Origin of the sequence: Psychroflexus maritimus, from assembly GCF_011089875.1 — a bacterium.
Classification (GTDB): Bacteria; Bacteroidota; Bacteroidia; order Flavobacteriales; family Flavobacteriaceae; genus Psychroflexus; species Psychroflexus maritimus.
On sequence record NZ_JAANAS010000105.1, the window covers coordinates 1 to 57,671 of the forward strand.

Annotated in this window: 43 protein-coding genes and 1 pseudogene (1 of these 44 running past the window's edge); 34 read left to right on the top strand and 10 right to left on the bottom strand. The window is 34.9% G+C overall.

All coding sequences use genetic code 11. The features are described from left to right. Positions 1-324: 324 nt before the first annotated feature. Complete coding sequence (locus tag G7034_RS10895; RefSeq protein WP_166400988.1) at positions 325-2,742, top strand: ligase-associated DNA damage response DEXH box helicase; 2,418 nt, start codon at positions 325-327, stop codon at positions 2,740-2,742. A gap of 174 nt (positions 2,743-2,916) precedes the next feature. Beyond that, the gene (locus tag G7034_RS10900) at positions 2,917-3,465 is read left to right on the top strand and encodes an REP-associated tyrosine transposase (protein ID WP_166400989.1); all 549 of its coding nucleotides are present in this window, start codon (positions 2,917-2,919) and stop codon (positions 3,463-3,465) included. A gap of 131 nt (positions 3,466-3,596) precedes the next feature. On the opposite strand, the gene G7034_RS10905 is transcribed toward G7034_RS10900, so the two are convergent. Then, entirely contained in the window at positions 3,597-4,415 is an 819-nt protein-coding gene (locus G7034_RS10905) for a 2OG-Fe(II) oxygenase (protein WP_166400990.1), read from the bottom strand. Positions 4,416-4,610: 195 nt separating this feature from the next. Further along, the gene (locus G7034_RS10910; protein ID WP_262886467.1) at positions 4,611-5,519 is read right to left on the bottom strand and encodes a glycosyltransferase family 2 protein; all 909 of its coding nucleotides are present in this window, start codon (positions 5,517-5,519) and stop codon (positions 4,611-4,613) included. Positions 5,520-5,737: 218 nt separating this feature from the next. Between G7034_RS10910 and G7034_RS10915 the strand changes: the two genes are divergently transcribed. Further along, positions 5,738-6,637, top strand: a complete 900-nt coding sequence (locus tag G7034_RS10915) for a class I SAM-dependent methyltransferase (RefSeq protein ID WP_166400992.1) — start codon at positions 5,738-5,740, stop codon at positions 6,635-6,637. Here G7034_RS10915 and G7034_RS10920 read toward each other — a convergent pair. Next, a complete protein-coding gene (locus G7034_RS10920; RefSeq protein ID WP_166400993.1) occupies positions 6,630-6,830 on the bottom strand; it encodes a hypothetical protein in 201 nt (66 codons plus the stop codon). The two genes, G7034_RS10915 and G7034_RS10920, sit on opposite strands and share 8 nt — an antisense overlap. A 144-nt stretch (positions 6,831-6,974) precedes the next feature. Here G7034_RS10920 and G7034_RS10925 point away from each other — a divergent pair, with 144 nt between their 5' ends. The 6 genes from G7034_RS10925 (at position 6,975) to G7034_RS10950 (ending at position 15,758) form a co-directional block, all read left to right on the top strand. Next, a complete protein-coding gene (locus G7034_RS10925) occupies positions 6,975-8,141 on the top strand; it encodes a hypothetical protein (RefSeq protein ID WP_166400994.1) in 1,167 nt (388 codons plus the stop codon). Between the two features lie 218 nt (positions 8,142-8,359). Then, positions 8,360-11,944 carry a DUF4175 family protein gene (locus G7034_RS10930; protein ID WP_166400995.1) on the top strand — a complete coding sequence of 1,195 codons (3,585 nt, stop codon included), beginning with the start codon at positions 8,360-8,362 and terminating at the stop codon, positions 11,942-11,944. Beyond that, complete coding sequence (gene ybeY / locus G7034_RS10935; protein WP_166400996.1) at positions 11,928-12,356, top strand: rRNA maturation RNase YbeY; 429 nt, start codon at positions 11,928-11,930, stop codon at positions 12,354-12,356. Before G7034_RS10930 ends, ybeY begins: the two co-directional genes overlap by 17 nt. An 11-nt stretch (positions 12,357-12,367) precedes the next feature. Next, on the top strand, positions 12,368-14,239 hold the full coding sequence (gene mnmG / locus G7034_RS10940) for a tRNA uridine-5-carboxymethylaminomethyl(34) synthesis enzyme MnmG (protein WP_166400997.1): 1,872 nt from the start codon (positions 12,368-12,370) through the stop codon (positions 14,237-14,239). A gap of 33 nt (positions 14,240-14,272) precedes the next feature. Beyond that, entirely contained in the window at positions 14,273-15,109 is an 837-nt protein-coding gene (locus G7034_RS10945; RefSeq protein ID WP_166400998.1) for a class I SAM-dependent methyltransferase, read from the top strand. A 136-nt stretch (positions 15,110-15,245) separates the two neighbouring features. Continuing rightward, positions 15,246-15,758 carry an OmpH family outer membrane protein gene (locus tag G7034_RS10950; protein WP_166400999.1) on the top strand — a complete coding sequence of 171 codons (513 nt, stop codon included), beginning with the start codon at positions 15,246-15,248 and terminating at the stop codon, positions 15,756-15,758. Between the two features lie 68 nt (positions 15,759-15,826). On the opposite strand, the pseudogene G7034_RS10955 reads toward G7034_RS10950, so the two are convergent. Next, a pseudogene (locus G7034_RS10955) lies at positions 15,827-15,934 on the bottom strand (cell envelope biogenesis protein OmpA); the annotation flags it as partial. A gap of 315 nt (positions 15,935-16,249) precedes the next feature. Between G7034_RS10955 and G7034_RS10960 the strand changes: the two are divergent. The 3 genes from G7034_RS10960 to G7034_RS12115 all read left to right on the top strand — a co-directional run bounded on the left by G7034_RS10960 (position 16,250) and on the right by G7034_RS12115 (position 18,318). Then, positions 16,250-17,050, top strand: coding sequence for a type IV toxin-antitoxin system AbiEi family antitoxin domain-containing protein (locus G7034_RS10960; RefSeq protein WP_166401000.1), 801 nt, complete (start codon positions 16,250-16,252; stop codon positions 17,048-17,050). Beyond that, positions 17,051-17,911: a nucleotidyl transferase AbiEii/AbiGii toxin family protein gene (locus G7034_RS10965; RefSeq protein WP_166401001.1), complete on the top strand. Its 861-nt coding sequence runs from the start codon at positions 17,051-17,053 to the stop codon at positions 17,909-17,911. It begins immediately after the preceding gene. Between the two features lie 125 nt (positions 17,912-18,036). Beyond that, entirely contained in the window at positions 18,037-18,318 is a 282-nt protein-coding gene (locus G7034_RS12115; protein WP_166401002.1) for a transposase, read from the top strand. A gap of 187 nt (positions 18,319-18,505) precedes the next feature. Here the strand turns inward: G7034_RS12115 and G7034_RS10975 are convergent, their stop codons facing one another. Further along, positions 18,506-19,471, bottom strand: coding sequence for an OmpA family protein (locus G7034_RS10975; protein ID WP_166401003.1), 966 nt, complete (start codon positions 19,469-19,471; stop codon positions 18,506-18,508). 10 nt (positions 19,472-19,481) lie between these two features. After that, positions 19,482-20,246 (bottom strand): exodeoxyribonuclease III, encoded by a 765-nt coding sequence (locus G7034_RS10980; RefSeq protein WP_166401004.1) that lies wholly within the window; start codon positions 20,244-20,246, stop codon positions 19,482-19,484. A gap of 322 nt (positions 20,247-20,568) precedes the next feature. Here G7034_RS10980 and G7034_RS10985 point away from each other — a divergent pair, with 322 nt between their 5' ends. The 6 genes from G7034_RS10985 (at position 20,569) to G7034_RS11010 (ending at position 28,004) form a co-directional block, all read left to right on the top strand. Next, the gene (locus G7034_RS10985; protein WP_166401005.1) at positions 20,569-21,039 is read left to right on the top strand and encodes a GbsR/MarR family transcriptional regulator; all 471 of its coding nucleotides are present in this window, start codon (positions 20,569-20,571) and stop codon (positions 21,037-21,039) included. Then, positions 21,029-22,141, top strand: a complete 1,113-nt coding sequence (locus G7034_RS10990; protein WP_166401006.1) for an efflux RND transporter periplasmic adaptor subunit — start codon at positions 21,029-21,031, stop codon at positions 22,139-22,141. Before G7034_RS10985 ends, G7034_RS10990 begins: the two co-directional genes overlap by 11 nt. A 6-nt stretch (positions 22,142-22,147) precedes the next feature. Continuing rightward, the gene (locus tag G7034_RS10995; protein WP_166401007.1) at positions 22,148-25,273 is read left to right on the top strand and encodes an efflux RND transporter permease subunit; all 3,126 of its coding nucleotides are present in this window, start codon (positions 22,148-22,150) and stop codon (positions 25,271-25,273) included. Then, positions 25,273-26,676 carry an efflux transporter outer membrane subunit gene (locus G7034_RS11000; protein ID WP_166401008.1) on the top strand — a complete coding sequence of 468 codons (1,404 nt, stop codon included), beginning with the start codon at positions 25,273-25,275 and terminating at the stop codon, positions 26,674-26,676. Before G7034_RS10995 ends, G7034_RS11000 begins: the two co-directional genes overlap by 1 nt. A gap of 69 nt (positions 26,677-26,745) precedes the next feature. Then, positions 26,746-27,624: a flavin reductase family protein gene (locus G7034_RS11005; RefSeq protein ID WP_166401009.1), complete on the top strand. Its 879-nt coding sequence runs from the start codon at positions 26,746-26,748 to the stop codon at positions 27,622-27,624. Between the two features lie 2 nt (positions 27,625-27,626). Continuing rightward, the gene (locus tag G7034_RS11010; protein ID WP_166401010.1) at positions 27,627-28,004 is read left to right on the top strand and encodes a DUF3127 domain-containing protein; all 378 of its coding nucleotides are present in this window, start codon (positions 27,627-27,629) and stop codon (positions 28,002-28,004) included. Positions 28,005-28,780: 776 nt separating this feature from the next. Here the strand turns inward: G7034_RS11010 and G7034_RS11015 are convergent. Then, positions 28,781-30,277, bottom strand: coding sequence for an AraC family transcriptional regulator (locus G7034_RS11015; protein WP_223177624.1), 1,497 nt, complete (start codon positions 30,275-30,277; stop codon positions 28,781-28,783). 624 nt (positions 30,278-30,901) lie between these two features. Between G7034_RS11015 and G7034_RS11020 the strand changes: the two genes are divergently transcribed. The 9 genes from G7034_RS11020 (at position 30,902) to G7034_RS11060 (ending at position 41,017) form a co-directional block, all read left to right on the top strand. Then, on the top strand, positions 30,902-31,282 hold the full coding sequence (locus tag G7034_RS11020) for an HU family DNA-binding protein (RefSeq protein WP_166401012.1): 381 nt from the start codon (positions 30,902-30,904) through the stop codon (positions 31,280-31,282). An 862-nt stretch (positions 31,283-32,144) separates the two neighbouring features. Then, positions 32,145-33,131 (top strand): FISUMP domain-containing protein, encoded by a 987-nt coding sequence (locus G7034_RS11025; RefSeq protein WP_166401013.1) that lies wholly within the window; start codon positions 32,145-32,147, stop codon positions 33,129-33,131. 51 nt (positions 33,132-33,182) lie between these two features. After that, positions 33,183-34,319, top strand: a complete 1,137-nt coding sequence (locus G7034_RS11030; RefSeq protein WP_166401014.1) for an Lcl C-terminal domain-containing protein — start codon at positions 33,183-33,185, stop codon at positions 34,317-34,319. A gap of 408 nt (positions 34,320-34,727) precedes the next feature. Continuing rightward, a complete protein-coding gene (locus G7034_RS11035) occupies positions 34,728-35,615 on the top strand; it encodes a fibrobacter succinogenes major paralogous domain-containing protein (protein ID WP_166401015.1) in 888 nt (295 codons plus the stop codon). A 258-nt stretch (positions 35,616-35,873) separates the two neighbouring features. Then, positions 35,874-37,229 carry a fibronectin type III domain-containing protein gene (locus G7034_RS11040; protein ID WP_223177625.1) on the top strand — a complete coding sequence of 452 codons (1,356 nt, stop codon included), beginning with the start codon at positions 35,874-35,876 and terminating at the stop codon, positions 37,227-37,229. Positions 37,230-37,249: 20 nt separating this feature from the next. Next, on the top strand, positions 37,250-38,644 hold the full coding sequence (locus tag G7034_RS11045) for a TlpA disulfide reductase family protein (RefSeq protein ID WP_166401017.1): 1,395 nt from the start codon (positions 37,250-37,252) through the stop codon (positions 38,642-38,644). 16 nt (positions 38,645-38,660) lie between these two features. Continuing rightward, positions 38,661-40,559 carry a T9SS type A sorting domain-containing protein gene (locus G7034_RS11050; protein WP_166401018.1) on the top strand — a complete coding sequence of 633 codons (1,899 nt, stop codon included), beginning with the start codon at positions 38,661-38,663 and terminating at the stop codon, positions 40,557-40,559. A 92-nt stretch (positions 40,560-40,651) separates the two neighbouring features. Further along, the gene (locus tag G7034_RS11055) at positions 40,652-40,861 is read left to right on the top strand and encodes a hypothetical protein (RefSeq protein ID WP_166401019.1); all 210 of its coding nucleotides are present in this window, start codon (positions 40,652-40,654) and stop codon (positions 40,859-40,861) included. Positions 40,862-40,864: 3 nt separating this feature from the next. Further along, positions 40,865-41,017: a hypothetical protein gene (locus tag G7034_RS11060; RefSeq protein ID WP_166401020.1), complete on the top strand. Its 153-nt coding sequence runs from the start codon at positions 40,865-40,867 to the stop codon at positions 41,015-41,017. 295 nt (positions 41,018-41,312) lie between these two features. On the opposite strand, the gene G7034_RS11065 is transcribed toward G7034_RS11060, so the two are convergent. Both G7034_RS11065 and G7034_RS11070 read right to left on the bottom strand, forming a co-directional pair. After that, positions 41,313-43,856 (bottom strand): M56 family metallopeptidase, encoded by a 2,544-nt coding sequence (locus G7034_RS11065; protein ID WP_166401021.1) that lies wholly within the window; start codon positions 43,854-43,856, stop codon positions 41,313-41,315. Then, positions 43,856-44,215, bottom strand: coding sequence for a BlaI/MecI/CopY family transcriptional regulator (locus tag G7034_RS11070; protein ID WP_166401022.1), 360 nt, complete (start codon positions 44,213-44,215; stop codon positions 43,856-43,858). Before G7034_RS11070 ends, G7034_RS11065 begins: the two co-directional genes overlap by 1 nt. 197 nt (positions 44,216-44,412) lie before the next feature. Here G7034_RS11070 and G7034_RS12030 point away from each other — a divergent pair, with 197 nt between their 5' ends. From G7034_RS12030 to G7034_RS11100, 6 genes are all read left to right on the top strand, one after another. Beyond that, on the top strand, positions 44,413-49,485 hold the full coding sequence (locus G7034_RS12030) for a translocation/assembly module TamB domain-containing protein (protein WP_166401023.1): 5,073 nt from the start codon (positions 44,413-44,415) through the stop codon (positions 49,483-49,485). A gap of 3 nt (positions 49,486-49,488) precedes the next feature. Beyond that, a complete protein-coding gene (tamL, locus tag G7034_RS11080; protein WP_166401024.1) occupies positions 49,489-51,741 on the top strand; it encodes a translocation and assembly module lipoprotein TamL in 2,253 nt (750 codons plus the stop codon). 182 nt (positions 51,742-51,923) lie between these two features. Further along, positions 51,924-52,697, top strand: a complete 774-nt coding sequence (locus G7034_RS11085; protein WP_166401025.1) for a DUF3108 domain-containing protein — start codon at positions 51,924-51,926, stop codon at positions 52,695-52,697. A gap of 64 nt (positions 52,698-52,761) precedes the next feature. Next, the gene (locus tag G7034_RS11090) at positions 52,762-53,520 is read left to right on the top strand and encodes a YebC/PmpR family DNA-binding transcriptional regulator (RefSeq protein WP_166401026.1); all 759 of its coding nucleotides are present in this window, start codon (positions 52,762-52,764) and stop codon (positions 53,518-53,520) included. A gap of 41 nt (positions 53,521-53,561) precedes the next feature. Further along, on the top strand, positions 53,562-54,857 hold the full coding sequence (locus tag G7034_RS11095; RefSeq protein WP_166401027.1) for a hydroxymethylglutaryl-CoA reductase, degradative: 1,296 nt from the start codon (positions 53,562-53,564) through the stop codon (positions 54,855-54,857). A 167-nt stretch (positions 54,858-55,024) separates the two neighbouring features. Continuing rightward, positions 55,025-55,633, top strand: a complete 609-nt coding sequence (locus G7034_RS11100; protein ID WP_166401028.1) for a superoxide dismutase — start codon at positions 55,025-55,027, stop codon at positions 55,631-55,633. A 73-nt stretch (positions 55,634-55,706) separates the two neighbouring features. Here G7034_RS11100 and G7034_RS11105 read toward each other — a convergent pair whose 3' ends face one another. Beyond that, entirely contained in the window at positions 55,707-56,888 is a 1,182-nt protein-coding gene (locus G7034_RS11105; protein ID WP_166401029.1) for a phosphoglycerate kinase, read from the bottom strand. 118 nt (positions 56,889-57,006) lie between these two features. Here G7034_RS11105 and G7034_RS11110 point away from each other — a divergent pair, with 118 nt between their 5' ends. Further along, positions 57,007-57,671 carry the 5' portion of a DNA polymerase III subunit gene (locus G7034_RS11110; protein ID WP_166401030.1) on the top strand. The gene runs 475 nt beyond the window's last position, so only the first 665 of its 1,140 coding nucleotides appear in the window; the start codon lies at positions 57,007-57,009; the stop codon falls past the right edge of the window.

A 57,671-nucleotide genomic window follows, 5' to 3' on the forward strand; every position in this document is an offset into this window, starting at 1 on the left:
TCAATAAGGATATTCAGTTACAAGGCAATTTTTTGAAGGATAGCCTTAGCTATCGTGATAAAAATTAACGCAGTAAATGGATGTTCTTATTGAATGAAATAGAGTAATCAGTTTTAAACAGCAATCTACTTTACTTTTTTACTCCGCAATATCCAGATATTTCGTCTTAAAAAAGTTTGTATCTTACTATTTAAAACAGTTTTGACAAAGTGAGAATAATTGAACTCAGGTTAATAGCCAAATTGGTATAATTATTTCACAAGAATCAATTTAATTAAGGAATGAATTTCAATTTTTAATTACCTTCGATTTTTAATCAAAAAAATGAGCAAATTTCAACAGCAAATTTCTGCTTGGTTATCAGAAAAAGATTGGGAATTATTCAACTTTCAGAAACAAGCATGGGAAGCATTTAGAAAGAATAAAAATGGATTAGTCAATGCACCAACTGGGAGTGGGAAAACTTTTTCTTTAGCTCTTCCAATTCTTGAACAATTAACACAAACGCCAAAAAAAGGCTTGCAAGTTTTATGGATTACTCCGCTTAGAGCGCTTTCAGTAGAAATAAAAAATGCTTTTGAAAAAGTAATCTTCGAATTAGAATTACCACTTACAGTCGATTTAAGAACAGGCGATACCTCGGCTTCTCAACGGGCAAAACAAAAGCGAAAAATGCCCAACATTTTAATAACCACGCCAGAAAGTTTACATCTTTTACTGGCTTCAAAAAACTATCCAAAAACTTTTCAGCACTTAGAAGCTTTAGTTGTGGATGAATGGCATGAATTATTAGGAACCAAACGTGGGGTTCAAGTTGAATTAGCTTTATCGCGTTTAAAAACTATTGCCCAACGACTTAAAATTTGGGGGATTTCCGCCACCATCGGCAATCTGGAACTAGGAATGCAAGTTTTACTAGGTCATGAACTTAAAAATTCAACATTAATCAAAGCTAAGCTTCAGAAAAAAATTGAAGTTAAAAGCATCATTCCTAAGGAAATGGAAAAGTTTCCGTGGCGAGGGCATTTGGGTTTGCATTTGCTAGAGGATATTATTCCAATCATAAAAAATTCGAAATCAACTTTAATTTTTACCAATACACGCTCGCAATGCGAAATTTGGTTTCAGAAAATTTTAGAAAAATACCCAGAATTTGCGGGCGAATTAGCCATGCATCATGGAAGTATTAACAAAGAAACACGACTTTGGGTAGAAAATGCCATCAGAAATGAAAGCCTAAAAGCAGTAGTCTGTACTTCTAGTTTAGATTTAGGCGTTGATTTTGCTCCGGTAGAAAGCATTATTCAAATTGGAGGACCTAAAGGTGTTGCGCGTTTTCTTCAACGAGCGGGGAGAAGCGGTCACCAACCCAATCAAGTGAGTAAAATCTACTTTCTACCCACCCATGCTATCGAATTAATTGAAGCTTCTGCCTTGCAAAAAGCAGTTTTAAAAAATGAAGTTGAAGACCGTTTACCTTATTTAAATTCTTTTGATGTTTTAGTTCAATACCTTACTACTTTAGCCGTTTCGGAGGGTTTTTATCCCGCTGAAATTTTACCTGAAATCCAATCTACTTTTTGCTTTCAAACCATAAATGAAAATCAATGGAATTGGGCGTTGAATTATATTGTTTTTGGAGGTGAATCCTTGAAAAATTACGACGATTACAAGAAAGTTGAAATTTCTTCTAACGGAAAATACCAAGTGCAAAATAGGGGAGTAGCAATGCGTCATCGATTGCAAATTGGTACGATTGTTAGCGATGCCGTTTTACAAGTAAAATACTTAAAAGGAAGCTTTATTGGAAGCATAGAAGAGTGGTTTATTTCGAAACTTCAGCCGGGCGATGTTTTTACTTTTGCGGGAAGAAATTTAGAATTGGTTCGCATTAAAGGAATGCAAGTTTTGGTGAGGAAATCGACTAAAAAAACGGCTAAAGTTCCTAGTTGGATGGGAGGGAGGTTGAGTTTATCTTCGGAGATGTCGCATTTACTTCGCGAAGAATTATACCAAGCAAAAAAATATGCTACTCCTGAATTAAAAGCACTTCAGCCGATATTCGAATTACAAGAAGAGCGTAGTCATTTACCACAAGCTAACGAATTTTTAATAGAAACTTTTGAAACTCGCGAAGGTTTTCATCAGTTGTTTTACCCTTTTGAAGGGCGATTTGTGCATGAAGCTATGGCCAGTTTAATAGCGTATCGAATTTCTTTATTAAGTCCTATTTCTTTTTCTTTAGCCTTTAACGACTACGGATTTGAATTACTTTCTGACCAGCCCGTAGATATGCAACAAGTGATGGATAACAATTTGTTTTCTTCGGCTTATTTGTTAGAGGATTTGAAAAAAAGTTTGAATGCTACCGAAATGGCCCGAAGAAAATTTAGAGATATTGCAGTGATTGCGGGCTTGGTTTTTACCGGTTATCCTAATAAAAGCGTTAAGCAAAAGCACTTACAGTCTAGTTCTCAGCTAATTTTTGATGTGTTTAAAGACGTTGAACCTGAACACTTACTTTATCAACAAGCTTTTGTAGAAACTTTTGAATATTCATTAGAGCAGGGGCGACTTCAACAAGCTATGGAGCGTATTCATCAGCAAGAAATTATCTGGAAAAATTGTGAACAACCCACCCCTTTTTCCTTTCCAATTATTACCGACCGTTTGCGGGAAAAACTATCTTCAGAAAAACTACAAGATCGCATTCAAAAAATGATCAAGCAATTGCAAAAATAAACAAGCGTGGACGCTTTTAATTCCTGAAAGATTCAAGCAAAATGCTTGAATTATCATTTTTTATAAAATGATGTTACATGCGTCTTCGCATGTAAAAAGGCATTTAAAGTGCGTCCACGCACGATTAATTATTTAAAAATTATTTGTAATTTTACTTTTCTAAATCAGTCTGTTATGGGAAGAGCATTCAAATTCCATAATCCGCCTGGAGTATATTTTATAAGCACTAGCGTTATTAATTGGATCAGTGTTTTTGTAAGGGAAAAATATTTTGAAAGTCTTATTACAAACCTTGATTATTGCCGAAAGAATAAGGGGATGGAAATTTATGTCTATTGCATTATGCCTAATCATTTTCATTTGATTTTTAGATCCAGAGAAGTACCAGCATCAAGTCTTATTCGCGATTTTAAAACTTATACTTCAAAACAATTATTTACGATGATTTCAGAAAATAAAAAAGAAAGTCGTAAGGATTGGATTACAAGAACTTTTAATTTCTATGGATTAATTAATCCAAGCAATAAAAACCATCAATTTTGGCAAAATGCTAATCATCCCATTGAATTATGGTCCTATGCTATGTTTGAACAAAAACGAAATTATATTCACCAAAATCCTGTAAAAGCTGGTTTTGTAAATAATCCTGAAGATTGGAAATATTCAAGTGCCAGAAATTATGGATTAGATGATGATTCTATTTTAGAAATTGACCGTACTTAAGCGTGGCCGCTTTTAACTTTTTTTAATTCAAGCAAAATGCTTGAATCATCATTTTTTATAAAATGATGTTACATGCGTCTTCGCATGTAAAAAGGCATTTAAAGTGCGTCCACGCAACTTTTGAACGCTATTTACTTTCCCCCTTTTTTATACACATGTGGATTTTCAATAATTCCTTTTTTAAATAATTTTCTTATTCCCATGCGTAATTTTGCATCGGCTTGAAGGATTTTGTCTTTGATTTTTTCATCGGGTCTTCCTCGAAATGAGGTCACGTGAAACTCGTCATCTTTACGAAAGGCTTTTTCTGAAAAATAGTAGTTAGATATGCACTTTCTGCTAGCTTCTGTTTTTACTGGAGACACCGAATGAAGTGATTCCTGATGTGTAGCCATTATAGCTAAACGATTAAATTTTGAAACAATAGTAATCGGTTTTCCTTTAAGCCCTTCAGGCCAGATTTCCAAATTTCCTCCATTCTCTAGTTCCCAATTTGGAGTTACATAATAAAGCAAGTTGAGCACGCGCCATAATTTTCGGTCTTTGTCGTGAGAATTATCTAAATGCGGATTCAAAAATTGGTTTTTCTCCATAAGAGATAAACCACCCGCATACAAATGTTCATCTGGAATAGGTTGTTCAATCCCTGTGATTTTTGATATGAGTTCAACCACTTTTTTCTCCTGAAAAGCATAAATGCATTCTTCTAATAAATTGGGATAGGTATTCATTTTAAATCCAACGTACTTATTTTCTCGAATGCTTTTTTTCAACATCATTTTTTCAGGAGAAGGAAATAATAAATGAAGCTCATGTGCTAAATCCTCTGGAAGCAAATCGTCCACAAAAAAATAAGGAATTCGATGATCGGAAGTAAAATCACTAGTTAATTTAGCTTCTTCTTTTTGAATTCGACTGACTATAAGTTGAGCTATTTCTTTTCTTTTCATGTAATGAATATCTAGAGGTTAAAATTAAGTAATTCTTAGCAATACTTCTTGAAGCATCTAAGAAAAGTAATTGAAAAAAGATTAATTTACTGAGTTTAGTCATAGAAGCAAGAGGTAGGTCTTAAGCTATTTTGAAGATACGCGATTAATTTAAGTAAAATTCGATTCACTTAATTAATTCATCATTCCAGAAGTCTATTCTATGCTAATATTTGATTTTTTAAGTTGATTTGCTAAGTAACCTAATCTGTAGAAGTCCAACAAATAAATGTTAATAATTGATTTATTAAATAGATATTGAATGGTATTTTTAAACAAGAAAAAAGATATTTTAAAGATGAAATTAAGTGGTTTTAGAACTTTAAATGTACTTAATAATTTAATTTCATTGATCAGTTCTTCTTTATTAGATGTGGTTTTAAGAATGTTAATTAAGTTTTCAATTCCTTCTTTTTCTTTTCTTAAAAATTCAGCGTTTTTTTCCAGATGTCCATTAAATACTGTGTTTTCAATATGAATAATAGGTATGTTGTATTTTTTTAATTCAAATCCAAAGATTGTATCTTCATACCCATATTTGGTAATATTTTCATCAAACTTGATGGTTTCAAAAACTCTACGCGGGATGACAAAATTATTGGTCATAAAATATTTTTGCGGACTTATTTTTCGAATAGAAGCTGGTTTACTTTCTCTTTTAGTACCATATACCCAAGCAAGCTTTTCATCTTTGCTGGTCAAATTTTTAGGGTAAACTCTTCCACCACAAATTACAGCTTCTGGATTTTTGTTGATAGCTTCTAGGTAGTTATTTAAAAAATTTGAATCATTAATTATTCCATCACAGTCTAAAAATAACAGGTAGGAATGATTAACATAGGTTAAAAACAAATTTCTAATTCTAGACCTGCCTATGTTTTTTTCTAATTGAATATATGTACACTTTTTTTTAAACTTGCTGTTTACTTTCCTAAATTCTAATTTAGAAGCGTCATCTATCAAAATGACTTCTGCTTCAACATCAACTTTTTTAGTTTGTTTCAATAATTTTTCTACTAATATTGTGACATTAAAATTATAGATGGGAATACAAATGGATATCATTCTTGTAAAGTTGAATTCAGCTGAATATAAATTATTCAAATATAACTAAATAAAAGCTTTTTAAATGATTGGTTCTATTTTGTTTTACCTGCTTATTCGGTTTTAATTGAAAGTATGTTTTTTCAATTCTCACTAATAAGAATAAAATACTCATTATCCCTTTTTTAATGCATTCTCAAAATTAGTGGTACTTTTACCATCAAAATTTACTCTGATTAATGAAGTTTTTAATTAAGAAATTACAAAAAAAGGAGATTTGGAATAGGGTTTTTTTAGAGCGATTAACAGAACCGATTCATCTAAATCTATTGTCTTTATTTTACGCTGTTTTTGGAAGTTATAAGAAGAAAATCGATTACGATTTAATACTTAGACCACACCATGCGTATAGTTTATTAAAAGTTGCCAAATATGCCAAAGACAATAAAATAGAAACCGTTTCTCTATTAGAGTTTGGTGTTGCTTCTGGAGCTGGTTTGATGAATATGTCTCAAATTACATCTGAATTAACGAAATCTACAGGAGTTCAATTCAAAATTTATGGCTTTGATACGGGTAAAGGAATGCCTCCACCAGAATCTTATAAGGATCATCCAGAATATTATTTGGAAGGAGATTTTCCTATGAATTTTGAGGCATTACAAAAAAATCTTCCCAAAAATGTTGAACTTATTATTGGTGATGTAAGACAAACACTTCAATCTTTTCAAGCTAATATACCACCTAATGAACCTATTGGTTTTATTTCTTTTGACTTAGATTATTATTCTTCTACCGTTGCTGCTTTTGAAATTCTAAAGTATAAGTCAGAATTGTACTTACCCCTCACGTATCTGTATTTTGATGACATTGAATTACCCAACCACAATCATGCCTGTGGCGAATTATTAGCTATTAAAGAGTTTAATGAAAGTAATGAATTAAGAAAAATTGAACATCACAGATTTTTAGAAAATACACGAATTTTTAGAAGAGCCAATTGGATTAAACACATCTATTTTTTTCATGTGCTTGACCACCCAAAGAGAAATAACCTTAACAGTAAAATTCAAAAAAGAGTACTTGCTAATCCTTATTTAAAATTTGAAGGAAATGAAGATTTACAAGATGTTAATTAGATTTTTCTAATTGGTAAACTCCAAACACACAATCGGACGTTTTTTCTTTCAAATATTCATCTTCAAAGGCAAATAAATCCTCTAAAACTTGTTTTTTCAATATTCCAATTAGAACTGGATTTCGCACTTTCATTAAATGCTGAAACCGTTCTTTTACTTCCTTTAAGTTGAAATTTGGAAAGTATAAAATCAAATCCGCGCTGTTTTCCTTTTATATACACATCAAGCAAATCATCTTTTGTAAGGTATTTTTTCATATACACAAAAATAGATAAAATAATTTATTAGATTCTTGAATATAAATTGGTATTTTAGCCATCGCTGTCAAATAATCATTATGAGCAACATTTTCAAACTTAACCTTAAAATTAACGGCTTCTTTTACCTTTACTTCATTTTTGTTAATTGCTTGTTTTTATATAAGTACACAGAGCGTATAGCAGGGATTAATGAATTAATTATTACTGTTTTTTATGCCATTATTTTATTGTTGTTACCTTACCTTTTTAGATTAGCTTCTAGTTTTTTTAAGTTAGCGCCTAAACAACTTAATTATTTATTTTGGACAGGCTTATCCCTTACTCTAGTATTAATGTTTTTTATAGTCTTTAAGGTTGATAAATATGCGTTAATGGCAGATCGTTGGTCTGCTATGCAAGTAGGAATAGAGGCTTGGCTCAACGGAAAATATCCCTACACGGCAACCGATCATTTGGATGGTAGAACATCTAATTTTCCTGGGCTATTTATAATAGGCTTTATACCTTATTTCTTAGGAAACATTGGTTTGCTTCAAGTATTAAACCTTATTTTATTGGTGGTTGTTCTTCGTTTATATTTCCCCCTTAAAAAAGTTGTATTGTTTTTAAGTCTCTTATTTATATCACCAGCTTTTTGGTGGGAAGTTTACGTATCAAGTGACTTAATGACTAATATTTTTATAGTCCTAATGTTTATCTTATTAATTGACAAATTTCAACCTAACATTATTTTTAAAAAACCTATTCTTTTAGGTGTGTTTCTCTCCTTTCTTATTTTAACGCGTGGTATTGTATTAATACCCTTAGCATTGTATTTCACAAAAGATTTTTTTAAAATTCAACTTTCTAGTAAATTAAAATTGATGTTTTCAGGACTTACATTTGGAAGCCTTTTAATTTTTTTGGTTTTAATGAATGTGCCTGATCAATATACACTTCTTAACTACAATCCTTTACTTCTTCAAACTTCTCAAGTTCCAACTAGTATGATTATTCTTTCTTTGATATTACCCTTTGGGCTTTCATTAATTAACAAGGGGCTTCAGAAAAATTATTTTGAAATTTGTGTTTTATTGTTTTTGTTCCCCATACTAATTGGATTTTTTATTAAACTTTATTTGTACGGATTTAATGCGACGCTAATTGATAGTAGGTTTGATATATCTTACCTCTCCATGCTTTTCCCTTTCTTAATTCCTTCCTTATTAAAATCTGTATTTAATCTTACACCTAAAAAACCATAAGTTTTTAACCCCGCTTTTTCACATCAGATATTAAGCCTAAAATCCTATTAACTAAGCCCCTTTAACTCACAGAATTATCCTATTTTTGTTTTATGCTAGTTTTTGCTTTAGATGCACTGAAAGGAAAAAATGCTTTTGAATTCATTAATCTAAGGTCAAAATAGTATTGGCTTCAATTGTGGTTTTTATTCACAATTGCCTTCAAAGTAGATACATCAATGGAGAATTACAAAATAGTAGAACAAAAACTAGAATCTTTTATTCGTAAGTTTTATTACAATGAACTCATTAAAGGAGGTATTCTTTTTTTGAGCTTTGGTTTGCTTTACTTTTTTATAATTGTTTTTCTAGAATACTTTTTTTGGTTAACTAGCTTTGGAAGAACTTTTCTATTTTGGGCTTTCATAGCGGTTGAATTAGCCCTACTTTTCAAATTCATTCTTCACCCCATTCTCAAATTATTCAAATTAAGTAAGGGCATTAATTTCTATAATGCTTCTACTATTATTGGTGAACACTTTCCAAAAGTAAGCGATAAATTAACCAACATTCTACAATTAAAAGAAGCAGGACGGGATTCTGATTTAATTATTGCCGGTATTGAACAAAAAGCCCAAGAAATTAAACCTATTCCATTTGAAATTGCCATCGATTTTAAAACTAACTTAAGTTATTCCAAATACCTTTTTTTTCCTATTCTTATTTTACTTATTGTATGGATGAGTGGAAGCCTGACTAATTTTACCGACTCCTACAAAAGGGTAGTGGACTATAAAACAGCTTATGCACCTCCCGCTCCTTTTTCATTTCTAATCAATGAAAATCAGTTGGAAGTTGAAGCAGGTAAAGACCTTAACTTACAGGTGTTAATTGAAGGTGACTTACTCCCCGATAAAGCACAAATTGAAGTTGATGGTCAAGCTTATCTACTCAAAAAAAATGCACCCAACCATTTTGAATATGCTTTTCAAAACCTTCAAGAAGAAACCACTTTTAGAATATTCTCAAATCAAGTTAAATCACGTCCATATACCATTAAAATTGTTGATGTTCCGCGTATTTCTAACTTTGAGATGAAATTGAATTACCCTGCTTATACCGGGCTTTCTAATGAAACACTTTCTGGCTCAGGAAATGCTACAATTCCTGAAGGTACACAAGTTACTTGGCGCATTAAAACTTCACATACAAATCAACTTCAGTTTACATTAAATGACTCCCTGTATGATACACAAAAACCTGAAAATCAGCTATTTGTTTTTCAGCAACAAATTAAACAAAATACAAACTACCAATTAGCTACCTCCAACCAACACCGTACTAATTACGAAAAATTAAACTATCAACTTCAGGTGGTTAAAGATGAATTTCCTAAACTTTCTGTACAGTCAAAAAAAGATAGTTTACAAAACGAGCTTACTTATTATAAAGCAAAAGCTTCAGACGATTACGGACTTACTTCTGCTCATTTAGTGTATTATCCTTCCTCTGATGAATCGATTAAGAAGCGTGTATCAATTCCCATTCCTAAAGATACTTATGCCGAGTTTCTCTATACTTTTCCTAATTCAAATTTAGAACTTTTACCCGGGACCGCTTACACCTATTACTTTGAAATAGCCGATAATGATCAAATCAATGGAAACAAGCGTTCAACTTCTCAGCGTTTCAATTTCAGAAAAAAGACGGCCAAGGAAGAACGTGACGATAAGTTAAAGGAACAAGCTGAAAGTCTTAAGGGTATGCAAGATTCTATGGAGAAATTAAAAGAAGACGACAAGGACTTGCAGGAGATTGAACAGCTTCAAAAAGAGCAATCATCCATGAGTTTTTCCGACAAAAAAAAACTTCAAAACTTTTTAAAACGCCAACAACAGCAGCGTGAGCAGATGAAGCGTTTTAGTAAAGAAATTAAGGAAAACTTAAAAGAATTTAGACCTGAACAAGACAATCAACGCAAACAAGATTTAATTGATCGCTTGGATGATAATGAACAACGCCTTGAAGAAAATGAGGATTTGCTCAGGGAATTAGAGGATTTAAAAGAGAAAATTGATGAAGACGGCTTTAAAGAAAAGTTAGACGAATTTTCAAACGATAAACAAAAACAAGAACGTACCCTAGAACAATTGTTAGAATTAACTAAGCGTTTTTACGTAGAGAATAAAGCTGAACAACTTACTGAAAAGCTTCAAGACTTAGCTGAAGAATTACAAAAATTAGCTACTGATGAAGAAAATAACAATGCTGAAAATCAATCGAAAATCAATGAAGCTTTTGAAGAATTTCAAGAAGAATTAGACCAATTAAATGAGCAAAATGAAGCGCTTAAAGATCCACTTGATTTATTTCGTGATGAAGATGGAGAACATGAAATTTCTGAAGATTTACAGGACATTTTAGACAAGCTGCAAGACGATAGTAATACTTCCGATGCTGATAGTGATGCTACCGAAGAAGATAAACAAGATGCTCAGGATGGCGATGCTGAATCCGAAGAAAGTCAAGGTCAACCTGAAGAAGATTCAGATCAGGACGCAGAAGATGGTGAGGGAGAGTCAGGTGATGATTCCGATGAAGCACCTCCACAGCAACCTTCAGATTCTCCTTCAGATAAACAAAAGTCAACTTCGCAAAAAATGAAGGAGATGGCCGAAAAAATGGGCATGTCCATGATGATGGGCGGTGAGCAACAAGCCCAGGAAGACATGGAAATGCTTCGTCAAATTTTAGATAATTTGGTTACTTTTTCTTTTCAGCAGGAAGATCTAATGAACACGCTTAATAACTCATCAAATAATAATCCTGCCTTTGCTAATAAACTTAGACATCAGGCCGAATTACGTGAAAATTTCAAGCATATTGACGATAGTTTGTACGCACTTGCTTTACGAAACGAAATGATTTCCGAGCAAATTACTACTAAACTTTCTGATATATCTTTTAATATTGAGAAATCGCTTGAGCGTTTATCTGATAACCAAGTACGATTAGCTGGATCAAATCAGCAGTTCACTATGACTTATGCCAACGATTTAGCCAACCTTTTGGATGATGCTTTAGATTCTATGCAAGATCAGCTTTCTGGTGGTTCTGGTAGCGGTTCTTCTGGTGAAGGGAGTGAAGGAGATAAACCTGGTGATCAACTTTCTGACATCATTAAATCGCATGACGAACTCAAAGAACAAATGCAAAAACAGCTTGGGGAATCTGGTGGAGACGAAAATGGACAAGCAGGTGAGGATGGAGATTCCTCTGAAGGAGACGAATCCGGTGAAGGTGAAGGTTCGTCTGGTGATGGTGGCGATCCAAATACTTCAGATGGAGAAGGAGGAGAGGAAGGCGAAGAGGGAGATTCTCTTGGCGATGAAGGAGAACAAGAAGCAGAAATGAGTTCTGGGCAATTATATGAAATTTACAAACAACAGCAGGATTTAAAAAACCAACTAGAAGACCGCATTAAACAGTTAGGTTTAGACGCCGATTCCCGAAACTTATCTAAGAGCTTAGAAAAGCTTGAACAAGAATTACTAATGAAAGGATTAAGTAGTGATGTGTTGAAACAGATGGAAGAAGTGAAACATCAACTTTTAAAATTAGAAGAAGCTGTGCAAAAACAAGGTCAAGATGAAGAACGGGAAGCTGAAACCAATCTAAATGATTACGATACTCCAACCCTTGAAGATTTAGACCGTGCAAAAGAATACTTCAATACTACTGAATTATTAAACAGACAACAATTACCTTTGCAAACTAAATATAATTATCTGATTAAGCTTTATTTTGATGAGCGCACAAATTAGTTTTGAAAGTACAAATGATTTCAGCTTACAACATCCAGTTGTTTACAAAAATTGGATTGAAAAAGTGGCTGTATTTCATGATAAAGAAATTGGGGATATCCTCTATATCTTTTGCGATGATTCGTATTTACTTGAAATTAATCAGCAATATTTAAATCACAATACTTATACTGATATTATAACTTTTGATGATTCTCAGGCTAATTTATTGTTTGCAGAAATTTATATTAGCACACAACGTGTACAAGAAAACGCAAGTCATTTTTCCTGTGATTTCGAGGAAGAACTCAAACGTGTTATGATTCACGGTATTTTACACTGCATTGGATTTAAAGATTCAACCGAAGAAGAGAAAGCAACAATGCGAGCAGAAGAAGAGCGAATGATGAAATTGTTCCACGTGGAACATTAAGAATTGAATTTATGTTTTTAGATACTTACGATGTAATTGTAGTAGGCGGTGGGCACGCAGGAAGCGAAGCCGCTGCGGCTAGCGCCAATATGGGCCATTCTACCTTGTTGGTTACCATGAACCTTCAGAACATTGCTCAAATGTCCTGTAATCCAGCCATGGGCGGTATTGCAAAGGGGCAAATATTACGAGAAATAGATGCTTTAGGAGGCTATAGTGGAATTGTATCAGATACTTCAGCCATTCAATTTAAAATGCTGAATAAATCCAAAGGTCCTGCTATGTGGAGTCCACGTGTGCAAAGCGACCGTATGATGTTCGCAGAACATTGGCGATTAATGCTTGAACAAACGCCAAATTTGGATTTTTATCAAGAAATGGTGAGCGGTATTTTGATTGAAAATAATAAAATATGCGGTGTTAAAACTTCGCTAGGAATTGAGATCAAAGCCAAAAAAGTCATTCTCACTAATGGTACTTTTCTCAACGGATTAATTCATATAGGCGATAAAAATTTTGGTGGTGGTAGAGCAGGTGAGCGAGCTTCTACTGGAATTACTGCCGACTTAATTGATTTAGGCTTTGAAGCCGGTAGAATGAAAACAGGAACGCCGCCACGAGTGGATGGAAGATCACTGGATTTCTCTAAAATGACTGAACAACCCGGCGATGAAAATCCTGCTAAATTTTCCTATTTAGATTCTACACAGGCTTTAACCAAACAACGTTCTTGCTGGATGACTTATACTTCACAAGAAGTCCACGATTTACTTCGCGAAGGATTTGATCGTTCACCCATGTTTAATGGAAGAATTCAGTCTATTGGACCCCGTTATTGTCCGAGTATAGAAGACAAAATAGATCGGTTTGCCGATAAAAGTCGCCACCAAATGTTTATTGAACCTGAGGGCTGGAACACGGTAGAGTTTTATGTGAATGGCTTTTCTACTTCTTTACCAGAAGATGTTCAATTTAAAGCCCTGCGGAAAGTTGTTGGTTTTGAAAACGTCAAGTTTTTCCGACCAGGATATGCGATTGAGTATGATTATTTTCCACCTACACAGTTGAAACATACCCTAGAAACTAAGTTAGTTGAAGGACTTTATTTTGCTGGGCAAATTAACGGAACTACTGGTTATGAAGAAGCGGCTTCACAAGGTTTAATGGCGGGAATTAATGCTGCTTTAAGTATTCAAGAGAAAGAACCCTTCATTTTACAGCGTAATGAAGCCTATATAGGTGTGCTGATTGATGATTTAATTACTAAAGGAACTGAAGAACCTTATCGAATGTTTACTTCAAGAGCTGAATACCGAACTTTATTACGTCAAGATAATGCTGATTTCAGATTAACTCCTTTGGCATTTGCACTCGGAATTGCCTCAGATAAACGTATGAAAAGAGTAGAAGAGAAGCAGAAGAAATCCGCCGATTTTGTAGAATTTTTTAAAGAAACTTCAGTAACTACTCAGGAAATTAATCCAATTCTTGAAGCCAAAAATTCTTCACCAGTTAAACAGCAAGGAAAATTATTTAAGATTTTTGCTCGTCCTAGCATTGAAATGGATGATATGCTTCAATTAGAAAGTATAAAAAACTATGTTTCAAAGAACGATTTAGATTCAGAAATATTAGAGCAAGTTGAAATTCAAGTCAAATATGCAGGCTACATTGACAAAGAAAAACAAAATGCCGACAAACTTAATCGTTTAGAAAATTTAAAGATTCCGAATAATTTTGATTATTCTCAGTTAAAGTCGATGTCGTTCGAAGCCCGTGAAAAGTTGGCTAAGATTCAACCGCGAACGGTATCACAAGCTTCTCGGATTTCGGGTGTAAACCCGGCAGATATTTCAGTTTTGTTAGTTCACATGGGAAGATAATTTACAAAATGTTCCACGTGGAACAATAAAGATATGCGAATAGAAAAATCAGATTTTGTAACCAAAGATTACTTTAAAACCCAAGAGGAGTTTAAGTTAGTTTGGAATGACGATTATCAAATTTTTGAAACTCAACCTCAACCCGAATTAAACAAAATTGGTTCGTATTATGAATCTGAAGCTTATAGTTCACATTCTAACAAGGTTTCAAGTTTAATGGATTTAGCTTATGGAATTGCTAAACAACTAATGCTTCAAAAAAAACTGAAATGGATCAATTCTTACACAAAAGCAACAAGTGTTTTAGATATTGGTTGTGGTACTGGAGATCTTTTGTGGTTGCTTCAAAAAAATAACCTAGAAGTTGTAGGCGTAGAACCCAATGAAAAAGCCAAACAACTTACAAGTAAAAAAAGCATAGAAGTTTATTCTTCTTTAGAGGAAGTAAAAAGTAAATTTGATTTAGTAAGCATGTTTCATGTTTTAGAACATTTACATGATCCTTTTACTTATGTAGAAAATTTGCATCACTATTTACATAATGAGGCTTATGTATTTGTAGCAGTTCCTAATTTTAATTCTTACGATGCAGCTTATTACAAAAAACATTGGGCCGCTTTTGATGTACCTCGGCATCTTTTTCATTTTTCTTCCTATGGAATTAAGAAACTTTTTTCTGAAAATGGTTTTTTAAGCGTAACTGATATACCATTAACTTTAGATGCATTTTATGTTTCCTTACTTTCTGAAAAATATAAAGGAACAAATTCAAAGCTCAATGCCATAAAAGTTGCTTTGAAGTCAAATTCAAAGGCTAGACAAAACAAAGAGTGGTCTTCTAAGCTTTATATCTTCAAAAAGGCTAAATAAAGCTGTTTTAGGCGTTTAGATTTGTTTACCTAAAGATATATAACAAAAGCAGAATAAACTCGTTTAAATCTCAAATATGCACCTCATTTATAATAAGCTCAATTGATATATTTACAATATAAAATAGATTTTGATTATGGTTAAAAAAATTCAATTACTTTCCTTTATTTTTATTTTGGGATTCACTTTTACTTCTTGCGTTGAAAATGAAAAAACGGCTTATGTTGATAATCAGGAATTGATTAGAGGTTATCATAAAATGAAAAAGGCAAAAAAAGAATTTGAAAATCGCAATAAGGAATTGACAAGAGAATTAGACAGAGATGCAAAAGATTTTCAGAAACAATATGAATTTTTTCAAAAAGCCTTTGATAAATTACCTGCTAAAGAACGCGAGTCAAAAGCTAACGAGTTATCAGAATTGCAAGAGCGATTATTGAATGAACGACAAGAAAAAACCAGCGCATTGCAAGATGAAAGCGATGAGGTCATTGCTGAAATTATTAAAGAAGTTAGAAACAAAGTTGCCAAATACGGAGAAACGAATAACTACACTTATATTTTTGGCAGTAATGAATCGGCTAATATTATCTACGCCAAACGCGGTAAAGATATTACCTTAGAGGTTTTAGAAGCGATTAATCCTTAAAAAAATAGGCGTGTAATGTTGTTCATTACACGCCTGAAATTATCCTTAAACACTAATTTACATATCCTTAAAAGGTTAGAAATTTCATCTAACTTAGGAGTTAAAATCACTTCTATTCTTCGGTTTTTAGCTTTTCCATTACGTGAATCGTTAGCCACTACTGGTGCAAATTCACCTAAAATAAATAAAAAAAATCTAACCTTATTACTAATTCTATTATACACTACTTTCATAAATGACCAAAATATAACAGGTAATTTATCTCAACTAATAAAGCAGCTAATAAAACTCGAAGGTTTCAATGGACTAAAAACCTATACTATTTCCAAAACCAGCGCTGTGGCATAGCCAGAACGATATATACTGGCAAGAATAGTGTCAATTAGATTCTTTCTTAGCGTATTCATTCTTAAAATAAATACTTTTACTATCTTTACATATCGAAACAAGATAAACCCCATTTATTAGGGTTTAATGAACAACAAAATGTTATGGCTAGAAGTACCTATATATCCGAGAATATTACTTCATCACAAAAGGATTTAATGTTGTTGTTGGATGAAAATGAAATAGATATTTTTTCTCTGGAGGATATCAAAGAGCTGCTAGGTCGTTCATCAGAAGATGTCAATGAACTCATTGAGAACTTAGTGCACAAAAACATTTTCTTGCGCATTGAGCGAGGTAAATATTGCCGAGCCAACTTTAGAGATGAGAAAGTGATTGGCTGTTTTCTTGTTCCTGATGGCGTGATTGCCTATTGGTCTGCTTTGAATTTGCACGGTTTAACGGAACAATTTTCAAACAACTTATACATTCAAACTACTCGATCTAAGAAAAGTAAAACCGTATTTGGTGTAAATTATCAATTTGTCAAAATAAAAGAAACCAAAAGAGTTGGTGTAAGCGTGGAAGGTTTTGGAAACCACAAATACAGCATCACCGATAAAGAAAAAACCTTGATAGATTGTTTTGATCTTCCCCATTATTCAGGAGGCTATTCAGAACTAATTCGTGCATTTGGTCAATCAGAACTCAATCAGGATAAGATGATTGAATACTGTACGGCTATTGATAATATTTCTGTGGTTAAGCGATTGGCTTTTTTGGTTGAACTACTCCAAAAACCAAGAATGAAGCGCTTTTTAAACTATGCCAAAAAACAAGTAAATCCTCGTTATGTATTGATAGACCCATTCGGAGCTGAAACGGGAACATTTAATAGCCAATGGAAATTGCGGTTGAACATTTCAGCGGAAGAAATAGCGGATATATGCAACAAACAGTATTGAATGATTCTAAAAAAGGAAATAGAAAAAATAGCAGAAGCCCAAGGCGTCTTGAAATCCACAGTCGATAAGGATTGGGTGCTTGGTCATTTCATTGATGGAATATACGCCATCCCCGAGCTGCGAGAAGCACTTATTTTTAAAGGAGGCACTTGTCTTAGAAAATGCTATTTCCCAAATTATCGTTTTTCCGAAGACCTTGATTTTACCTGCATCAATTCGAAATTTGTACTAACCAAAGGAATTTTAAATCAGCTAGTGCAAGTTATATCTGACCGAACAGAACTCCCTTTATACATTCAAGAATTGAATGCCCTCAAACACAATGAGAAATTAACCGGCTATAAAGCAGTAATAAAATTTTGGGGTGCTGACCATCCAAGAAATCAGGCTCCCCCACCTCCAGAGAGATGGACTACCAGTGTCAAATTAGAAATCATTCTATACGAGCGCATGGTCTTTCCTTTAGAAACGAGAAACTTACATCACCCTTATTCTGATCAACTCTCGCATTATCCATTGGAGATTCCGTGCTATACCATTCATGAGGTGCTTTCAGAAAAATTACGCGCACTTATTCAGCGTTCCTACACAGCCCCAAGAGATTTCTATGATATTTGGTACTTGGCCAATCATGTAAATGATATTCATTGGATAAAAGTAAAAGAAGCCTTTTTCGTAAAAATGGAATACAAAGAAATTGAGTTCAAGGGCGTGGAACAACTTATAAATCATGAAAACGACAAGGCGCTGAAAGTAGCCTGGAACAATAGTTTAGCGCACCAAATCCCCAAAAACCAGCTTCTGAAATATGAAATCGTTAAAAAGGAATTGGTGGAGTTGTTAAATCAATTATTCAATTAAACTCACTACTGTCCGGTAAAGATAAACTAAAAGCTTGTTAAGCTTTGTTTTTACAAGTTTAACATTCATTGAAATATTTTTCGATTTGAAATCAATGTTAGAAAAAGTTGATTCAGTTTTGTCTTATGAACATAGGCAGAACAATTTTATCACAGTTATTAGATTTACTTATTTTAGAGCCTAATCCATTCTATATAATAGATAGAGCATATCTTGATTTTGAGAGAATTTATAAAATGCACCAACATCATTGTTATTTTGTACTTAGAGAAAAGCGCAACTTTAAATATCGGAGATTATACTCTCACAAAGTGGATAAATTTAAAGGACTTAAATGCGACCAAACTATCAAGCTTACAGAGTTTTATTCCTCAAAGAACTATCCTGAAAAACTAAGACGAATATAAACAGTTGAATTTGCTCAACTTATAACCGGACAGTAGTGAGTGATTATCATTAAATGAATCGGCTAATATTATCTACGCCAAACGCGGTAAAGATATTACCTTAGAGGTTTTAGAAGCGATTAATCCTTAAAAAAATAGGCGTGTAATGTTGTTCATTACACGCCCGAAATTATCCTTAAACACTAATTTACATATCCTTTAAAAGCTTAGAAATTTCATCTAACTTAGGAGTTAAAATCACTTCAATTCTTCGGTTTTTAGCTTTTCCATCATGTGAATCGTTAGCCGCTACTGGTGCAAATTCTCCTCTACCTGCAGCCGTTAAATTTTGTGGGTCAACTGCGTTGTTTTTCAAGATTAAACGCAAAACTTCAGAAGCTCGTTTAGTAGATAAATCCCAGTTATCAGCCAACTGCCCTGAACCACGGTAAGGATCGTCGTCAGTATGTCCTTCAATTAATACAGCAATATCTGGATTATCTCCTAATACTTTAGCTAGCTCTTTTACGGCTTTTTTACCTTCGCTACCTACATTCCAGCTTCCAGAGTCAAATAACAATTTATTTTCCATAGAAACGTAAACTTTACCATCACGCTGTTCAACACTTAGTCCTTTTCCTTCAAAATTAGTCAAGGCGTTGGCAAGTGTGGTTCTTAGGGCATTCATTTTTTCTTCCTTGTCAAAGATGAGTTTCTCTAATTCATCAATTCGTTCAGAACGAGAAGCAAGATCAGATTGTAATTTTTCAAGTCGCTTTTGTTCTTCATTTAAGGTTTTTTCTTTCTCTTCTAATTCAGCAAGAAGTTCTCTATTTTTTTTTGAATTTTCGGCTAATGCAGAAGAGGAATTTTTCTCTAAGGCATCATAAGATTTAGATAAGTTGAGGTAATTATTTTTTAAATCAGCATAATTCATACGCAACTCGTCTTCCTCTTCTTTTAACTGATTGTAGGCTTCTTGTTGATCAAGTAATTCTTTTTCAACCGAGGCTAAATTTTCATCGCATTCAGTTGAAGCATCCTCTAAGGATTGAAAATCATTTATTAGATTGTTGTATTGATCTTCTAATTGCTTGAATTTTTTTTGACTTACACAAGAGCTAGCCATAACTGCGGCAATAGCAAAAACGGAAAATAATTTGATTGTTCTCATATCTTTTTTATTAACTATTCAATTCTAATTTAACGGGGCAATGGTCACTATGTTTTACTTCAGTTAAAATAGCTGCATTTTTAATTTTTGAAGCTAAATTTTGGGTGACCAAATGATAATCTAATCGCCAACCTTTGTTATTGTTCCTGGCGTTAGCTCGATAACTCCACCACGAATATACTTCTTTTTCTGGGTGCATCTTCCTAAAGCTATCTACAAATCCAGAATTCATCAACTCACTCAGCCATTTTCGTTCAACGGGTAAAAAACCAGACACGTTTTTTAAGCGAACAGGGTCGTGAATATCGATGGCTTCATGACAAATATTATAATCACCACAAATTACCAAATTAGGAATTTCTTTTCTTAAGTCTTTGGTGTAAGCTAAGAAGTCGTCCATATAAGTTAACTTAAAATCCAGTCGTTCATTATTGGTTCCAGAGGGAAGATACATACTCATTACCGAAACTTCCTCAAAATCCACACGAAGGTTCCTTCCTTCGCGATCCATATAATTAATTCCTGTACCGTAGATTACATTTTTAGGTTCTTCTTTACACAAAATTCCAACACCGCTATAGCCTTTTTTTTCAGCAGAAAACCAATACACATAAGGGTAACCAATTTGATGAAAAAGCGTATCATCAATTTGTTCGGGTTGTGCTTTCGTTTCCTGAAAACAAACTACATCTGCATCTTCTTCAGCCAGCCAATCAATTAAGCCTTTTTTTAAAGCTGCACGAATTCCATTCACGTTATAAGAAATAATTTTCATTTTCAATTTTTAAGATTGAAAACAAAAATAGATAATTTTATGTGGAATTTACTTGTGATGAAAACAAAAACAAACATTCCTTTATAATACCTTGTTAGAAACCTAAACCTATACACTATAAGTCTTGTTAAGTTCCGTATAGTGTTCTACAAACAGCACCTTTTGACTTTTCATTCAGATAAATTACACATGTAATTTATCTGAAATCTTCTCGTCCTAAAATCGGATTTCAGCTCAATGATTAAAGAAATGTGAATTATAAGTTCTTTTGGTTTTGTATCAAACGAACTAAACTAACTTTGTTGCTGTAAAACATATTGTTTTGAAGAAAGAAGATTTAATTGAAGATTTAGGCGTACACTTTGAAAGTTTATTTGAACTACCTCCCTTAGCGGCTAGAATTTATGCGTTACTTTTATTAAGCACAAGGTCGGGTTTGAGTTTTGAGCAAATTACATGCGATTTAGCATCGAGTAAAAGCAGTGTTTCAACCAATTTAAAGTTATTACAAGAAACAAAACGCATCACTTTTACTACTAAAAAAGGAGATCGGAAGAGGTATTTTAAACCTTCGCCTCACTTTTTAGGTCTTAGAGTGGAAGAAAGTTTAGCAAAACTCAATCAAGAGCAGCAAATGGTCAATCAAATAATTGCGTTTAATTCTACGCATGAAGTAGAAGGGTTTGACACGGTACAATCTAAATTAAACTTTTACCAAGAGCATTTAAATACCCTTGAAAACCAACATAATTCAGCCTTAACAGAATTGATAAAATTAGATGATGAAAGTTAAATTATACCCGGTATTATTCGCCTTAATTTTTTTACTTTGGGCTTGTCAAGATCAGCCCAAAGAGCAACAAGAAAACGAACCACAAGAGTTTCCTGTTTTAGAATTACAACGCGCCGATTTAACTACGTATAAATCTTATCCAGCACGCGCTGAAGGAATTGTAAGCAGCGAAATTAGAGCCAAAGTAGCCGGTTATATTACCGATGTGTTGGTTGATGAAGGAGAAAAAGTAAAGAAGAATCAAATTTTATTTAAGTTAGAAACACAGCGCTTGGATGGCGAAGCAGCTGCCGCAAAAGCCCGTGTAGAATCAGCGGCTTACGAAGTTGAAAAACTGAAGCCTTTAGTAGAAAAAGAAATTGTTAGTGAAATTGAATTACAATCGGCAAAAGCCAATCTACAAGATGCTGAAAGTAATTACAATAGCTTGCTAGCTAGTATTGATTATGCCAATATAAGAAGTTCGGTAGATGGATATGTGGGGAGAATTAATTACCGAAATGGCGCATTAGTTAGTCCAGGTGATGCAATGCCACTAACACGAGTTTCAAAAATTGAAGAGGTCTTTGTTTATTTTTCGATGAATGAAAAAGCCTTTTTAGATTTTATAGATGAAGCAGAGGGAGAATCTGTAGAAGACAAAATACAAGATTTCCCTCCTATTGATTTTATGCTTTCTAATGGAAGAAAATACGCTGAGCAAGGACGTATAGAAACCATTTCAGGAGACGTTAATCAACTTACGGGAAGCCTTAGTTTTAGAGCTAAATTTCTTAACCCGCATCAAATTATTAGAGATGGCGCAAGCGGAAGCGTTTTACTTCCCACTAATTATAAAAACAAAATTTTAGTTCCTACGGTTGCTACTTTCGAGCGTCAAAATAAACGTTTTGTTTTTTTAGTTGAAAACGATAGTGTTATTGAAAAACCCATTCAAGTAATCGATCGAAATAAACAAATATACCTTGTTGACCAAGGAATTGAAGCAGGTCAAAAAATTATGGCACGAGGCTTAAATCGAGTAAAAGAAGGAGACAAAATTAAATCTCAAAAAGTTACTTTAGAAGAGGTTATTGAGGATTATCAACAAGTGTTTAAATAAGTTTGTATGTTAAAAACATTTATTAATCGCCCAGTATTTTCAACGGTTATTTCTATCATTTTAGTCATGCTAGGTGTGTTGGGCTTATTAGATTTACCCGTTACTCAATATCCTGATATTGCTCCTCCTACGGTGCAAGTTAGCGCAAACTTTCCTGGAGCTAATGCAGAAACTATAATTGAAAGTGTAATTAACCCATTGGAAGAGCAAATTAATGGGGTAGAAGGAATGACTTATATAACTTCTACGGCAAGTAACGATGGTTCAGCACAAATCAATATCTTTTTTGAGCAAGATTACGATGCTGATATTGCTGCTGTGAATGTTCAAAATAGAGTTTCAAGGGCCAACCCAATTCTTCCTGAAGAAGTAGTAAGAGCAGGAATTATCACGCAAAAAAGAACCAATACGGCATTGGTTTATATTTCGGTTTTTTCAGCTAACCCAGAGTTTGATGATACCTTTGTTCAAAATTACTTAAATATTAATGTTAAGCCAGAGTTAGAACGGGTTAATGGGGTTGCAGAAGTAAATGTTTTTGGAGGAAAAGATTATGCCATGCGTTTATGGCTAGACCCTGACCGAATGGCTAATTATGGATTGAGTTCGCAAGAAGTAATCGACGCAGTTAGAGACCAAAGTATTGAAGCTGCCGCTGGTGCTTTAGGTCAAAATGCGGGGGAAGCTTTTGAATACATTATTAAATATAAAGGGCGGTACAAAACCAAAGAAGAATACGAAGAAATTATTATTACAGCCCTAGATGACGGCAGTTTACTCCGATTAAAAGATGTAGCCGATGTAGAATTAGATGCATTTTCTTATTTGAGTAAAACCCGCTCTAAAGGGCACCCAGGAATGAGTTTTGGGGTATTTCAAACACCTGGTTCAAATGCACAAGAAATCATTGAGGAATTGTATGTGAAATTGGACGACCTCAAAGAAGATTTTCCAAAAGGAATGGATTATATCATTAACTATGATACCAATCGTTTTTTAACGGCTTCCATAGACAAAGTAAAATCTACGCTTATTCAAGCTTTTTTGCTGGTTTTTGTGGTGGTTTTTATCTTCTTACAAGATTTTAAAACTACGCTCATTCCCGCCATTGCGGTTCCTGTTTCACTCATTGGAACCTTCTTTTTTATGAACTTATTTGGCTACTCCATCAACTTACTTACCTTGTTTGCTCTGGTTTTAGCCATTGGAATTGTGGTAGATGATGCCATTGTAGTTTCAGAAGCTGTTTATGCTAAACTTGAAGAAGGACATAAAAACGCACGCCAAGCATCTATTTCAGCCATGAGCGAAATTAGTGGCGCTATTGTTTCTACCACCTTAGTCATGGGGGCTGTTTTTATTCCTGTCACTTTTATCAAAGGACCAGCAGGCGTGTTTTTTGAGCAGTTTGGAGTCACCTTAATCATCGCTATTTTTATTTCTTCAGTCAATGCACTTACACTAAGTCCAGCTTTATGTGCGATTATCCTAAAACCTAAAAATGGAGAAAATAAGTCTTTTTTAAAAGTCTTTTATAAAGCCTTCAATACAGCATTTAAAAGCTTTCAATCAAAATACATTACATCGCTTCAATTTTTGTTACGCAACAAATGGATGAGTTTTGGATTTGTAGCTTTGTCTATGGCAAGTATTTTTTATTTTCAGACCACTGTGCCCAAAGGATTTGTGCCTACCGAAGACCGAGGGGTTATTTTTATGAATGTAGAATTGCCACCTGGGGCTTCCTTGGATCGTACTTTTTTAGCTACCGATCAAATTTACGAAAGCATTAAAGATGTACCCGGTGTTAGAAATGCTTCCATTACCAGCGGTAGAAACTTTTTTGCTGGTTCAGGAAGTTCTTATGCACAAGGTTTTATTATTCTTGACCGCTGGGAAGAACGAACTTCTCCAGAAACACAAGTAGATGCACTGGTAGAGGAAATGACTAAAAAAACCGCTCATATTTCTGATGCTAAAATCATTTTTTTTACGCCTTCAAGTGTTCCTGGTTATGGAAGTGCCGATGGTTTTGAGGTGCAGTTAGTAGATCGAAAATATGGCGATTTAAACAACTTAGATAAAACAGCTAAAGAATTTGCAGCACTTCTTAATAAAGATGAACGCGTGGGTTTTGCTTCTAACTCATTCAATACAGCATTTCCTCAATTAGAAATGAATATTGATGTACCTAAAGCAAAAATGAGTGGCATTAGCATCAATGATTTGGTCTTTACTATGCAATCTTATATCGGTGGTTTTTACGTTTCAGACTTCAACCGATTTGGAAAGCAGTTTCGTGTTTTTGCCCAGACCTACCCAGAAAATAGAACAAAAGAAGATGATTTGAACAGTATTTTTGTAAAAACTTCTTCTGGTGAAATGGCGCCTATTTCAGAATTTATTAGCTTAAAACGAGTCTATGGCCCGCAAACGGTAAAACGATTTAATCTTTACAATGCTGTTGCCATAAATGGTTCTTCTGCACCTGGATTTAGCTCTGGAGATGCTATTGAAGCAGTGCGAGAAGCGGCGCTTCAATTGCCTAATAATTATGCTGTTGATTTTTCAGGAATTACTCGTGAAGAAATTAGTGTTGCAGGCCAAGCTGTTCTTGTTTTTGCACTGAGTGTATTATTTGCTTATTTCTTTTTAGCAGCTCAATACGAAAGCTATTTATTACCTTTAGCCGTAATCTTATCCTTACCAATTGGTGTGGCAGGTGCTTATTTGGTCACTGCCATTAGCGGTTTAGAAAACAATATCTATTTTCAAATAGCCTTGGTCATGCTGGTGGGCTTGCTGGCCAAAAATGCCATTTTGATTGTTGAGTTTGGTATTCAGCGAAGGCGACAGGGTTACAGCATTGTTCGGTCTTCCCTAGATGCCGCAAAAATTAGATTGCGCCCCATTTTAATGACTTCCTTAGCTTTTGTTTTAGGTTTATTACCGCTGGTTTTAGCAACGGGCGTAGGAGCTAAAGGAAACCAGTCTATTGGAACCGGTGCAGCCGGCGGATTATTAATAGGAACGATTCTTGGAATCTTTGTCATTCCTATCTTATTTAGTGTTTTTCAATATTTACAAGAAAAAATAACAGGTCAACCTGAAATAACAAAACCTACTGAATAATGAAGAAATTACTTATTTACGGCTTTCTATTTACCCAGTTGTTGTTCCTGAAGTCTTGTTTTGTAGCTAAAGATTACGAAAGAGATGAAGCTTTAGAGCCTGACGAAAACTTGTTTCGAACCGATGAAGTAGAAAAGCAAAAAGATACCACTTCTGTAGCTAGAATTAGCTGGCGCGAAATATTTACAGACGCTTTATTGCAAACCCATATAGAAGAAGCACTCACCAATAACCTTGATAGTAGAATTGCTTTACAACAAATTATGGTAGCCGATGCCTATTTTAAAGAAGGGAAAGCAGGTTATTTGCCCGAAATTAATTTTTCTGGAAATGTAAATTATCAAAACTTAGCACCAAACTCGCAATTTGGCGATTTTTTTAACTCCATTACTCAATATGAAGCTCCCGTAAATTTATCTTGGGAAGCAGATGTTTGGGGCAAAATTAGAAGTAACAAACGAGCCACACAAGCGGCTTACTTGCAAAATGTAGCTGGTCATCAAGCTATAAAAACAGAGTTAATTGCTCAAATTGCCACGTTGTATTTCCAAATTGCATCACTTGATGAACAAATAGAAATTACAGAAAAAACCATTGAAACCCGTAAAAAAAGTTTAGCCACTACTGAAGCTTTAAAATCTTCTGGGCGATTAACAAAAGTAGCTGTAAAACAAACAGAAGCTCAAGTTTACACGGCTGAAGCTTTGTTGTTTGATTTAAAAAATGAACTTCGCATTGCAGAAAACGCCTTAGCTATTTTAAAAGCTGAACCTCCTCATCAACCTGAGCGAAATTCCTTAAAAGAACAAGAAATTGGCGAAAAAATTGCTACGGGTATTCCTGCTCAATTGCTTAGAAACAGACCTGATGTGGTAGCCGCCGAGTACGAATTAATTAATGCTTTTGAATTGACAAATGTAGCTAGAGCAAGCTTATACCCTTCGTTTACATTGAATGCTAGCGCAGGCTTGCAAAGTCTTTCGTTTAGCGATTTTTTTAGTTTGAATTCATTTTTTTATAATGCTTTAAGCGGATTTACACAGCCTGTTTTTAACCGAAGAGCCCTGCGTACTCAATTAGAGGTAGCTGAAGGACAAAAAGAACAAGCCGCACTTAGATTTCAACAAACCTTGCTTACCGCCGGACAAGAAGTTTCTAATGCCATTTACAGCTTGTCTGTATTTAAAGAACGCCTTTCTATAAAAGAGAAAGAATTTAAAGCTTATCAAGAAGCTTTTGAATATTCAGAAGAATTATTAAAAAATGGAATGGCCGACTATCTTGAGGTTTTAAACGCACAAGAAAACATGCTGAATACCCAGTTAGAGGTGGTGACCAACAAACTTCAAGTATTAGAGTCTTCAGTAGATTTGTACCGCGCTTTAGGTGGAGGTTGGCAATAAAAGAGTTTTACAGACTTACTTTTTACAAAACAACTTAGATTACTTACCTTTGTAGCAAATTAAAGTTTTATGAAAAGTTTTTTACCAAAAGAGCTTAGCACTCCTCAATTACATGGTATTTTGTTGGGTTCAATTGGACCGCGACCCATAGCTTTTGCCAGTACAATTAATCAAGATGGAAGACCTAATCTTTCGCCTTATAGCTTTTTTAACGTGTTTAGTGCAAATCCACCAATTATGATTTTTTCGCCTGCGCGAAGAGTGAGAAACAACACTACAAAACACACCTTAGAAAATGCCGAAGCAACAAAAGAAGTAGTGATTAACGTGGTAAATTACGCCATTGTACAACAAATGTCGCTTTCTAGTACAGAATATCCAGAAGGCACAAATGAGTTTGAAAAAGCGGGTTTAACTATGTTGAAATCGGATTTAGTAAAGCCCTTTCGCGTGAAAGAATCGCCTGTACAATATGAATGTAAAGTAAAAGAAGTAGTTCACTTAGGAAAAAAAGGAGGAGCTGGAAATTTGGTAATTGCAGAAGTTGTTAAAGTTCATGTAAGCGAAGACTTGATTGATGAACACTTAAAAATAAATCAGCATAAAATTGATTTAGTAGCAAGAATGGGAGGGAATTGGTATTCTAGAGCTAACCAAGGCATGTTTGAAGTGCCCAAACCATTAAGTAGTTTAGGAATTGGCGTTGACCAAATGCCGGTGGAGGTAAAAACCAGTGAAATTCTTACCGGTAACGACCTAGGAAGATTAGGTAATGTAGCCCAATTACCAAGCAAAGAAGAAATTAAATTATTTGTAGAAGAGCATAATATGTTAGCCTATATTGAAGAAAACGATTCAAAAAAACTTCATATTATTGCACAAGAATATTTAGCGAAAAATCAGGTAGATGAAGCCTGGAAAATACTATTATCAAAAACCTATATGTAAGCATGGAAGTACAAGGAAACATTAAATTAATTGGAGAAACAAAGGAATACGGAAGCAATGGCTTCAGAAAAAGAGAGGTAGTAATTACCACGGAAGAGCAATATCCTCAATTTTTATTGATTGAATTTATTCAGGATAAAACCGATATTTTAGATCAGTACAAAGTAGGGCAAAAAGTAAAAATTGGAATCAATTTAAGAGGCCGAGAGTGGGTTTCTCCTCAAGGGGAAACAAAGTACTTTAATTCTATTCAAGGATGGAAAATAGACAGTTTAGAAGGTGCGCAACCGGGCAACAATATGCCTCCAGTTCCGCCAAGCGATCAATTTGAGCCCGCTAATGACTTAAACGAAGACGATAATGATGATTTACCTTTTTAGTGAATCATTAAACTGAATTTATAGATAGAAACCCGAGTTGTACTTGGGTTTTTTTGTTGTATCTATCACTAGAAAGGCCTTAATATGTACATCGCAGTACGTGGCCGCTTGGCTCATTTGCTAAAGTCATTCATAGGGTGATTTTCGCTCCGCTTTATATACATCTTTTGGCCATTGGCGGGTATTTAGTAACCTGAGTTCGATTATTCTCACTTTGTCAAAACTGTTTTAAATAGTAAGATACGAACTTTTTTAAGACGTAATATCTGGATATTGCGGAGTAAAAAAGTAAAGTAGATTGCTGTTTAAAACTGATTACTCTATTTTATTCAATAAGWACATCCATTTACAGCGTTAATTTTTATCACGATAGCTAAGGCTATCCTTCAAAAAATTGCCTTGTAACTGAATATCCTTATTGATTTTGACTTTGTGATTATAATCGAACTCAGGTTAGGAGTAATCAAACTCATAAAGTAACAACATAAAGTAACTAAATCATTTTATAATTGATTATAAACCACCCTTTATGGGTGTTTTTTTGTATTTACAAATTATTTGCTTTATGTGTATTTGTAGTACACTTAGATTCAATATCATCTTGATTATTAAGGAGGATATGCGACTTCAAGAAGAGCTTGAATTGCTAAGGTAAAGTAGGTAAAGCAACAATCTTTTTTTAATTTGATTGTTCAAAAACTACAAGCAGTATAGCTAAAATTATATTGCGCTAATTATAAATTCTAGCAATTCAATTTTGTATTAAATAAAAATAATTAACTTTCTCTATTTTGGTTAGATTCCTGTATAAATTTTAAATACTGCCGAGGTGTTAAACCGGTAATTTGTTTAAATACCCTGTAAAAATGTGATGTAGAATTAAAACCACTCATGGCAGCAATATCATTAAAATTTAAGTATTCTTGGTCTTGTAATTCCACAATTTTTTCCTTGGTAAAACGTATTCTATTTTTATTGATAAATGTACTAAAGTTATTCCCGGTAAATAAGTTAATGGCTTCAGAAACATAATTAGAATTGCTATTAACCAGTTGCGCTAGGTAGTTTAAATTAATGTTATGGTCTAAATACAATTGTTTGTCTTTCATTTGTTGCTGAATTTCTTCAAATAAAATTTTACTTTCGGAAGAAATCTTGTCTTTACTTAAGTTAACAGTATTTTCATTTAAACGATTAATTTTAAATAACTTTCGGCGAAAACGGGTTAGTTTAGATTTTAAAAATAAAAAGCCCAGACTAATAAATACAAAAGCGCCCAATAAAGCACTTAGTAGTGTTAAGTGGTTTATTTTTTCTTTTTGTTGCACCAATAATTTAGAGTTCTTTAAATCTTTTTCGTAGATCTTTATACGTTCATTAAACACATTTATAGCATTAGCCTGGTTTAAGGAATCTAATTTTTCTTTTCTTTTTAAATAAAGTTCTAATTCTGCTAAACTTTGCTGGTAGTTATTAATCCGTTTAAATGCCTTATATTTTAACTGATGAAATTTTAACCAAAGGCTTATGTTTTCTGGAGTACGCTTAATTAATATTTCAGCTTGGTCTAATTCTTTTATAACCTGGTTAATATTTCCTGAAGCTTCATTAAATTCTGCTGATGTTAAATGCGCTTTTAACAAGCCAATGGAATCATTACTTTGTTTTGCTGCTTGGTAGGCTAAGGATAAATTAGCTTTCCAATCTTGTCCTGCACTATAGTTAATTTCAGACAATAAACCATTTATTTTGGCAATGCCTGTATAGTTTTTTTCTGAAGTGGCAAGTCGAAGCCCATCATCTAAATAGGTACGCGCAGAATCAATTTCATTTAACCTAAAAAAAGTAAGCCCCATATTGTAATTGGCAATTATTCTTCTAACTAGATTAGGCTGGGTAGGTGGTAAATTTTGAACAAATTGATAGTGTTTTTTATAATGACTTAACGCCTCTTCAGGCCTTCCTATTTGATTAAGCAACATACCTAAATTGGTATTTGCTCTATTTAATACATCCGTATTGTTGGTTGATTTTGCTTGAGCTATCGTTTTATCTAAATAATACAAGGCACTGTCTTGTACTTTTAACAAACCATACAAGCTAGCTTTTTTTAGTAAAAGATCTAATTTTTTGCCCTCTACAGGTATGGGGCTTTGTAACAATGAGTCTAATTTACTATTGGCTAATGCATATTTCTCTTTTACAATCAAATCTTGATACTCTGTGTAAAAAAGACTTAAATCTTGGGCACTAAGACTTAAGGGGCTAAACATTAAACAAAAAAAGATGCCATAAAAATTTTTAAAACCCATGCTAAAAGATGTAGGTATTATTCTACAGCAAAGTTAGGGTATTTTTAAAATACTACAAAAATTTAATTTTTAAAAACCTAGAAAATTGATGAGCTAGTATTGTATTTAAGCCCACAATTGGTTGAAAATCGTTATGTAAAAAGACTTTTATGCATCAGTTAAGAATAAAAGCCATGCAGTTATTTATATCATGCAGCAATAAACTTATAAATGTTAGCTTGGCTATGGTTTACCTAATCATATCTATTTTAATTATCTGTATTCTTCGTTTATTGTACTTAGATTATAAGGAAGCTAAAAAATTTAAGCATTTAAAGAGGCTTAAAAAGCAAAAAAAAAAGCTTAAACAAATAGGCAGTGTTCTAGTTTCGCATTTTAGAGTAAGCATTTTTAGTATAAATAAAATACTGAAAATCAATAATTTAAATCATATTATTGTACTTGATATTTTTGAAATTGTTGAAAACTATGTTGAAAACTATGTTGAAAACCTTTTGCGGTTTTAGCCATATCATTTTACTTTTCAGTATATTTTTGTTAATGCAGCCGCAATAGTGCAGTTGTTTAACTTAAATATTTTATATTATGGTACATTTAAAACCATTGAAAAGGAGTAACCCACAAGATGCGGAAGTTCCAGACAAGTACTACGCAAAGGCCGTAGGAAATGGCGTAACCGACTTACATAGGTTAGCGCATTTAATCGCTAACCAGTCTACCGTGCGAAAGGCTGATTGTTTGGCTGTATTGCAAGCCTTGCAACACAACATCTCAGACGAGCTAGGGCAAGGTAGAATTGTTAAGTTAGGAGATTTTGGTACATTTCAAGTAGGTGTGCGCTCTAATGGAGTTGACACCGAAGAAGAAGTGAGCCAAAACCTGGTTAAAAGTGCACATCTCAACTTTAGACCAGGTAGAGATTTTCAAAGTTTGCTCAAAACTTTGTCGTACAAGTTAGTCGGTTAGTGAATCGTAATTTTGTACTTTATACGTGCTTTTAACTTCTATTAAAAGCACGTATTTTTTTGCTCTCTACTCATCAAAATCAGTGCAATTCATCTATATAAATCCATTAATTTATCCTATTAAATGCTTACATTTATACGCATAAATCCATCCACTTATCCTAATAAATTAAAAATTTATGCGCATAAATTTTAGCCTACTGCTTTTTGAATGCATCAATTAAAAATAGCGCATAAAAAAAAGCCCAAAAATGCGGTTAGTGAATCGTCTTTTTTGAGCTTTATACGTGTTAATTTGATTTTGCTTAATGTCTTCTATCCCACCAAGCTGCAACAAATATATAAACTATGTTGTGTTTTTTAAACATATACTTATAAATAATTATAAACAATTGTTGTTGTTTTAGTGAATAAAAGATTACCGCTCTACGCCTAACCTGAGTTAAAGAAAACAACAGCCTAACCTAAAAAGTTAAAGCCTTTAATCCACCATAAGGTATTAGACATCAGCCTTGCTTGTTAAAAGTAACATGATACAAGCGCAAATTGGTATTATTTTGCAATAAGCTACAAAAATTATACATATCTTTTACAAATACATTAAACCTGCAAGCAACAAATCTGAGTTTATTTTTAAATTTTAGTTGCAACTTCAGCACTTTTTATTCAAAAAAAACAAGTATTTAATAATCAGCCTATTAAAAATTCACAATTCATGAATTGTGAATTTTTTTTTATGATTTGTGAATGAATTTACATGATTTGTAAATAATAAAAAGTTTACTTAAGCTTTTTTTGTAATCACATACCAAGATGTAAGTAAAAGGAAATTAGAAATGAGAATTAAGTATTAATTACAAAAAATGAAAACTAAAATGAACGCCCTTACCAAATGTTTTAGCCTAGGTGTTCTGCTATGTAGCCTTACCAGCCTAAAAGCACAAGTGGGAATAGGAACCACCAATCCCGATGCCTCAGCTATCTTGGAGCTAGAAGCAACCGATAAAGGCTTTCTGCCGCCACGCTTATCTACTGCAGAACGGGACGCGATAAGCAACCCTGCGGAGGGCTTAATGATTTATAATACCGATAACAATTGTCTTGAATTTCGCAATGATACCTTTTGGATAAGTGCTTGCGATGGATCTGTTCAAACTGGTTCAATATCTGATTGTAATACGCCAGGTTTTATTCCACCATTTCTAGCGGCAGACCAGACTGAAATAGTTGATGTCACCAACCCTGTTACCGGAGACACCTGGATGGACAGAAACCTAGGGGCTTTTACTGCAGACCGCACAACCCCTAGTGCAGATGGCGGCACCGATTGCTGGGCGTATGGCAACCTATACCAATGGGGTAGAACTAGCGATGGGCATGAAGACCGCTCTTCTAATACTGCTGCTGGCCCCCTAGCTGCAGGAAGTGAGGGAAGTGATTTTATTACAGTTGCAAGCTCACTTAATGATTGGTTATCTAATCCAGACAATACAAGATGGAATGCTGCTACAAAAGGCGTGCACGACCCTTGCCCTGAAGGCTATCGCGTACCAACACAAGCTGAATGGGAAGCCGAATGGGATTCTTGGGATGGCATTTTAGACAATATAGCGCCTCCTTCCGCTAATAACCACGCTGGTGGTGCTATTGCCTCACCGCTTAAATTGCCCGTAGCAGGAAGCCGGAGCCTCTCATCAGGTAGTCTCAGCGGTATTAGCTCCGACGGCCGTTATTGGTCTAGTACCGTTTCAGGCAACAATGCCATAAGGCTCTACTTCGATGGTTCTTCTGCCGATATGTTAACCAGCTTTCGTGCTTACGCTTTCTCCGTCCGCTGTATTAAAGATTAAGAATTAAGTATTAACTAAAAAAAATAAAACCGATAACAAATAAAAACTAAAATGAAAACTAAAATGAACACCACAAACGTAAAAACGCCCTTCCTACAGAGGGGTTGGGGGAGGCTCTTGCTCATGCTCGCCTTCATCGGCTTAAACACCGCCAACGCCCAAGTGGGAATAGGAACCACCAATCCCGATGCCTCAGCTATTTTAGAGCTAGAAGCAACCGACAAAGTTTTTTTGCCCCCACGGTTGACAACGGCACAGCGCGATGCTATCGCTTCTCCTGTAGTTGGATCAATGATTTACAATACCGACGAAAACTGCATGCAATGGTACGATAATAACGGTTGGTATGACGGATGCAGCGGTCCTACTTATGGTACGATTGCCTCACTAGACTGTGCAGGTGCAATTAACAATGGTACGCTTACAGATGGAGAAGCAGCAGCTGGTGTAACTACTGTGATAGACTACACCGGCGGTAACGGTTTAAATCATTCTGGTCAAACGGTTAATTCTACTGGTGTTACGGGGCTTACTGCTACACTAGCCCCAGGAACTTTAGCCACTGGCGCAGGAAGCTTAACCTACACCATAAGCGGCACACCTGCAAGTGATGGCACGGCTTCGTTTGCCATTAACATTGGCGGACAGACTTGTAGTTTAGAAAGAACTGTTATTCCACCTCCACCTCAAGTTGGAGATTTTAGAGAAGGCGGGGTTGTTTTTTACATTTTTGACAGTAATGATCCAGGATATGTGGCTGGAGAAACGCATGGCTTGGTAGCTGCTATAGAAGATCAAAGTTCTAGTGCTGAATGGGGATGCTACGGAACAAGCATTTCAGGAGCTGACGGTAATGGAATAGGCTCCGGTGCAGCTAATACTAGTGCTATTTTAGCCGATTGCTCACAGCCTGGCATAGCAGCCGAGCTTTGTGACAATTATACTGGTGGTGGTTATAGCGATTGGTTTCTACCTTCAATTGATGAATTGTCTTTAATGTATCAAAACAAGACAACTATTGATGCTACCGCAGTGGCAAACGGAGGCAGCGGTTTTGCTAGTGCCTTCTATTTTAGTTCTACCGAGAGCGATGCCAACAACGCTTCGACTCAGAAATTCGACAATGGCAACCTGTTCAACTACCTTAAGCTCAACTCTTACAGTGTTCGTGCTGTTCGTGCTTTTTAAACCCAGTGAAACAAAAAGATTTCACGGGTTAAACCATTTATCCCGTTAGATATAAGTTATTTCTACCTATATGTTTTAAAGAGCGAAATAGTACAAAGTACAAAGAATAAAGAGTGAGTTATGAGATGTGAAGCGTAAAGAGTGAGAAATGATAAAAAATAAGAAATTACCTATGGGATGTTTTATACTAGATGGAAATCAGCTTTGCATTGCGAGAGGCATTCCACCTAAAATTTGAAATAACTCTGGTTAAGAGTCGGCAAACGACAGATTCACAGTTCACGCTTAACAGTTCAAAACAGATCACTGAAAACCGATAACAAATAAAAAATGAAAACTAAAATGAAAACAAAACTATTAACCCTAGTAACGCTCGCCTTCATCGGCTTAAACACCGCCAACGCCCAAGTGGGAATAGGAACCACCAATCCCGATGCCTCAGCAGCATTAGATGTAGTGGCAACCGATAAAGGTCTTTTGCCACCAAGGATGACGGAAGCCGAGCGCGATGCCATAAGCAACCCTGCGGAAGGCTTAATGATTTACAATACCGACGAAAACTGCATACAATTTTTTAAAGGTGTATGGTATGACACTTGTTCAGGTAGTCTAGTTATACCACCATCAACAACTCAAAATTGTGATAATGTTCCTTTTCTAAGTGCTGATGAAACAGAGATTGTTGACGTCACCAACCCTGTTACCGGCGACACCTGGATGGACAGAAACCTCGGAGCTTTTACAGCCGACCGATCTACGCCTAGTGCAGATGGCGGGACCGATTGCTGGGCGTATGGTAATCTATATCAATGGGGTAGAAATAGCGATGGGCATGAAGACCGTACTTCTAATACTAATGCTGGCCCTGTAGCTGCAGGAACTGAGGGAAGTGATTTTATTACAGTTGCAAGCTCTCCTTATGATTGGTTATCTACTCAAGACGATACAAGATGGGGTAACCCAACCGATGCAGACAAAGGCGTGCACGACCCTTGCCCTGCTGGCTACCGCGTACCAACAGAAGCTGAATTGAACAATGAGCGTAGTTCCTGGACACAATCACCAATTAATAGCACTAACAACAGAGAAGGCGCCATTACCTCGCCACTTAAGTTGCCCGTAGCAGGCTACCGCAGCCGTACTGGTGGGCTCGGCGGTGTTGGCTCCAGCGGCTTCTATTGGTCTAGTACCGTTTCAGGCGCCAATGGCAGTCGCCTCAACTTCCCTAGTTCCGGTGCCAATATGGGCACTGGCGTTCGTGCTGGCGGTTTCCCTGTCCGTTGTATTAAAGATTAAGAATAGTATTAAGTACAAAGAATAAAGAAGTGAATTATGAGATGTGAAGCGTAAAGAGTGAGAAATGATAAAAAATAAGAAATTACCTATGGGATGTTTTATACTAGATGGAAATCAGCTTTGCGTTGCGAGAGGCATTCCACCTAAAATTTGAAATAACTCTGGTTAAGAGTCGGCAAACGACAGATTCACAGTTCACGGTTGACAGTTCAGAACAGATCACTGAAAACCGATAACAAATAAAAAATGAAAACTAAAATGAAAACTAAAACTACTTTATTAAGCCTTTTATTGGTATTGATAGGATTAAATTTAGCAATAGCCCAAGTTGGAATTGGCACTACAACCCCAGATGCTTCAGCAGCATTAGATGTAGTGGCAACCGATAAAGGTCTTTTGCCACCAAGGATGACGGAAGCCGAGCGCGATGCCATAAGCAACCCTACGGTTGGTTTGATGCTTTGGTGTAGCAATTGTGGTAGTAATGGAGAGATGCAGGCATATAATGGTAATGGATGGATGAGTATGATTAGCGGAACAGCAAATCAACCATGGACGGTACCTGATGCGCCATTAATAGCTGGTGTAACCCCTGGAGTGGGTCAAGTAGAAATAACTTTTACGGCTCCCACTAATAATGGAGGAACACCTATCACATCTTATACCGCTACATCAAATCCTGGGGGTATTACTGCTTCGGTACAGCAGGCAGGAGGCGGCACAATTACAGTAACCGGCCTTACCAATGGTACAGCCTACACCTTTACCCTAACCGCCACCAATAGCATAGGAACAAGCGCTGCTAGCGCGGCTTCCAATGCTGTAACACCGGGTAATGTTCCAGATACACCAAATATAACAAATGTAACAGCAAGTAATGCTCAGGCAGAAATAACTTTTACGGCTCCCGCTAATAATGGAGGAACACCTATCACATCTTATACCGCTACATCAAATCCTGAGGGTATTACTGCTTCGGTACAGCAGGCAGGAGGCGGTACAATTACAGTAACCGGCCTTACCAATGGCACAGCCTACACTTTTACCCTAACCGCCACCAATAGCATAGGAACAAGCGCTGCTAGTATGCCTTCCAATGCTGTAACACCTAATTTATCGGTTGGAGATTACCATGAAGGTGGAGTTGTTTTTTATATTTTTGACAGTAATGATCCAGGATATGTGGCTGGAGAAACGCATGGTTTGGTAGCTGCTATAGAAGATCAAAGTTCAGGAGCTGAATGGGGATGCTACAATACAAGTATTTCAGGAGCTGATGGTAATGGAATAGGCTCCGGTGCAGCTAATACTAGTGCTATTTTAGCCGATTGCTCAGAGTCTGGCATAGCAGCCGAGCTTTGTGACAATTATACTGGTGGTGGTTACAGCGATTGGTTTCTACCTTCAATAGATGAATTGTCTTTAATGTCTCAAAACAGGACAACTATTAACACCACCGCCGTGGCAAACGGAGGTACCGATGTTAGTGGAGAATATTGGAGTAGTACGCAGCAAAATGCCGAGTTCGGGTACATCAGAAACTTATCCGGTGGCGGTCAGAGCTCAAACTACAAGTCATATTATAAAAAGGTTCGTGCGGTTCGTGCTTTTTAAAAAAACCAAAAAACAACAACATGAACAGCATAAACGTACTTAACCTTAAACCATTATTTGCTCTTGCACTGCTTTTTATTTTCTCAAAAAGTTTTGCGCAAGAAATTAGTGGTCAATTAACGGCAGTACCTAATCAAAGCATCCTGCTTAAGGGGTTTAATGGTTTAGACACCTATGTTATAGACAGCACACAAACCGATGCAGATGGGCGTTTTGTGCTTGAGTTTGCTCCCAAAGATTACGGCATGGGCTTATTAATTCCCGAAAATAACAAGTCGTTTCTAGCTGTTTTAGGGAAAGAAATGGTTAAACTAAACGGAGAAAACACAAGCTTACCTGAAAGTATTCAAATCAGTAAAGGTGCTCAAAACAAAGCGTTTATGCAATATGCTAGGCAACAGCCCAAACGTGAGCAAGCCTTAAGTGCTTGGGAGTATTTGCAAAAAATCTATACAGAAGAAGCTATTTTCAAAAAAGAAAAAGCAGCCCTAAGCGCTATAGAAAAAGAAATACAACACATCTACAGTAGTGAGCAAGAATTCTTGGATAAATTACCCTCAGATAGTTACCTAAGTTGGTACATCCCGGTACGTAAATTACTAAGCAGTGTAGCTCAAGTTGCGCAATACCGCCCAGAAGAAATTCCAGCCACACGCCAAGCGCTCCAAAACTTAGATTATGCCGATGAACGTTTGTACACAAGTGGTTTGTTGAAAGAGGCTATAGAAAACCACGTGTGGTTCATCGAAAACAGTAGTGGTGCATTGGATCAGGTTTTTGCCGATTTAAATGAATCGATTGACCTTATGCTTGCGCAGTTAATACATGATGAAGCCAAGTACAATACGCTAACCGAATACCTCTTTAACCTACTCGAAAAAAGAAGCCTATTTACCTCAGCTGAATATCTGGCGTTAAAAGTATTAAACGAGCAAAGCTGCAGCTTAAATGACGATGTGGCTAAGCAATTGGAAAGCTACCGCCAAATGAAAAAAGGCAATACGGCACCTGATATTCGTTTTGGCCAATACACCTACTTCCCGGAAGGGATGAAGGCTGCTTCCTTAAAAGAAATTGACGCCACCTATAAAGTAGTAGTCTTTGCTGCCGGTTGGTGTGGGCACTGCAGAGAACAAACTCCACAATTAGTGGAGCATTACACCGCTTGGAAAGACAAAGCTGTTGAAGTGGTGTTGGTTTCGCTAGACGAAAACACCACTGATTTCGTTAATTTTACAGGCGCTTTGCCCTTTGTATCGACTACTACATTAAAGAAATGGGACACCAAAGCAGCACAAGATTATCACATCTATGCCACGCCCTCCTACTTCTTACTTGATAAAGATTTGAAAATAATTTTAAAACCTAAAAACTTAGCACACTTAAACGCTTATATACAACAACTCAAAAATTAATTTAAACACAATGAACATGAAACATTTACTCAAATTAACACTATTACTTGCTGTTTCAGCGAGTTACGCCCAGCTGCATATTAGCAGTAGTACAGAACTTTACGTCGCAGGTGATGACGCTTTTTACACCAACGAAGATGTAAATAACCAAGGAACATTAACCTTTAAGCCAGCCACTGAAGTCAACTTTACCCTTGATGCTGGATTAGACAATAGCGCTGGCAGCATTGCTTTTGAAGATGCTACTCTAGTAATAGGTAGCGGTACAACCAATGCCAATAGCACCGATGATTTTATATTTGGAGCTAACGACGAAGTAAAACACGTAGTGCTAGACAAAAGCTCAGGAACCACCAACGTTATTGACGGACATTTAGGCATTAGTGAAACCTTGAAGCTAACCAGCGGTACGCTAACTGCAGGAGACAAGATTACCATGCTTAATCCAAGTGTGGGTCAAGAAGCTTATGTAGTAGAATCCACCGGAGGAACAGCCAACCTTAGTGTAGAGAAGTTCTACCCTGCCAAACGCGCCTTTAGAATGGTAGCTAGTCCCGTAGATGGTGGTAGCATCTTTGACAACTGGCAAAACGGCGGTGATAATGAACCGGGTATTGGAACCCATATTACGGGCGAAGTAGGGACAGTAGGAGAACACAATAGTACAACAGGATTAGATTATACAATTTCAGGGAATCCGTCGATGTTTTACTTCGATAGTGGCTGGCAGGCAGTTGCTGACAGCAAAAACAGAGACCTAGAAGCAGGCGTGCCTTATCGTTTGATGGTACGTGGCGATCGTGGAATTGATTTGTCAGATAACGACTCTGAGGGAGCTACCACTTTACTCTCAACAGGAACCTTAGAGGTAGGGACTAAAGATTTCACTTTCCCAAGTGCAACCGCAGGTAGCAATACCTTTGCTTTTATTGCGAATCCTTATCAATCAAGGATTGATGTGAGTGAAGTTCTTGCTGCAAATTCAAATACTGACAGCAACCAATTATGGGTGTGGGACCCGATGGTGAATACACGTGGAGCTTTTATAACAATAGATGAATTAACAGGAAATGGTGATACCACTCCTAGCTCGGATGCTACTAAATTTATTGAACCTGGACAAGCCTTCTTTATTCAGTTAACAGGTGGAGATTCTAATATTTCTTTTACTGAAGATGTAAAAGATGTGACTACTACACTTGACAAATCAGCGCCATTCAGCGATAATCAGATGAGTTTGTTATTTGAGTTGCAAAATGAAGGAAATCAAACTATTGACGCGATTCGATTACGCTTTGCTGCCGATGGAATTACTGAGGTAGATGCAGCAGATATTGCTAAAATGGGGAATATCGATGAAAACCTAGCTTCAGTCAATGAAAACAGCTTGTTTACTATTCAGCGAAGAAACTTCCCAGAAAATGATGAGGTCATTCCGCTGTTCACCAACAACTGGAGAAATCAAGACTACAGCTTTGTGGCTAACTTAAACAATTTTGGAACAACAGCAGTTTATTTAGTTGATGCTTATTTAGGCACGGAAACTTTGTTAGAAGACGGCGAGACCTACTCGTTTAATGTTGATGAAAGTATTAGCGAATCGGTAGATAGTCAACGTTTTTCCTTAAAGTTTGATGCAGAAACCATGAGCATGGAAGATGTGGACAAGAAGTTGTTTAGCCTCTACCCTAACCCCGCCAAGGAAATGGTAAACATTCAAACAAGCCTAACTTTAGGCACATCAGTAGAAGTTGAAATCTACAACATGTTAGGTCAGCAAGTATATACCGCAAAACAAGAATTGAAATCGCCTAGTTTAGAAGTCGATGTCAGTGCGTTTAACAGTGGCGTATATAGTGTAAAGCTAACCGACGAAGCAGGAAACCAACAAAGCACACAGTTAATAAAAGAGTAAGCAGATGAAACACGCATGTATAAAGCTTCTACACACAGGAGAATGATTATACGTGTCGCATCTGACCACTAAAAAACAATAAATATAAACAGATGAAAAAATCACAACTAATATTTACCGTAATCCTACTAAGTTTTTTTACCATAACAAACATCCACGCTCAAGGTCTTGAGGATGCTCAAGGTCTTGAGGATGCTATGGGTGGTTTTGAAGATAACGTTAATGATGTACCCATCAATTTCCTTATTCCCTTAGCTTTACTCGTTGGAGCTTACTTTGGCGTAAAAAAAATAAAAAAATAAGTCATGATTAAACGATTAAAAAAATTGACGTGGATTGATATTGTGCTGTATCTATTGTACCTTATCATTGCCATTATTCTAGTCAATATTGTCTTGCTAGTTAAGGAGGAAATGCGACTTCAAGAAGAGCTTGAATTGCTAAGGCAAAGCAGGTAAAGCAACAATTTGTTTTAATTTGGTTTTCAGAAGCCACCCTTTAAATTTTTAAGGGTGGTTTTTTTTGTTGTTGGGTATAAAAATTTAGCTAAAGTTTTAAGATCATTGCAAGAAAAAAAACGGCTAAAAATCAAAAATTAAGCAATAAAAGAAAGGAAAAGAAACCACGTTAATTATGCAACGGTCTTAAACTGTATATTCTTTAAATACCTAAATAGGCTATAATTTAAACTTCAACAAAAAAGCTTGCACAAGTTGCTTATTGAGCAAGCTAAATTGACTAATTCTACCTTTATTAAGGCTTTTCTGGACTGGGCGGTGTTGGTGGGCTTGGTGGTTCAGGAACAACTGTATTTTGTTTGGTTTTAATTTTAATTGTATTGGTTTTTTCTACTTTTTTTATGGAAAGAATGTCTTTGTAATCTAAGTTTTTAAGTTCATTTTCATCTGTTAATTGGTTGTTTCTAAAAATTTTAAACGCGTCCTTGTTTTGTAATAAATCATTGTAAAAATCACTTTTTATTTGATCATCTAAAAGATTGAAGTATTTCATTAAACCTTGCAAATCTTCTTTTTGGTCTAAAAGCTCCCAAGGGATTTTATTATTTTTCTGAAGTAAAAGACTTGCATCATTACTTTCATCTTTTTTGGTTGTAATGAATATAATGCCGTCCACATCTTTGTTGGGAAATGAAGAAGAATCTTTTTCCACTCTTATTTCGCTAATTTCTGAAGGATTTAATTTTTTAAAATACTCTTCTGAAACTTCTTTTCCATCAACTACATATAAAATGATCTGTGGTTTTGATAAAGTAGGGGTGATTTTTACGTAAGCATTGATGTCTTCTTGATCCGGGTCAATTTCAATATCTTGCTCAGTTATGTAAATGACTTTTCTTTCTTTTTCAGTTTTTCTCTCTTTAGTTCCTCTAATCACGAAAATATCTTTACCTCCTTTATTTTTCTTTTCAAGCAATATAGGAGTTATTCCTTTGTTGGATTCCTGTTTATGAACAGTTTCAGAATTTGTATTATCATCTGTTAACTTAATTTTAATAGAAGTGATTTCTCCGTTTTTATTTCTTTTCAAGTTTTCAACATTAAGATTTACATTAGCTTCTTCATTAAAATGTTGAGCAAAAACTTGAATGTCTTCTTCAGAGGAATCTTTAGTAATGCTCTCTAAAATTTTAATTCTTGGAATAGATTGAAGTTCCTCATCTGTTGAAAGTTCATTATCTTTTTTTTGCGTAGAATGTGATGAGGTTGTAATAGAATTTCTAGTCACAGTCATTAATTTATATTTTTCATTTTCCTCATCACTTTCTTTTAGCACATAATACTTTCCAGTATCATTTTTGTCTTTTGCGTTTAGAATATTGTTAGAAACAAAGTGTTTTATAGCATTTGGCACTTTTTCAATATCACCTTCAAGATATGCCACACCATCATCAAAATCTTTGATGCTTAAATTTTTTATTAGATATTCCTCTTTAAAAGAAAGCTCTTTCTTATTAAAAACAACCTTGTTAACTTCATTTCTAATTGCTTTCCACTCTTCGTAAACCTTATCTTTACTGGCTTTATTGATGTTAGCTTTCTTAGAGCTAATTTCAAATTCTTTTTCATTCGAATTTTGAGGCATAAAGACTTTCAATTCTATAGGAGAAATAGGTTTGTTCCCTTTTACATGCTTTTGAGTATTTATACTTTTATCGGCATTATTCATTTTGATTTTAATTCCTTTTATTTCTCCTTTTTTAGTTCGCCTAACTTTTGAGAATTTAATATTGATATCATCTTTCTTGAAAGTCTCAACAAGTTGGTCTAATTCCTCCTCTGTTGTTAAAGCGGTTACTAAAACACTAAAACTATAGGAAGTTGAAATGTTGTTTTTTTGAGTTTCAGCTACTTTTTCCTCTTCCACCTGCATAGCCACCGTTTCTACTTGAAAAAAGGCAATAAAAGTAATTAGGATAGGGATAATCACAACCGATTTCAACCGGTAAATACTTGGGGATTTTTGCTTGTTTAACATCATAATTCTTGTTTTAATCGTTGAGTTTTTAAAAAAATAATGACCTACCAAAGCAGCTTGGTCGGGTTGAATAAAATTAAGTAAGGTGTATTGGTAGTGTTTTTTGTTTTCCAAACGCGAAACAGTTTCTTGATCGGCAATAAATTCTAAATTTTCATCCAACATTTTTCGGTAGAAATACATCAATGGATTAAACCAAAGTATAATTTGAGCTAAATTGGCTAGCATTAAATCAATAGAATGTCTTTGCTTAATATGCACATATTCATGTGCTAACACACTGTTTAACGTCTTTTCATTCAATGCATCCGGACAATAAATAACTACATTAAAAAACGAAAAAACATTAATTGGTTGTTTGCATTGGTAATGGACAATGCCGTTCTTTTTAAACTTGGCAGCCGTTTGAAGCAGCTTCCTTAAAGTATAAAATTGCTTACTTAATTTCAGCGTCATAAAAATAACGCCAAGTAGGTAAATAGCAAAGAAAATAAAGCTCCACGGAATTTCCTTGGCGGGTTTTATAGAAGAAGTTGCTTTGTTTTGTTCTACTGAATTTAACTGAAAATTAGCCGCTTCATCTATGGTAGATTCAACAATTAAAGCTTCTTTGGGGTCAGGCTTAACAAACTCTATCGTTGTTACCTGAAGCAAAGGCAAGGAAAAACTAAGAAGTAAACCAAAAAGCAAGAATTTTCTGTTGAAATTTTTAAAGCTTTCATTACGCAATAAAAACCAATAACTCAAGCCAAATAAAGCTAATAATCCACTGACTTTAATTAAGTAGATGAAAAATTCCATTAGCTTTTGTTTTTTTCAATTAAATCAATAATTTCTCTAAGCTCTTTGGTGCTAATTTTCTCTTCCTTAGCAAAAAACGAAACCAAATTTTTATACGAACCTTCAAAAAACTTTTGAGTAGTAGAATTAACCACCGTTTTAGAATATTCCTCTTGATTAATCAACGGGAAATATTGATGTGTCTTTCCAAAAGCTTGATGACTCACAAAGTTCTTTTCCTCTAAATTTCTAACTATGGTAGAAACAGTATTGTAATGCAATTCTTCCTCTAATTCAGGTAAAATTTCTTTTACAAAAGCCTTCTCTAACTTCCATAAAGCGCGCATTACTTCTTCTTCCTTTGAGGTTAATTTTTGCATATCAAATTCATTTTTAGCAAATGTAAACTATTTTTTTAGTTATGCAACTACTTAATTAGTTAAATAACTATAATTATAGTTTTATAAAATTGATTTAGCATGTTTAAATTTTAATAAATGCTGAAGAAAAAACCAAATCAATAAGGATTAACTTTACCTTTGCAGGTAAATTAACAAAAGTTGATTAGTTTGCCAAAGTGGAAACAAAAAAGAAAAGTTTATATAAAAAAACACGAAGAATCCTTTTTAGGACTTTCTTGTTTTTAATTTTGATTTTTGTTGCTTTAGTTTTGCTAATTAGAAGTCCGTGGGGTCAAGATAAAATAATCAACCAAGTAACTCAGTATGTGAGCAGTAAAACCTCTGCCCCATTTAATATTGAGAAATTCTTTCTTACTTTTGATGGTAACCTCAATATACAAGGACTTTCTTTAAAAGACCAACAAGATAAAACCTTAGTTTATTTTGAGGAATTAGAACTTAACATCCCCCTATTTAGCATTTTTAAAGAGCAGAAAATTCACCTTAAAAACATCGAGTTAAAGGGATTAGAATCTTCGGTTTACCGTCTTAAAAACAAGGATTTTAATTATCAGTTTTTAATTGATGCTTTTGCTTCAACAACCGAAAAAGAAGAGAAGGCTAGTAATGCTGAATATGATTTTTTTCTTGGTGCAATTGACTTAAAAAATTGTCAACTAACTTACCTAGATGAAGAAGAAGCGCTAGAGGCTGAGCTTGTTCTTGGTCATTTATTGGTTCAAATGAAAACCTTCGATTTAAAAAATCTAAATGTTGAAATCGATGAGTTTTTCATCCTTCAATCAGATTTCACATATTCCCAAAAACAAACTGAAGATAAGCGTATTGAAACCGATGAACAAAAAGATGATTTAGCCACTAACGGGCCTGATTTAAATTTAAAAATCAATGATTTTAGTCTTGTAGAATTAGCCACTGAAATCAATTATTATGAAGATGATTACACGGCATTTTTAGAACAATTTAATTGGAAAGACCTTGAGCTTGATTTGAAAGAAAAACAGCTAACTTGGAAACTTTTAAACATTGAAGAATCTAAAGTTGATTTAGATTTAGCCCAAAAAGAAGTTTCCAAAAACTCTGCTAATAAAGCTGAAGATTTTGTTGTTGAATGGCCAGCTTGGGAAATTGCTTTTGATCAATTAAGTATTAAAAATCAAAAATTTACACAAACCACCAAAGGAGAAAAGTTAAACAAAAATACGTTTGATGCTTCACCTGTTGAATTTAATCAGCTTCATCTTGACCTATCAGATTTGAGCTACTCTCCTTCAGAAAAAAACCTAAAGTTAAAGCTGAAGCAATTTCATTTTCAGGAATATACAGGCTTAGCTTTAAAAAACTTGAATTTTAATTTAAAAGTAAATCAACAAGCTATAGATCTTGACCAACTTCAACTTAACACCCTTCAAAACGAATTGAAAGGCAATGCTAGAATTCAATTTACAAGCTTAACAAACTTCATTAATCATCCGGAAGAATTTACTGACTTGCAACTTGATGTAGCGGGAAATTTTCAGCTGAAAGAATTTAAGTCATTTCTACCTAATTTTAAGCAAAATGAGGCCTTGGTTAACTTAGCAAAACATCCTATTCAAACTAAAATTAAGGCCAATGGAAAAAAAGGAAACATCAACTTACAGCCGTCTTTTGTTCATTGGAATACAACCAAAATCAATTTTGCAGGCACACTTCATAACCTGATGAAAACTAATCAGAGTTTAACTTTAGATACTTATCATTTGAGCACCAAAAAGGAGGATTTGTTGTTGTGGCTTCCAACAGAAACGATAGCCAAAATAGATTTGCCTGATGGAATGTCGTTGACAGGGAGTTTAACAAACAAACAGAATTTATGGACTACCAAATCTAGCTTAAAAAGCGATTTTGGTTCCGTGAGCCTAGAAGGAAAAATTGATTTAGACCAAGAAATAAGCTTTGATTTTTCAACAACTGCTTCAGATTTAGCCTTAGCAAAAATCCTTCAAAACAAAGATTTAAGCCCCTTGAATATGCATTTCAACCTTAAAGGCAAGTACAAAGACTTAAGCAACATCGATGTAGATTTTAATTCAGAAATCACTAAATTCACTGCCTTTAACCAAAATTTTAACGGACTTCAACTAAGCCTTCAACTCAAAGAAAGTGAAGGAGATTTATCGCTCAACTTTGAAAATGAAAACATTGATTTAAATCTACATTCTCACGTAGAATTAGCCGATAATTTCTATGTTTTTCAGCCTAAACTAGAAGTGAAAGGCGTTGATTTTTATAGCTTAGGCTGGTTAAAGGAAGACATTAGAGCAAGGTTTATTGTTGATGCGGCATTTAGCGGTAACCCAGAAGAATTTGACTTCAGTTTAAGCATTCCCGAGTTTGTAAGTGTTTATGAAAAAAAATCTTACCGTCTAAAGGGTTTTGACTTAGAAGCGCAAATAGGTACAAATAAAACAAACCTACAAACAAAAAGTAAGTTTCTAAACTCCCAACTCAAAGCGAACAAACACCCTAGAGATTTAGTTGACGCAAGCCTAAAATACCTCCAAAAATACCTCACTGATTTTAAAGCAGAAGAAAATGAAAGTGAAGGCGCTGAAGTTGATTTAGAATGGGGCGTGCAGTTAACTAACATTCCTTTACTAAGCGAGGTCTATTTGGAAGATTTAGATAAAATGGATACCCTAAAATTAAGCTTAGATTTTAAAGAAGAAAAAAATGAAATACGAATAAATAGTACTTTACCAGAATTAATTTACAAGGATATTCAGCTAAACGATTTTGCTATAACAGCCAACGCAAACCCACAAAAAGCTGATTTTAGTATTGGTTTTGAAAGCTTAGAAAATGCAGGTTTTAAATTAGCAAAAACGCAATTGTTTGGAAATTATGAAGACCAAGCCTGGAAAGTTGCCTTTGAAGCTTACCAAGATGACGAAGCTTTTTTCTTGATTCGCTCTTTTATTGAAAAAGACAAAAACCTGTGGAGGTTTAGCTTGGACGAAAACGAGTTTATTTTAAACCGACAACAATGGAAAGTTCACCCCCAAAATTACATAAAATTTGGAAACCGAAGTATAAGGATTAAGGATTTTCAATTAGAACACAAACAACAAAAGCTTTCTATTCAAAATGATTTAGAAATACCTGAAGAACATGTTGCTGTTTTGTTTAAAGATTTTAAACTAGCTACGCTAAGCAGTTATTTTCATCCAGATGCACTATTTGCAAGCGGAGACATAAACGGAAGTTTAGCAGTAGTAAAACCCTATGAACAAATGGGTTTTTTAGCCGATTTAAACATTGATGATTTAGCTATAAAAAATCAACATATAGGAAAATTTGAATTGAATGCCTCCGCCAACGGAAACAACACCTACAAGACAAAAATCCAATTAAAAGGAGCGCAAATTGATTTTTTTGCTGAAGGAAAATATTTTTATGAAGAGCAAGAGCCAAAGCTTGCTATTTCCGCTCAGTTAAAAAAATTAAATTTAGACCTTATTGCCTTTTACTTGCCAGAATTAATTGACGAAGCTGAAGGAGAAATACGTTCAGATTTTGAATTAAAAGGCTCCACCAACAAGCTTTCTTACGCGGGTAATTTGCAAATGAATGAAATTGGCTTTAGAGCTCAACCTGTAAACACCAAGTTTTATTTTGGAGAGGAATTCATTCAATTTAACCAAAATGAAATCGAATTTAAAAATTTCACTATTGCAGATGCTCAAAAAAATAAGTTTAATACCAGCGGTAAAGTATTTATTGAAAACCTTAGCAATCCTAGATTTAACCTGAATTTTAAAGCAGAAAACTTCCAACTTTTAGACGCTAAGCGCAACGAAACCACAGCTTATTTTGGTCAAGCAAATTTTGATTTAAACGCTCAACTTACGGGCAATTTAAATGTTCCAGTAGTAAACCTAGATTTTACATTGAATAAATCTTCTAATATTAGCTATATCATTCCAGAAGCGCAAGCCGATGTAGTTGATCGAGAAGGGGTGGTTTTATTTGTCAATAAATCAAATCCAAATGATATTCTCACTAGAGCTACTGAAAAAGAATTTAACGATTTAATTAAAGGTTTTGAAATTGATGCAAAGATAAAAGTTGATCCAGAAGCAAAAATCACAGTTATTTTCAACCCACGCACAGGAGATCAAATTCAATTACAAGGAAACGCCGACTTATTAGCGCAAGTAAAACGCAATGGAAATATAGACTTAAGTGGTACCTATCAAGTAAAAAAAGGCTTTTTTGAGATTAACCTCTACAACTTAGTTACCCGAAGATTTCGTCTAGCAGAAGGCAGCAAAGTAAGTTGGTATGGCGATCCTTACAATGCAGATCTTGATATTAGAGCCGTTTATCAAATAGAAACTTCGCCTTCGGCCTTAATGGCTTCTCAAATTGCTTCAGAAGCAAGTTCAATTCAAAATCAGTACCGAAGATTACTTCCGTTTCTTGTTTATTTAGATGTTGATGGAAACCTTAGTGCTCCTTTATTAAATTTTGCTTTAGACATGCCAGAAGATCAACGAGCAGCGATTAATGGAACGGTTTATACAAGAATTAACCAACTTAATCAACAAGAAGACGAACTCAACAAACAAGTTTTTTCGTTACTAGTGCTCAATCGTTTTTACCCAGAATTAGGCAGTGATGGAAGCCAAGGAGGGGCAGCTACACTGGCTAGAAACAATTTAAATCAAGCCTTAGCAGATCAACTCAACGCCTTTTCTAATAAATTAACTGGAAACACAGGTATTCAATTAAATTTTGATATCAACTCTTATACCGATTTTGAAACAGGCGTAGGTCAAGAACGAACAGACTTAGATGTGAGTGCGCAAAAAAAACTCTTTAACGACCGGCTTGTGGTTGAAGCAGGAAGCCAGGTAAACGTTCAAGGCGAACAACGTCCTGGTGAATCTAACGTAGCCGTAGGAAATGTAAGTGTAGAGTACTTAATAACGCAAGATGGCAGATGGAAAGCAAGAGGCTTTCGAAAAAGTGAGTATGAAAACGTGATTGACGGCCAAGTATTCATTAGCGGAATTGCCCTTATTTTTACACGCGAATTTAATGAGTTTAACGAACTTTGGAAATCGCTTTTTAATTCTACTGAAACCCTAGAAGAAGAAGAAAAAGAAAAGAAAGAATTAGAAGAAACAGAAAAGAAAAAACCTAAAGAGAAAATAAAAAGACTAAATCACAAGCAAGAATAGAAAATGAAAATTAAATTTATACATGGCTATTTACTCCTGTTTTTAGGACTGAATTTTTCTTGTTCAGTAAATAAATATATTCCTGAAGATGAAGTTTTGTATAAAGGTGCTTCGGTGGTTTATCAAGGTGCTTCAATTGAAAAAGCTGCACGAGGAAAAATAAAAGAAGTCCTTTTTCCCAATCCAAATACAAAACTACTTTGGATGAGACCAGGAGTGTATTTTTATTTCAAGGCACAACAAGAAAAACCAGGCTTTATTAATCGTTGGATGAACAAACAAATTGGAGAAAAGCCTGTTTATCTTTCTCAAGTAAATGTAGAAACCACTGAAGAAGTCATGAAAAACCGATTAGAAAACACTGGGTTTTTTTCCTCTGAAATTGCTTCTGAAGTGAGTATCGATACTGCTAAACAAAGCGCAGAAGTAACCTATAAAATTAACTTGCAAAAGCCTTACCGCCTTGCTGAAATAGAAGTAGAAAAAAATCTAAAAGACAGTCTGCCTGTATGGCAAGAAATCGATTCCTACCTAAAAACCTCTTCACTTGAAAAAGGAAGTAGATTTAGCTTAGACCAATTAAAAACTGAACGCGGAAATATTGACCGTTACCTAAAAGACAGAGGCTATTATAACTTTAATTCAAACTTCCTTATTTTTGAAGCCGATACCAACGCTTACGCCAACAAGAAATTTAATCTTTATCTCAAGCTTAAAAGCGAAACGCCAACGAAAGCACTTTATCCTTTTCGCCTTGATAAAATCAATGTTTTTCCAAATTCAAGTTTAGAAACTGAGGACCTGCAAAAAGATACGCTTACTATAGGCCAAATTAAATTTATTCAAAATGAGGTGTTTTTCAAACCTGAGCGTTTACAGCCATTTTTTAAAATTAAACCAGGTGATCTGTACAACCCACAAAATTCACGGTTTACTAGCAGGCGTCTAAACGCAATGCAAACCTACAAATTTGTTAATATTGACTATGAAGAACATGCGTTTGACTCTACCCAAAGCGTTCAAAAACTAACAGGTAATGTTTATCTCTCTCCAGCGAATAAACGCTCGGTAAGATTTGAAATGCAAGGGGTAACTAAATCAAATAACTTTACCGGTCCTAACTTAAATTTAACTTACATTAATCGGAATATCTTTCAAGGCGGAGAGCAGTTTAAAGCAAGTATTAACGCAGGATATGAACGCCAATTTTTGGGCGGTGACCAAGGTGGTTTAAACTCATTGCAATTAGGTTTAAGAAACACGTTAAGCTTCCCAAGGTTACTATTTCCAATCAATTTAAATGAAAAATTTGATTATTCCATACCCAAAACCAATATTAATTTAGGTTTTGATTACTTGAACCGAACAGGCTTATACACCTTAACTTCAGTTTCTACAAGCTTTGGTTATCACTGGGATCAAAATAGATTTGTTACCCATACCATCAACCCCATTAATATTGAGGTAGTTCAATTAGGAAATACCAGCAATGAATTTGAAGAAATATTAGATAACAACCCGTTTTTAAGGCGTAGTTTTGACCAACAGTTTATTGCTGGTTTGGTTTATTCGTTTACTTATAGCGAATTAAAAGAAGACCGCGTTTGGAGAAATTTTTTCAATTTCAATTTTGAATCGGCTGGAAATACAATTGATTTATTCGCCCAGGAAGAAGACGAAACCCGAAAAGTATTTGGTACCGAATTTGCCCAATTTGTGAAAGCTGATATCGATTTACGATTTAATCTAGACTTAGCTACTAACGAACAACAATTGGTAGGAAGAATATTTGCCGGTATGGGCTTACCTTATGGAAATTCTGAAGCACTTCCTTTTGTGAAACAATATTTTGCCGGCGGGCCTTACAGCATAAGAGCGTTTAGAATACGCTCACTTGGCCCCGGAAGTTATGTTCCTGAAACAGGAAGTCAATCCTTTTTTGATCAAGCGGGAGACATTCGCTTAGAAGCTAATCTAGAATACCGATTTCCTTTAATTAGTTACTTAAAAGGAGCTGTTTTTTACGATGCTGGTAATGTTTGGCTACTCAATGAAAATCAAGCCTTACCAGGAGGAAAATTTGCTAGCAACTTCCTTGACGAGTTAGGAATGGGAACGGGTGTAGGATTAAGAGTAGATGTTCAAGGCTTTGTGATTCGTTTCGATTTTGCGGCACCATTAAAAAGACCCGCTAAAAGCTTTAAATTTGAACCTAACAAAACCCTGCTTAATTTTGCCATAGGTTATCCGTTTTAGCAATTGCTTAATTAACTGAGATTATAAATTTATACGCTAAAAACCCTACTTACTTAACTTAAAAAAATAATAAATTGAAAACTTAAGTAAAATAAATCTAGTATCTAGCAACTTTAAGCATTTGCAGTAGTTATTTCAATTGATAAATGCTATTATAGAGATGTAATCAACCTCAACGACCTATGAAACTATTAATTTCTAGTATTTTTTTACTCGTTCAGTTTAGCCTTTTTAGTCAAGCTTCCTCTTTTAAAGACGGAGAAATTTTGAAATTTAAGATCAACTATGGGTGGTTTAAGGCTTCAGAAGCTACACTAAGTGTTACCGCTTCAGAACTAAGAGGCGAAAAAATGTATCACTTGGTGGGAGAAGGCCGCACTACAGGTATGTTAGACGTTTTTTTTAAAGTAAGAAATAGATTTGAAAGCTACTTAGGAATGAACGATGGATACAGTCATCGGTTTATCCGAAATACTTCAGAAGGAGGACACATTAAAAACAAAATGATTGATTTTTTTCAGAATGAAAGTCGTGCTGTTGTCCATAACTACAAGAAAGATACTGTTTCAGAACATCAATTAACTAGTTATACACAAGATATGATTTCGTCTTATTATCATTTACGTGAAATTGTAGATATCAATGATATTCAAGCAGGAGATGAATTTGTTTTAAATATGTTTTTTGATGAAGAAAATTATCCATTTAAAGTAAAGTACGAGGGTGATGAAATTTTACAAACTGATTTTGGCACAGTAAAAACAATGATTTTTAAACCCTATGTTCAAGCCGACCGAGTGTTTAAAGAAAAAGAAAGTGTAACTATTTGGGTTTCCAAAGACAAGAATAAAATTCCTATAAAAATGGAAGCTAAACTCGCCGTAGGTTCACTCACGGCTCATCTTTTTGAATATAGAGGCTTAGCTAATTCATTCCAGTTGATTTTTAATAATTAACGCTATAACAACCAACCAATTTGATTTCATTTTCAGTAATTAGTAACGATAAATTTTTTTCTAGATGGCAGGACATAGTAAGTGGGCTAACATCAAGCACAGAAAAGGAGCCCAAGACAAAAAACGAGCTAAACAATTTACACGAGCTATTAAAGAAATTAGTGTAGCCGTTAAAGAAAGCGGAAGCCCAGACCCCGAAACTAATCCAACACTAAGAAATGCAATAGCCAATGCCAAAGGTGTAAACATGCCTAAAGATACTATTCAACGGGCTATTAAAAAAGCCTCTGGTGAAGATGCCGACAATTACGAGTTGGTTACTTTTGAAGGATATGGTCCCGAAGGAATAGCTTTTTTTGTTGAATGCACTACCGACAACACCAACCGAACAGTTGCTTCAGTACGCTCTATTTTCAGTAAAAATGGAGGAAGCCTAGGCACCAACGGGTCTTTAGAGTTTTTGTTTGATCGATTAGGAGTCTTTTACTTGAAAAAAGAAAAAATTGAACTCCCCAAAGAAGAAGTAGAATTGCATTTAATTGAAGGAGGAGCTATTGAAATTGAACAAGATGAACATCAGTTTATTGTTTATACCGCTTTTGAAGATTTTGGAAACAGGCAATCTAAACTGGAGGAATTAAAACTAGAAACAGCAACTGCCGAGGTGCAAAGAATTCCTAAAAATACCATTGAGTTGGACCTACAAAAAGCAAAAAAAATTATTGATTTAATTGAAAAGTTTGAAGACGATGACGATGTACAAAACCTTTATCATAATCTTGAACTCACAGACGAATTAATGCAGGAATTAGCCAAAGACTAATCTCTGAAAAGAAGTATATTTGCCACTTATTAAATAATTTTATGAAGCTAGTAGAAGGTTTTTCAAAACTAAGTAAAAAGGAAAAAATTGAATTTTTAACCAGCAATTACCTGAATGAATTTTCGGAGGCTGAACAAATTCTTAAGCAATACCTTAATCAAGATGGTAAATTACAGCGTTTACACGACGAGTTTATAGAAAATACGTTAACCAATTTTTACTTGCCTTTTGGAGTAGCTCCTAACTTTACAATCAATAATAAGAACTTTGTAATTCCAATGGCTATTGAAGAAAGTTCTGTGGTTGCTGCCGCTGCCAAAGCAGCTAAATTTTGGGGGCAACGAGGTGGATTTAAAGCTCAAGTTTTAGGAACACAAAAAGTTGGTCAAGTTCATTTCACCTACGCAGGTAATGAAACCGATTTAACTAAGTTGATTAAACAAATTCAACCCGACTTTAAAGCGGCGGTGAAGTCCATTACTAAAAACATGGAAAAAAGAGGAGGTGGAATTAATGAAATTAGCCTTCGCAACAAAACCACTGAATTAGCCAATTATTACCAATTGCATTGCACTTTTGAAACAAAAGACGCAATGGGCGCTAATTTTATCAATTCTTGTCTAGAAGAGTTTGCACAGGTTTTAAAGGAAAAAGCCGCCTTATTATTACCCGGAAAGCTTGAAGTAATTATGAGTATTCTATCTAATTATGTGCCTAATTGCTTAGTTAAAGCAGAAGTAAGCTGCCCCGTTATTGAGCTAGGAAAAAATCGAGATGAAGCAGAAAAATATGCACATAAATTTATACAAGCTATACAAATTGCAGAAATAGAACCCTACCGAGCCGTAACCCACAACAAAGGCATCATGAATGGTATTGATGCTGTTGTTTTAGCTACCGGCAACGACTTTAGAGCTGTAGAAGCTGGCGTGCATGCATTTGCCTCAAAAGAAGGGAGATATAAAAGCTTGACCCATGCTAAAATTGAAAATGACGAGTTTAAATTTTGGATTGAAATTCCCCTAGCTTTAGGAACCGTAGGTGGACTTACAAGTTTACACCCCTTAGTGAAATTAGCATTAGCTTTATTGCAGCACCCAAGCGCAGAAGAATTAATGAAAATTGTAGCGGTTGCCGGCTTAGCACAAAATTTTGGCGCGGTAAATTCACTAGTTACCACAGGAATACAGCAAGGCCACATGAAAATGCATTTAATGAATATTCTCAACCAGTTTGAGGCTAATTTAGAAGAACGCCAACAAGCTGTTGACTATTTTAAATCGAATACCGTTACGCATTCTTCTGTGGTAGATTTTTTACATTCCATAAGAAGCTAGTATTTCAGTATTTTAACGGCTAATTAATTAATAATTGAACAGCCCGTTAAATAAGATATTTTTATGGTAAGCATTTAAGTAATTTATAACATCGATAGTTATCGTAAAACTATTTATTTTTATAATTTTGAACAAATTAGAATTAATCATATTAAAAATAAATAGTTATGGCTTTTGAATTACCAAAATTAGACTACGCGCACGACGCTTTAGAACCACATATTGATGCAAAAACAATGGAAATACACCACGGTAAGCATCATGCTGGATACACCAATAAATTAAATGCAGCTGTTGAAGGAACCGATTTAGAAGGAAAATCTATCGAAGATATTCTTCAGAATTTAGATTTATCTAATTCAGCAGTAAGAAATAATGGTGGTGGATTTTACAATCACCGTTTATTCTGGCAAGTAATGAGCCCAAAAGGAGGTGGAAACCCAAAAGATAATGTAGCCAAAGCCATTGATGATGCTTTTGGTTCGTTTGATCAATTTAAGGATGCCTTTTCTAAAGCAGCAGCTACTCAATTTGGATCAGGTTGGGCTTGGCTTTGTGTACACGAAGGTGGTAAAGTAGAAGTTTGTTCTACACCAAACCAAGATAACCCAGTAATGCCAAACGTAAGCTGTGGTGGCACTCCAATCTTAGGTTTAGATGTATGGGAACATGCCTATTACTTAAATTACCAAAACAGAAGACCTGATTATATTGAAGCTTTCTTTAATGTCATTAATTGGGATAAAGTAGAAGAATTATACAACGCGAATAAGTAATTAATTTACTTGTTACATAAAAAAACAGCCTTGAAATTCAAGGCTGTTTTTTTGTATGTGAAATATTGCTAAATTACTCCAATGCCTTAATTCCAGGCAGCGTTTTTCCTTCAAGCATTTCAAGCATAGCTCCTCCTCCTGTAGAAACATAGCTTACTTGTTGATCAAAACCAAACTTCTTAGCAGCTGAAACAGAATCACCTCCACCTACTAAAGAAAATGCTCCTTTAGCAGTAGCTTCAGCAATAGCTTTTCCTAAAGCAATGGTGCCGTTGGCATAATTTTCCATTTCAAAAACACCCAGCGGGCCATTCCATAAAATGATTTTTGATTGAGCAATGACGGCAGCAAACTTTTCTCTAGTTTCAGGACCTGCATCCAAGCCCATTAAATGCTCAGGAATAGCTTTGATGTCTGTTACCTTATTTTCGCCTTCATTAGAAAAATCTTGAGTTGCTACGGTGTCTATTGGCAAGTGGATTTCAACATTATGTGCTTTTGCTTTTTCTATAATGCTTAACGCCAATTCTTGCTTGTCGTCTTCTACTAAAGAAGTGCCAATGTTACCGCCTTGCGCTTTAATAAAAGTAAAAGCCATACCTCCACCAATAATCAAATGATCTATTTTAGGCAAAATGTTTTCTATTACTGTAATTTTAGAAGAAACTTTAGCTCCTCCAATTACGGCAGTTACAGGTTTTTCTTTAGAATTTAGTACTTTATCTAAACTTTCTACTTCCTTTTGAAGTAAGTAACCCATGCATTTATCTTCAAAAAATTCAGCTACCACTGTAGTTGAGGCATGCGCTCTATGCGCCGTTCCAAAAGCATCATTAACGTAAATATCTCCTAATTTTGATAAAGCTTCAGCAAAATTTTTGTCGCCTTGCTTTTCTTCATTATGAAACCTAAGGTTTTCCAGGAGTAAAATCTCACCAGGTTGAAGCGCTTCAGCCATGCTTTCTGCATTTGCACCTATGCAGTCTTCAGCAAATTTTACGCGCACGCCAATTACATCGCTAATTGTACTTGCTATATGCTTCAAAGAATATTTTTCCTCATTTCCTTCAGGTCTTCCTAAGTGAGACATCAACACAGGCGCGCCTCCGTCTTCTAAAATCTTTAGTATAGTGGGTTTAGCAGCTAATATTCTACTAATATCAGTAACTTTTCGTTCTGCATTTAAAGGCACATTAAAATCAACACGAATTATTGCTTGTTTTCCTTTAAAATTATAGTCGTCTATAGTTTTCATAGTTGTTTTTTTTAAAAAAATCCTAAAGGTCAAAAATAAGTAATTATTTGGGAAAAGTACTTCAGAAAAGACTTTTATTAAACCTTGAAGTTTGATAAAAAACAATTATTTTCGCTTTATGAATTTTGATGATATTCCTGGATTACCGCACTTAAAAAATCACCTTAAAACTACAGTAGAGCGAGGAAGAATTGCTCATGCGCAATTGTTTGTAGGAGAACACGGCTACGGCACACTGCCTACAGCTATTGCTTTTGCTAGTGAAATTGTGAGCCGAAATCTAAGTGGTGAAGCTAAGCGAATTTGTAGGAAAAAAATAGAAGCGCTCAATCACCCTGATTTACATTTTGTCTATCCAGTGAATACAAACGAAGAAATAAAATCAAATCCTGTTGCAAAAGATTTTTACCTCCACTGGAGAAAGTTTGTAAGCGAACAACCTTATGGGGAGCTCTATCATTGGCTTAAAGAATTAGGAATTGAAAAAAAGCAAGGCAATATTAATGTAAGAGAAGCTGCTGAAATCTCCAAAGCAATCGCATTGAAATCTTACGAAGGAGCCGCCAAGATTATGATTATTTGGTGCGCTGATAAAATGAACACCGCTGCCAGCAACAAACTTTTAAAACTCATTGAAGAACCCCCAAAAGACACTTACTTTATTTTAATTACTGATGCAGAGGAGCAGCTTTTAGAAACCATCAAATCAAGATGTCAAAAAATTAATTTTCCGCCTTTAAGCGAAGAGCAAATAGCTCAACACCTTCAAAATAAACATCAATT

Bases quoted from the DNA above. Each gene is read 5' to 3' on its own strand.
- G7034_RS10895 (WP_166400988.1), top strand. From the start codon at position 325: ATGAGCAAATTTCAACAGCAAATTTCTGCTTGGTTATCAGAAAAAGAT.
- G7034_RS10900 (WP_166400989.1), top strand. From the start codon at position 2,917: ATGGGAAGAGCATTCAAATTCCATAATCCGCCTGGAGTATATTTTATA.
- G7034_RS10905 (WP_166400990.1), bottom strand. From the start codon at position 4,415: ATGAAAAGAAAAGAAATAGCTCAACTTATAGTCAGTCGAATTCAAAAA.
- G7034_RS10910 (WP_262886467.1), bottom strand. From the start codon at position 5,519: ATGATATCCATTTGTATTCCCATCTATAATTTTAATGTCACAATATTA.
- G7034_RS10915 (WP_166400992.1), top strand. From the start codon at position 5,738: ATGAAGTTTTTAATTAAGAAATTACAAAAAAAGGAGATTTGGAATAGG.
- G7034_RS10925 (WP_166400994.1), top strand. From the start codon at position 6,975: ATGAGCAACATTTTCAAACTTAACCTTAAAATTAACGGCTTCTTTTAC.
- G7034_RS10930 (WP_166400995.1), top strand. From the start codon at position 8,360: ATGGAGAATTACAAAATAGTAGAACAAAAACTAGAATCTTTTATTCGT.
- ybeY (WP_166400996.1), top strand. From the start codon at position 11,928: ATGAGCGCACAAATTAGTTTTGAAAGTACAAATGATTTCAGCTTACAA.
- mnmG (WP_166400997.1), top strand. From the start codon at position 12,368: ATGTTTTTAGATACTTACGATGTAATTGTAGTAGGCGGTGGGCACGCA.
- G7034_RS10945 (WP_166400998.1), top strand. From the start codon at position 14,273: ATGCGAATAGAAAAATCAGATTTTGTAACCAAAGATTACTTTAAAACC.
- G7034_RS10950 (WP_166400999.1), top strand. From the start codon at position 15,246: ATGGTTAAAAAAATTCAATTACTTTCCTTTATTTTTATTTTGGGATTC.
- G7034_RS10960 (WP_166401000.1), top strand. From the start codon at position 16,250: ATGGCTAGAAGTACCTATATATCCGAGAATATTACTTCATCACAAAAG.
- G7034_RS10965 (WP_166401001.1), top strand. From the start codon at position 17,051: ATGATTCTAAAAAAGGAAATAGAAAAAATAGCAGAAGCCCAAGGCGTC.
- G7034_RS12115 (WP_166401002.1), top strand. From the start codon at position 18,037: ATGAACATAGGCAGAACAATTTTATCACAGTTATTAGATTTACTTATT.
- G7034_RS10975 (WP_166401003.1), bottom strand. From the start codon at position 19,471: ATGAGAACAATCAAATTATTTTCCGTTTTTGCTATTGCCGCAGTTATG.
- G7034_RS10980 (WP_166401004.1), bottom strand. From the start codon at position 20,246: ATGAAAATTATTTCTTATAACGTGAATGGAATTCGTGCAGCTTTAAAA.
- G7034_RS10990 (WP_166401006.1), top strand. From the start codon at position 21,029: ATGAAAGTTAAATTATACCCGGTATTATTCGCCTTAATTTTTTTACTT.
- G7034_RS10995 (WP_166401007.1), top strand. From the start codon at position 22,148: ATGTTAAAAACATTTATTAATCGCCCAGTATTTTCAACGGTTATTTCT.
- G7034_RS11000 (WP_166401008.1), top strand. From the start codon at position 25,273: ATGAAGAAATTACTTATTTACGGCTTTCTATTTACCCAGTTGTTGTTC.
- G7034_RS11005 (WP_166401009.1), top strand. From the start codon at position 26,746: ATGAAAAGTTTTTTACCAAAAGAGCTTAGCACTCCTCAATTACATGGT.
- G7034_RS11010 (WP_166401010.1), top strand. From the start codon at position 27,627: ATGGAAGTACAAGGAAACATTAAATTAATTGGAGAAACAAAGGAATAC.
- G7034_RS11015 (WP_223177624.1), bottom strand. From the start codon at position 30,277: ATGTTTAGCCCCTTAAGTCTTAGTGCCCAAGATTTAAGTCTTTTTTAC.
- G7034_RS11020 (WP_166401012.1), top strand. From the start codon at position 30,902: ATGGTACATTTAAAACCATTGAAAAGGAGTAACCCACAAGATGCGGAA.
- G7034_RS11025 (WP_166401013.1), top strand. From the start codon at position 32,145: ATGAAAACTAAAATGAACGCCCTTACCAAATGTTTTAGCCTAGGTGTT.
- G7034_RS11030 (WP_166401014.1), top strand. From the start codon at position 33,183: ATGAAAACTAAAATGAACACCACAAACGTAAAAACGCCCTTCCTACAG.
- G7034_RS11040 (WP_223177625.1), top strand. From the start codon at position 35,874: ATGAAAACTAAAACTACTTTATTAAGCCTTTTATTGGTATTGATAGGA.
- G7034_RS11045 (WP_166401017.1), top strand. From the start codon at position 37,250: ATGAACAGCATAAACGTACTTAACCTTAAACCATTATTTGCTCTTGCA.
- G7034_RS11050 (WP_166401018.1), top strand. From the start codon at position 38,661: ATGAAACATTTACTCAAATTAACACTATTACTTGCTGTTTCAGCGAGT.
- G7034_RS11055 (WP_166401019.1), top strand. From the start codon at position 40,652: ATGAAAAAATCACAACTAATATTTACCGTAATCCTACTAAGTTTTTTT.
- G7034_RS11060 (WP_166401020.1), top strand. From the start codon at position 40,865: ATGATTAAACGATTAAAAAAATTGACGTGGATTGATATTGTGCTGTAT.
- G7034_RS11065 (WP_166401021.1), bottom strand. From the start codon at position 43,856: ATGGAATTTTTCATCTACTTAATTAAAGTCAGTGGATTATTAGCTTTA.
- G7034_RS11070 (WP_166401022.1), bottom strand. From the start codon at position 44,215: ATGCAAAAATTAACCTCAAAGGAAGAAGAAGTAATGCGCGCTTTATGG.
- tamL (WP_166401024.1), top strand. From the start codon at position 49,489: ATGAAAATTAAATTTATACATGGCTATTTACTCCTGTTTTTAGGACTG.
- G7034_RS11085 (WP_166401025.1), top strand. From the start codon at position 51,924: ATGAAACTATTAATTTCTAGTATTTTTTTACTCGTTCAGTTTAGCCTT.
- G7034_RS11090 (WP_166401026.1), top strand. From the start codon at position 52,762: ATGGCAGGACATAGTAAGTGGGCTAACATCAAGCACAGAAAAGGAGCC.
- G7034_RS11095 (WP_166401027.1), top strand. From the start codon at position 53,562: ATGAAGCTAGTAGAAGGTTTTTCAAAACTAAGTAAAAAGGAAAAAATT.
- G7034_RS11100 (WP_166401028.1), top strand. From the start codon at position 55,025: ATGGCTTTTGAATTACCAAAATTAGACTACGCGCACGACGCTTTAGAA.
- G7034_RS11105 (WP_166401029.1), bottom strand. From the start codon at position 56,888: ATGAAAACTATAGACGACTATAATTTTAAAGGAAAACAAGCAATAATT.